The sequence below is a fragment of the Streptomyces cyaneofuscatus genome (assembly GCF_000718135.1).
GTDB lineage: Bacteria > Actinomycetota > Actinomycetes > Streptomycetales > Streptomycetaceae > Streptomyces > Streptomyces cyaneofuscatus.
Genome location: NZ_JOEM01000007.1, coordinates 394,259 through 450,131, shown reverse-complemented (window position 1 = coordinate 450,131; position 55,873 = coordinate 394,259). Strand labels below are relative to the sequence as shown.

The following is a 55,873-nucleotide window of genomic DNA, read 5'->3' as shown; positions in this document are numbered from 1 at the left end:
CTTCACCTGGTCGTCGCTCCGGCCCAGGAACTCCAGGGTCCCGTCAGCCCGCCAGCGGACCAGGTCGCCCGTGCGGTACCAGCGCCCGCCGGGCACCGTGGCGTACGGGTCGGCGCCGAACCGCTCGGCCGTCCGCCCGGGGCGGCCGAGATATCCCCGGGCCAGCCCCGCCCCTCGTACGCACAGCTCACCGGGGACCCCGACCGGGACCAGCAGGTCGGCCCGGTCCACCACGGAGACACCCACACCGGTCAGGGGAGCGCCGATGGCGACCGTGCCGGATCCGGGCAGCCCCTCGCCCGTGTAGCGGTGGGCGGTCGAGTCGATGGAGCACTCGGTGGGGCCGTAGGTGTTGGAGACCTCCACCCCGGGCACCGCCGCGCGCAGCCGCTCGCACAGCTCGGCGGGCAGTGGTTCCCCCGCCGAGCTGACCAGCCGCAGCGCGGTGCAGCGGGAGAGGGCCGGCTCCTGTACGAGCAGCCGCAGCACCGAGGGCACCAGCTGGAGCAGGGTGACCCGGTGGCGGGCCATGGCGGCGGCCATCACGGACGGGTCCCGGTGCGCGTCCGCCGGCGCCATCACCACGGTGCCGCCGGAGACCAGCGGGGAGAGGAACTCCCAGAGGGAGGCGTCGAACCCGATGGTGGTCTTCTGGAGCAGCCGGTCCGCGGCGGTCATCGCGTACGCCTCCACCGACCACAGCACCCGGTTGCGCAGCCCGCCGTGGGTCACCACCACGCCCTTGGGAGTACCGGTGGATCCGGAGGTGTACACCACGCAGGCCGCCTCGTCCGGACCGGCCTGGTGGGGGAAGGCCGCGGGCGAGGCGTCCGGACCGGCCCCGGCCCACTCGGCGTCCAGCGCACGCACCGGGGTGTCCCCGCCGAAGCCGTCGCGCAGCGCCTCCTCGGTGAGCACCAGCGCCGCCCCGGAGTCCGACAGGAGGAACTCCCTCCGGCCTTCCGGGAGATCGGGGGCCAGCGGCACATGGACACCGCCGACGGCCAGCACAGCCAGGATCGCTGTCACCAGCTCCGGGCCGCGGTGCAGACTCACCGCGACGGGGGTGCCGGGGCGGACCCCCTCCTCCCGCAGCCGGACCGCCAGCCCGGTGATCCGGCCGGCCAGCCCGGCGTAGTCCACCGAACCTCCGTCGTACGCCACGGCTGTCGCATCCGGGGTGGCGGCCGCCCGGTCGAGCACCATCCCGACCAGGCCGTGGCCGGAGCGGTCCTGTGAGGCGGGCCGGGACGCACCCTGTCCCCAGGCGGTGAGCACGGCCCGCTCCGCCGGTGCGGTCAGCTCCAGCCGGTCCACCGGGGTGCCGGGCGAGGCGACCACCTGCTCCAGCAGATGGAGGAAGTTCTCGGCCATGCGCTCCACCCGGTCCCGGTCGAAGAGCGCGGTCGGATAGATGAACTCGCCGCCGATCGTGCCGTCCGGACGCTCCGTCAGATGGAGGGAGAGGTCGAAGGCGGAGCTGCGCGCGCCCCCGGAGACCCGGGTGACCTCCAGGCCCGGGAGCGCGAACGGGCGGCGGTGGGCGTTGTGCAGGGCGAACCCGGCCTGGAAGACCGGGTTGCGCCCCGCGTCCCGCTCCGGGGCGAGGTCCGCGACCACCCGCTCGAAGGGCACCTCCTGGTGGCTGTAGGCGTCCAGCGTGGTGCTCTTCACCCGGTACAGGAGCTCCCGGAAGTCCGGGGCACCGCCCAGGTCCGTGCGCAGCACCACCGTGTTGAGGAACAGGCCGATCAGCCGTTCCAGCCGGGCGTCGTCACGGTTGGCCAGGGAGACGCCGACCGCGATGTCCTCGGCCCCGGAGTAGCGCCCGAGCAGCAGTTGGTACGCGGCGAGCCCGGCCATGAAGAGCGTGGTGCCCTGCTCCTTGGCGAGCGCCGAGAAGCCTGCCGCGAGGGGCGCCGGCACGGTGAAGGCGACGGTGTCACCCGTGGCGTCCCACCGGGCCGGCCGGGGCCGGTCGGTGGGCAGGCCCAGTGGAGTCATGTCCGTCAGCCGGTCCCGCCAGTAACCGAGTTGGCGGCCCATCAGTTCGGGCTGCGCCGTCCACCACTCGCGCTGCCACTCCGCGTAGTCCGCGTACTGGAGTTCCAGATCCTCCGCCGCCGGGGCGCCACCGGAGGCGAACGCCGCGTACGACTCGCGCAGTTCGTCGGCGAGCAGGCCCCAGGACCAGCCGTCGAAGGCGATGTGGTGGAAGGTGAGCAGCAGGGCCCAGTCCTCCGGTGCCAGCCGGACCACGGCCACGCGCCAGGGATGCTCCCGTCGGATGTCGAGGGGCAGGGCGGCCCAGCTCGCGCCGAACTCCCGCAGGCCCTGCTCGCGCCGCTCGTCCGGGACGTCGCCGAGGTCGACCAGCTCCGGTTTCACCGGCTCCGGTTCGTCGATGATCTGGACGCCGACGCCGTCCTCGTCGGCGTACCGGGTGCGGAGCACCTCGTGCCGGGCGGCTGTCTCGGTGAGCGCGGCGTTCAACGCCTCCGTGTCCAGCGGGCCGCGGATGCGGAAGGTTTCGTGCATCAGATATTCGGTGGCGTCGCCCGACCTGAGCTGGTCGAGCAGCCAGAGCTGTTCCTGTGCGAAGGACAGCGGATAACCGCCGTCGACGGGTGCCATCGGTCGTCTCCCTGGGCAGATGATGGTGGGGCGGTGGAGCGGTCGGCGTACGGGGGCCGGGCGGCGGGTCAGTCCTGTTCGACCGGACCGCTGGAGGGCTCGGCCATGGCGACGGCGATCTTGCGGGGGCCGGTGAACGGCTCCCGGGCGTGTGCGGCCAGCATGTTGTCGACGACCAGCACATCGCCCTGCTGCCAGTCGAAGCGCCGCTGCTCGGCGCGGTAGCAGTCCCGCAGGTGTGCCACCACCTCGTCCGGCACCGGGGCGCCGTCGCCGTAGTAGGTGTTGGTCGGCAGGTCCGCTTCCTCGTACATCTCCCGCAGCGCACCGCAGAGGTCCGGTCCCAGCGTGGTGACGTGGAAGAACGTCAGGTGGTTGAACCACACGCGCTCCCCGGTCACCGGATGCCGGTGCACCGCCTCGCGGCGTGCCCGGGTCCGCAGGCCCCCCGGGGTCCACTCGGCGACGACACCGTTGCGAGCGCAGTACGCCTCGACCTCGGCACGGTCCTCGGTGTTGAAGGCGTGCTGCCAGGGGACGCCGAAGCCGTCCGTGAAGTTGCGCACCACCATCCAGCCCCGGGCGGCGAACTCCTCCCGTACCTGCGGGTCGATCGCGGCCAGCACCCGCCGGGTGTCGGCGAGCGGGGTGGAGCCCAGCGTGTCGGGCGGGGTCACGCAGAGGAAGAACAGCGTCAGCGGCCAGGTCGCCTGGTAGGAGTTCTCGTTGTGGAGGAAGATCTCCTCGGAGGGCGGATAGTCGGTCGAGGTGTAGACCTGGCCCTTGATGGTGGAGCGGGGCGAGGAGCGCTCCGCGTAGGTCAGCGGCTCGCCGCCGATGGCGCGGACCGCCCGCTCGAAGCCGTCCACGCCGTCGTCGCCGAAACCACGCAGCAGCACGGCACCGTGCTCACGCAGTCGGGCGCGGATCTCCGGCCGGGCGGCGGCCAGCCGGTCCGCCGCGGAGCCCCCGGGGGCGGCCGTCATCAGATGAGGAAGCGTCTGCCCTGACGTTCGGGACTCGGCCGAGGCCGGCGTGAACAGGGCTGAAGGGTTTGCGGTCATACCGGTCAGGGTCGGCGCACGGCTCCCGACAGGGCAGAGAACATCCGGCGGAGTCGTCGGCACGGTGGGTGCGCCCCATTCTGCGCGTCCTTCCCTGGGCCGGTCCGCCGACGCGCGGCACGCTGGCGTCACCGTGCGGCCCGGTGGCCCAACCGTCGTGCCGGGTGTCCCGTGCGGCCTTCGAGAGGATTCCCCGTGTCTGAATGGAGAACAGGTCCATGAGCAGGGTCGCCGACCACGCGGGTGCCGCACCCGCGCCACCGCCCTTGCGGCGCAATCGGGATTTCCTGCTGCTGTGGAGCGGTTCGGCGGTGGCGATCATCGGATCCACGGCGTCCACGGTGGCCTACCCGCTTCTGGTGCTCGCGGTCACGGGGTCGCCCTCCGCCGCGGGGGTGGTCGGGTTCGTGGTGCTGCTGCCCGCCCTGATCTTCCAGCTGCCGGCCGGGGTCCTGGTCGACAGCTGGAACCGCAAGCGCGTGATGATGTGGTGCGACGGACTGCGTGCGGCCGGCGCGGCGAGTGTGGTGCTGGCCTTGCTCCTGGGCGAACTCCGGCTGGCGCATGTGATGGTGGTCGGGTTCGTGGAGGGCACGCTCACGGTCCTCAACGGCCTGGCCTCCACCGCCGCCGTGCCCAACGTGGTCCACCCCAGCCAGTTGTCGGCGGCTCTCGCCGGGAACGAGGCGCGGGGCCGGGCCGCCACCATGATCGGGACTCCACTGGGGGGCATTCTCTTCGGCGTCGGCCGGGCGGTCCCCTTCGTGCTGGAGACCTTCGCGTATCTCGTCTCGCTGACCACCCTGCTGGGCATCCGGAAGGACTTCCAGACGGCCCGCCCCGGCGAACGTGCCGGGGCCGCTCCGAGCGGCGGCGCGGCGCGGGAGAGCCGCGGCACCCGGGTGCGGCGACAGGCGGGCCGGATGGCCGAGGGGCTCACCTGGCTCTGGCGTCAACCGCTGCTGCGCACCACCGCGCTCCTGGTGGCCGGGAGCAACCTGCTGTTCCGCGCGCTCTTCCTGCTGATGATCGTGCTGCTCGCCGAGGAGGGCGCGGGTCCGGCCGCGATCGGTGTGCTCGTGGGCGTGGCCGGCGGGTGCGGGATGCTCGGGGCGCTGGTCGCCGGCCGGATCGGCCGCACCCTCAGGATGAACTCCCTGGTGATCGGGGCCAACTGGGTGTGGGCACTGCTCATGTGCGTACTGGCCTTCGGGGGCGGGCTGTGGCCGGCCGCGATCGCCTACACGGCGATGTGGTTCGTCGGGCCCATCTGGAACGTGGCGGTCGGCACCTATCAGCTGGCCGTCACCCCCGACGGACTGCGTGGCCGGGTGCTGAGTGCGTCCAGCATGCTGGCCAACGGCGCGCTGTCGCTGGGGGCGCTGGCAGGAGGCCTGCTGCTGGACGGCTTCGGGGTCCGGGCCGCGGCGGCGGTGCTCGCCGGGTGGATGGTGCTCATGGCTCTGGCCGCCACCTTCTCCCGCCCGGTGCGCCGGGCCACGATGACCGCGATCACCGCCCCCGCCGAACCGGCGCCCGCCGAGGTGCCCGCTCCGGCCGAACCCCGCAAGGCACCCGCCGGGGCGACCGGGGCGGGCTCCGACGGTCACCACTGAGCAACCCGTTGTCCATCCCCTTCCCGTACGACAGATACTGGAGACCACGCCATGTTCCGGACCATGTTCAAGTCCAAGATCCACCGCGCCACCGTCACCCAGGCCGATCTGCACTACGTCGGATCGCTGACGATCGACGAGGACCTCATGGACGCCGCCGATCTGCTCCCCGGTGAGCAGGTCCAGATCGTCGACATCACCAACGGCGCCCGCCTGGAGACCTACGTCATCTCCGGGGAACGCGGCAGCGGGATCATCGGCATCAACGGAGCCGCGGCGCGGCTGGTCCAGCCGGGAGACCTGGTCATCATCATCTCGTACGCCGCCGTCGCCGACGCCGAGGCCAAGGCGCTCGTGCCCAGCGTCGTCCACGTGGACCAGCAGAACCGGCAGGTGTCGCTCACGGGTTCGGATCTGGCCGAGCCCGCGCCCGGCAGCGGCACCGTCCGGGGTGATCTCGTCCACTGACGCGGCGGAACCGCGTGTGGGCCCGAGGTCACCGATCTCGGGCCCGCACGCTGTTCGCGGCTCCCGCGTGGCCGATGCGTCAGATCAGCCCGGCTCGCACCGCGCGTGCCACCGCATGGGCCCGGTTCCGGACCTGGAGCCGGGCCATCAGCTCGTAGATGACGTTCTTGACGGTGTGCTCCGAGCAGGACAGCGCTCGGGCGATCACCGCGTTGCCGTGGCCCTCGGCGACCAGGGTGAGCACCGCTGTCTGGCGCGGGGTCAGCGGGGCTGTCCGGGCGGTACGGGGAGTGTCGGGGAGAGCTGTCGCGGGCTCGGGCCCCGACTGCTGGGAGGCGCCGAGCAAGCGCACCAGCACGCCGTAGGGAAGCCGGCCGTCGCCGTGGTGGGCCGAGTGCACGGCGGCCACCAGTTGCTCCGGAGTGGCGTCGGTGGTCCGCAGGATCGTCCGGGCCCCCGCCCGCACCGCCCGCAGCACACCGTCCGGGGAGACCGACTGGGCGGCCACCAGGACCCCGTGCCGTCTCCCGCCCCTGAGCGCGGGGGCGGGGCACGACTCGACCGCCTCGTCCACGGTCCTCCCGGCGGCCAGCACGACCAGATCGGGGCCGGGCGATCCGCCCTCCACCAGGGGGATTCCCGCCCCGGTCAGCCGGCGGTGCCAGGAGTGCCGCAGGTCGTCGTCCGCGGCGCGCACGTGGACGCGTACCGCGGTCCGGTCCGTGGCGGCACGGTGGGGCGCGGAGGCGCCGGCCGGGGTCCGGCCCGTGAGCGGCGCGGCGCTCACAGGAGACCCGCCCGGAGCGCGTAGGCGACCGCGTGGGCGCGGTTCCTCAGCCGGAATCGCTGGGTCACGTTGTGCATCACCGTCGTCACCGTCCGGACCGAGTAGGAGAGCCGTCCCGCTATCTCGCTGGTCTCGTGGCCTTCGGCCACCAGCCGGAGCACCGCACGTTCCCTGTCACTGAGCCCCGCCGCCCCCCAGGCATCGGCGACACCCGCCCCGGCGTCCTCCGTACGCTGCTCCAGCAGCCCGTCCAGCAGATCGGGCGGCACCGTGCAGTCCCCGCTCGCCGCGGCCAGCACGGCGTGGGCCAGTCGCGGGCCGCTGGTCTCCCGGCGGCGCAGCAGACCCCGGGCACCCGTGGCAATGGCGTGCAGCGCCTCCGGCGGGCTCAGCTCGGTGGCGACCAGGACAACCTCCGGGCGGTGGTCAGCGGCCCGGGTACGGCGCAGCAGGTCCAGAACCGGGTCGGCCACCCGGTCGACCACGACGACCGTCACGTCCGGAAGCTCGCCCCCGACGGCGGGCAGGATCTCCGGGCTGCTCGCCAGGGCGCTCAAGGTGCCTGCCTCCAGCACCGGGTCCACAGCGACGACGCTCACGCGCACCGTATTCCTCATGGGTCTTCCTCCTCGCTCGGCAACGGCTCTCGCCGGTCTCACCGAGCATCGGGGTCGAGGGCGCGCCGGACATCGGTACACCACCCCCAGATTTCCGCGGTGCCCCCACCTCCGATCGCCCCCGCGATGTACATGAGCGCGGAACAGCCCCCGTGCGCGTCCGGAAACGCACGGGGGCCGTGTGTGAGGGTCGGCTCTGACCTGCGAGAAGTCGGTTCCTGGCCAAGAGGTATGGGGGTGCAGCCGAAATATGGGGGGCCGCTCCCCAGACGCGGCCCGCTCAGACGGTCTCGGCGGTCCTGGGTTCCGGGAGGAAGCCGGCGATCTCGTGGCCGACACCGGCCGCGCGAGCCTCGCGCACTACCAGTCCGGCCAGTGCCAGGTCCAGTACCCCGAGGCCGAACGGCGAGAACAGAGTGGTGCGTGCCGGGTCCCGCGGGCCCGGTTCCGCGTCCCTCAGGAGCTCGCCGAGCGTGGCGCCGATGAACGAGCGGCTGCCCACCCGCGTCTCCGCCAGATGGACCGACGTGGCCGCCCGGCAGACATGGTCGGGGTCGTCCACCACGTTCACCGCGTCCAGGACGCCCTCGACCGTGACGTCCCGGAGGGACACGTGCAGCACCAGCGTGCCCGGCAGGCACTCGTCGAGATCCAGATGGGGCACGGTGGCCGTGGTCGCCAGACTGACCAGCCGGTGCGCGGAGAGCGCCGCCCCGGCGCTCTCCGCCACGCGCACCACACGGCCGTCCCCGGCCAGTTCGGCGGCGCAGCGGTCCCGGAAGTCCGCGGCCCGCCGGGGATCCAGGTCGTGGACGGTGATGTCGGTGATCTCCGGCCGTACGACCAGGAGGAAGCGGAGCACCTCGAAGTTGATCACACCGCAGCCGATCAGCGACACACCCGTCTCCCGACCGTCCTCGGACGGCAGGGAGACCGCGGCGAGAGCGGCGCTCGCCGCGGTGCGGCGAGCGGAGATGGTGGACCCCTCCACGAGAGCCACCGGCCTGCCCGTGCGCATGGAGTTGACGATGATCGCGGCGGAAGCGCGCTCCAGACCCTCCGCGACATTCCCGGGAAAGGAGGCGATCCACTTCATCCCGGCCAGTGGCTCCGCCCCACCCAGGTACGCGGGCAGCCCGATGATCCGGTTGCCGGGGTCGTCGGGAAAGCGCAGGAACACCGAGTGCGGCAGCGACGTGTCTTCGGCGGCGTGGAGCAGATACGCCTCGCGTACGGCGTTCAGCACCTCCCGCTCCCGGTCGTCCAGAAGCCGCCGGACGTCTCCGTTGCCGATCGTCAGCATCCTGCCACCCCGGTCATCCCGCTGTTCTCGGCCACGTCGGCCACCTCGTCCTTCCACAGGTGGGACACCTCGCCGAACTGGCGCTCCACCCACCCGTCGTCGTAGATCGTGTTCAGATAACGTTCGCCACGGTCCGGCATCATCAGCACGCAGGTGGCACCGTCCGGAATGCGGTCGCCCATCTGTTGCAGGGCCGTGGCCACCGCGCCGGAGGAGCCGCCGAGCAACAGCCCTTCGCGCAGCGCCAGCCGGCGGCATCCCACCAGGCTGTCCAGATCGCTGACGTGCACCACCTCGTCGGCGAGCCCGCCCCGGTAGAGCGGGGGCCGGACCGCCGCGCCATGACCAGGGATCAGCCGGCGTCCGGTCGGCGGCCGGAAGATGGCGCTGCCCTCGGCGTCCACGGTGACCACCCGGGTGGGCAGTCCGCGGTCGTGGATCAGGTCGCCGCAGCCGCGCAGAGTGCCCGAGGAACTGATCGTGCAGAACAGGTAGTCGGGCGCGGCGCCCAGGTCCTCGACGATCTCCGCCATGGTGATCCGGTGCGCCCAGGCGTTGCGGGGGTTGGCGTACTGGTTGGGCCAGTAGGCCCCGGGCAGCGCGTCGACCAGCTCCCGCACGCGTGCGATCCGCACCGGCTGGAACTCGCCGGTGATCGGGTCGCCTTCCGTGACCGTGTGCACATCGGCGCCGAGCGCTCGCATGATCGCGATGTTCTGCGGATTGGTGCGCGGGTCCACCACGCAGATGAACCGCAGGTCCATGGCGCGGCAGGCCTGGGCCATGCCGACACCGAGGTTGCCCGAGCTGGACTCGATCACGGTGCCGCTGCCGGGGACCACCGCGCCGGTGACGACAGCGTGGCTCAGCATGGCGTAGGCGGAACGGTCCTTGATGCTGCCGCCGGTGCTGACCGACTCCAGCTTGGCCCAGACCCGGAAGCGGGCGCCGGGCACCAGCCGGGTCAGTTCCACCAGAGGCGTCCCGCCGACGGCCGAAAGCGCGCCCGTACGGTCCGGGCCGTACCCGGCGGATGCGGGGCCGGGCGGCTGAGTGGTGTCGGACGGTAGGGCTTCCTCGTCCGCAGGCCCGGCAGCCTGCGCCACGAGGGCCGACCGGTATCTCGGCTGGGAGACGGAGTTCATCGCCGGACTTCCCCTCGGTGTCGGTAGGCGGATCAGACCGGGAGGCTCTGGCATCCGGCCCTACCGGTGGCCGCCTCGGCGGCCTCGCTCTCCATCCGGTGGCGCAGACTGGCGGGGCGCATGTCCGTCCACACCCGCCCGATGTGGTCCAGGCACTCCTCTTTGCTGCCCTGGGTTCCCTCGGCCCGCCAGCCCGCGGGCAGCTCGCGCTCGGCCTGCCAGATGGAATACTGCTCCTCGTCGTTGAGTACGACGCGGTAGAGGCTCTCGGTGTGGTCGGACATCGCCGTCTCTCCTCGGTCGGTGGTCGCGCCGCGGTCGATACCGGCGCCAGAGTGAGAGTGCCTTCCGGCATCGGCCGACCGTAGAGACAAACGGGCAGCCGTGACGGCGGCGGCCGCCCGCCGGTCCTTCCCGGCCGGGCCGGGCGTCAGCTGTCGGGGCAAGGCCGGAGGGCTTCGGTACGCGGTCGGCGCCGAGCTTTCCTAAGCTGGCCGGATGAACGAAGACGCCCGGCCGCTGGCCGTGTTCGACCTCGACGGCACGCTCGCCGACACGGCCCACCGGCAGCACTTCTTGGAAGGGCCGAAGCGCGACTGGAACGGCTTCTTCGCCGCCGCCCCGGACGATCCGCCGCTGGCCGAAGGGGTGGCCCTCGTGCTCGCGAGCGCCGAGGAGTGCGAGGTCGTCTATCTGACCGGGCGGCCCGAGCGCTGCCGCCGGGCCACCGTGGACTGGCTGAGCCGTCAGGGACTGCCCGACGGAAAGCTGTTCATGCGGCGCAACGACGACCGGCGCCCGGCCCGCCGGACGAAGCTGGACATCCTCCGGCGGCTGGGCCGGTCGCGTGAGGTGCGCATGCTCGTCGACGACGACGAGCTGGTCTGCGATGCGGCCGAAGTGGCCGGATTCCCGGTGGTCCGGGCCCGCTGGTTCGACCCGTCACAGGCGCTGAAGGATGGACAGGAGCGGGACGGGCGTACCTGATCAGGCGTTTTCGTCGAGCCGGAAGCCCACCTTCAGGCCGACTTGGTAGTGCGCGATTCGGCCATCCTCGATATGACCGCGCACTTGGTTAATCTCGAACCAGTCGAGATTGTGCAACGTTTCTGCGGCTCTTGCGACGCCGTTCCGGATCGCCGCGTCGATGCCCTCCTCGGAGGTTCCTACGATTTCGGTGACCCGATAGGTGTGGTTGGACATATTTTGTCTCCTCTCTGCTGACCACGGTGCCTCAAACCCGGGTGTCGCGCGAGGGGGCGAGTGGGGCGAATGGGGACGAGCACACGCCTTGACCTACTGATTGGTCCATACCAAAATTCAGCCAAACGCCCGTGCGAGCGCCGCCCGCAATCCCCCCACACCGGGTCCTGATTTCGTCGTGCCGTTTCGCAGAAGGTGACTACGTGAAGAACCGCATACTCGTCGGAGCCGTCGCGCTCGTTTCGTCCGTCACGCTCAGCGGATGTGGCTACTTCTCCGGCTCGGGTGGTGGAGACCGCACGGTGACGGTCTGGCTGATGAAGGACAGCGTCTCGCAGGGATTCCTGGAGAAGTTCACCAGCACGTACGAGAAGGAGAATCCCTCCGTCAAGCTGGAGTTCAAGATCCAGGAGTGGGGCGGTATCGGCCCCAAGGTCCTGGACGCCCTGGAGAGCGACGACGCCCCCGATGTGATCGAGGTCGGAAACACCCAGGTCGCGCAGTACGCGGAGAGCGGCGGCCTCCGTGACCTCACCCTCGAATCGATGCGTGACCTGGGCAGCGAGGACTGGCTGCCCGGCCTCGCCCAGCCCGGCCAGATCAGCGGTGTGCAGTACGGCATCCCCTGGTACGCGGCCAACCGCGTGGTGATCTACAACAAGGACATCTTCAAGGCCGCCGGCGTGGACGACCTCCCCAAGACGCGCGCCGAGTGGATCTCGGACACCGAGAAGCTCAACACCCAGGGCAACCAGGGCATTTATCTGGCCGGTCAGAACTGGTACGTGCTGGCGGGATTCATCTGGGACGAGGGTGGCGAACTCGCCGAAGGTGGCGGCGGTGACTGGCGGGGCACGCTGGACACCCCCCAGGCGCTCGCCGGAATGAACTTCTACAAGGAACTCCAGGCGCTCGGCGAGGGGCCGGCGGACTCCGACGAGGAGAAGCCGCCGCAGAACGACGTATTCGCCAAGGGTGACGTCGCGCAGATCATCTCGCTCCCCGGCAGCGCCGCGCTCATCGAGCAGAAGAATCCCGAACTCAAGGGAAAGCTCGGCTACTTCCCCATTCCCGGCAAGACCGCCAAGGCCCCCGGCTCCGTCTTCACCGGCGGCTCGGACCTCATCGTCCCGAAGAAGGCCGACCAGCGCAGCGCAGGTATCGCCGTGGTCAAGGCGCTGGCGAGCGAGAAGTGGCAGACCGAACTCGCCCGCACCATGAGCTACGTGCCCAACAAGCCCAAGCTCGCCCACGTCGTCGAGGGCGAGGAGGGCACCGCCGCGATGGCCGAGGGCGCGAGCCAGGGCCGCGCCACGCCCAACTCCTCGCAGTGGGCCAAGGTCGAGGCGGAGAACCCGATCAAGCCGTACATGACGGCGGTGCTCACGGGCGCCGACCCCGACCTGGCGGCGAAGAAGGCCTCGGAGCGCATCACGGCCATGCTCGCCGGCAGCTGATCGGGCCGCCGGTACCCCTGGACGGCCGGACGGCGTCCTGGGGATTCAGCCGTCGCACATCCCCGCGCTCCACGGCGGACACGTCGAATCCAGCCGGTGACGGAAGAAGTAAGGGGCCGGGCCCTCGCACCCCGAGGGCCCGGCAGCCGTCCCTGCTGATCCGTCCCCGGAGACTGCCATGACCGTGCTGCCCACCGCCCCGCCCGCCCCGTTCCCCACCCGGCCCGCGCCCGCCGCTCGCCGTTCCCCCGAACCTGCCTACCGGGTCTCCCTCGCCACCGGCCAGGAGGACGTACGCGCCGCCCAGCGCCTGCGCCACCAGGTGTTCGCCGGTGAGCTGGGAGCCAGGCTGGAGGGGCCCGAACCGGGCATCGACAGCGACGCGTTCGACGCGTACTGCGACCACCTGCTGGTCCGCGAGACCGCCACGGACGAGGTCGTCGCCACCTACCGCCTGCTGCCGCCCGACCGCGCCCGGATAGCCGGACGGCTCTACGCGGAGAGCGAGTTCGACCTCACCCGTCTCGCGCCCATCCGCGACGACCTCGTCGAGGTCGGCCGCTCCTGCGTCCACCCCGCCCACCGCGACGGCGCCGTCATCGCCCTCGTCTGGGCCGGGCTCGCCCGCTACATGGAGCGCTCCGGCCACGCCTGGCTGGCGGGCTGCTGCTCCCTGCCGCTGGCCGACGGCGGCACGCTCGCCGCCCGCAGCTGGAACACCGTACGCACCGCGCACCTGGCCCCCGAGGAGTTCTGGGTCTCCCCGCACCGCCTCTGGGACGCCTCCGCACACCCGGAGGCCGGACCCGGCTCCCGGGCGGACCTGCCGCCCCTGCTCCGCGGCTATCTGCGGCTCGGCGCCTGGGTCTGCGGAGCCCCGGCGTACGACCCCGAGTTCAACGTGGCGGACCTGTACGTCCTGCTCTCGCTGCGCCGCACCGACCCGCGCTACCTGCGCCACTTCCTCTCGCTCGCCCGGCAGACGTGAGCACCGCGCGTCCCGCAGACGTGAGCACCGCGCGTCCCGCAGGCGTGAGCACCGCGCGTACGCCGGGCGTGAGCGCCCTCCGTCCCGCCGCCACGAGCGCCTGGCTGCCCGTCGCCCCCTGCACCCCGCACGCCTGCGCCCGGCACACCGGCCCGGTCCGGGCGCCGCTCCCCGCCGTCCTGCGGCTGCTGGCCGGCTGCGCGTGGACGCTGCTGGGGGTGGCCTGCGCCCTGCCGGTCCGGCTGCTTCCGAAGGCTCCGCGGGCGTGGCTGGTGCGGTGGTGGGCGCGGGGCGTGCCGCGTGCCTTCGGCGTACGGGTGACGGTCCGGGTGCATCCGTACGCCTACGGCACCGGCGGCGAGCTCGTCGTCGCCAACCATGTCTCCTGGCTGGACATCCCCCTGGTCGCCTCCGTGCTGCCCGGCCGGATGCTCGCCAAGAGCGAGGTCGGGCGCTGGCCGCTGCTCGGCCGGCTCGCCGGGCTCGGCTCCACGCTCTTCATCGACCGGGACCGGCTGCGCGCGCTGCCGGGGGCCGTGGACACCGTCGCCGAAGCCCTCCGTTCGGGCTCCCGCGTCGTGGCGTTCCCCGAGGGCAGCACCTGGTGCGGGCGGGGGAGCGGCGGGGTGTTCCGGCCGGCCGTGTTCCAGGCGGCGATCGACGCGGAGGTCTCCGTACGACCGGTCCGCCTCACCTACCGCGCCCCGGGCGCCGTGGCGTTCGTGGGGGACGATCCGCTCGCCGCCTCGCTGTGGCGGGTGGTGCGGGCGGCGGGGCTCACCGCCGAGGTCGACGTCCTCGCCCCGATCCCGGCGGGCGTTCACGCGGGAACCTCCGCGAGCGGTGAGCCCGGCCGCCGTGGACTGGCCCGCACGGCGAGAGCCGCCGTCGCCGGTACGGACCGGACGACGACGGCTCCTGGGACGGCTGTCGCTCAGACCGCGGTGGCGAGCGACAGGGCGAACCGCCCCTCCGCATCCGTCCACCACTGAGCGAGCTGGAGCCCGGCCGCGGCCAGCTCCTCGCGCACATCCTCCTGGCGGAACTTCGCCGACACCTCCGTACGCAGCTCCTCACCGGCCTCGAACGGCACCACCAGGTCCAGCTCCCGGATCTTCACGGTCAGCGCCCGGCGGGCGCGCAGCCGCATCTCGATCCACCGCTGCTCCGGGTTCCACACCGCCACGTGCTCGAAGTCGTCGAGCGGGAAGTCGGCGCCCAGCTCCCGGTTGACGACGTTCAGCACGTTCTTGTTGAAGGCCGCCGTCACGCCCGACGCGTCGTCGTACGCCGCGACCAGCGTCTCCTCGTCCTTGACCAGGTCCGTGCCGAGCAGCAGCGCGTCGCCGGGGGACAGGAGCGAGCGCACCGAGTGCAGGAAGCCGGCCCGCTCCTCCGGGAGCAGGTTGCCGATCGTGCCGCCGAGGAAGGCGACGAGCCGGGGCCCGGGTGTGCCGGGCAGCGCGAGTCCGCCGGTGAAGTCGGCGATCAGGGCGTGCACGGAGAGTCCGGGGTGCTCGGCGAGCAGCGATTCGGCGGCCCCGGTGAGCGCGCTCTCGCTCACGTCCACCGGTACGTAACTCTCCAGCCCGTCCAGGGCCTCCAGCAGATGACGGGTCTTCTCCGAGGAGCCCGATCCCAGCTCGATCACGGTCCGGGCGCCCGAGACCGCGGCGATCTCCTCGGCGCGCTCCTCCAGGATCTCCCGCTCGGCGCGGGTCGGGTAGTACTCGGGCAGCCGGGTGATGTCCTCGAACAGCTCGCTGCCGCGCGCGTCGTAGAACCACTTGGGCGGCAGCGTCTTGGGGTGCCGGGTCAGCCCGCTCAGGACATCGGCGCGCAGCGCCGCGTCCGTCGCGTCCTCCGGCAGGGTGCGGGTCAGCAGGAATGGGCTCACGCGGCGGGCTCCTTGAGCGGTGTGGGGGTGACGTCTGCGGAGGTCGCGACCAGCAGGGTGCGGTCGGGGACCTCGCGCCAGCGGGGGTCGTCGTCGTACGGCTCCGAGGCCACGGCGGTCGAGCGGCCCGGGTCGTGGCGGTACCAGAGGGTGTCGCCCCAGGCGGTGGCCACGATGGCGGTGCCGTCCGTCACCAGCAGGTTGAGCCGGGACCCGGGCGCCGCCTCCGCGACCTCCCGTACGGTCTCCGTGACCGCCCTCGGCAGGTCGTCCCCGGCGGCGACGCGGTGCAGGATCAGCGCCCAGACCAGCGCCGAGTCGTTGCGGGCGGCCAGGGAGAGCAGCTCCTCGGCGGGCAGCGCGGCGGCCGGCCCTGCCAGGGAGGCCGGCCAGCCCGGAACCGCGCCGTTGTGGCTGAAGAGCAGCCGCCCGGCGGCGTACGGAGCGGCCGCGGCCTCCCCGTCCGCACCCGCCTCGGTGGCGTCCCGTACGGCGGCGAGCAGTGCGGTCGACCGCACCACCCGGGCGAGGTCCGTGAACGTCTGGTCGTGCCAGATGGGCCCCTGGCGCCGGTAGCGGCCGGGCACCGGGTCGCCGTCCGCGTACCAGCCGACGCCGAAACCGTCCGCGTTGACCGTCCCGTACCGCTGGCGGCGCGGCGCCCAGGACTGGCGCACCAGGGAGTGCGGCGGCTCGGACAGTACGGCCCCGAGAGCCACCGGGTCGCCCACATAGGCGATATGACGGCACATCAGGCGTCCCTCGCGGTGCGGAACCCGGAGAAGATCTGCCGCCGCACCGGCAGGTCCCAGTTGCGGAACGTGCCCCGGCAGGCGACCTGGTCCACGGCGAACGAGCCGCCGCGCAGCACCTTGTGGCCCGGACCGAAGAACACGTCCGAGTACTCCCGGTAGGGGAACGCCACGAAGCCCGGGTAGGGCAGGAAGTCGCTGGAGGTCCACTCCCACACATCGCCGATCAGCTGACCCGCGCCGGACGGCGCCCGGCCCGCCGGATACGCACCGGCCCGCGCCGGACGCAGGTGGCGCTGGCCCAGGTTGGCCTGCTCAGGGGTCGGGTCCGTGTCGCCCCAGGGGTAGCGCAGCGAACGCCCGGTGGCGGGATCGTGCCGGGCGGCCTTCTCCCACTCGGCCTCGGTGGGCAGCCGCCGACCGGCCCAGCGCGCGTACGCGTCCGCCTCGTACCAGCTGACGTGCAGCACCGGCTCGTCGTCCGGCACCGGCTCGGTCACCCCGAACCGGCGGCGCAGCCACTGCCCGGCGTCCCGGTGCCAGAACAGCGGTGCGGCCAGGTCGTGTTCACGGACCAGGTCCCAGCCCTCGGGCGCCCACCAGCGGGGGTCGGTGTACCCGCCGTCCTCGATGAAACGCCGGTACGCACCGCAGGTGACGGGGGCGGCGTCCAGGTGGAACGCGGCCACCTCACGCCGGTGCGCGGGCCGTTCGTTGTCCAGGGCCCATGGCTCGGCGGAGGTCCCCATGGTGAACGGGCCGCCGGGGACGAGGACTTCGGCGGGCAGGGCGTCGGCGTCGGTGGGGGCGGGCGGCGCGGGCGCGGTCAGCGCGACCGGGCCCGTGCGCAGCTGATGGGTGATCAGCATCGTCTCGTCGTGCTGCTGTTCGTGCTGGGCGATCATCCCGAAGGCGAACCCGGCCCGCTCCAGCGGGCGGCCCCCTTCGTGCAGCGGGGCGCCCTCCAGGATGTCCAGGGCCCTGCCCCGTACATCGGAGGCGTACGTCCGTGCCTCGGCGGGCGCCAGCAGCGGCAGCGAGGGCCGGGCCGCGCGAGGGTGCTCGAAGGCGTCGTACAGCCCGTCTATCTCGGGGCGCAGCGCCTCACGTCCGCCGACGGCGCGGAGCAGCCACTGCTCCTCCTGGTTGCCGATATGGGCCAGGTCCCAGACGAGCGGGGACATCAACGGGGAGTGCTGGGCGGTGAGTTCACCGTCGTCGACGCTGTCGGTGAGGGTGGCGGTGCGCGCCCGGGCGGTCAGCAGCGCGTCGAGGGCCCGCTGCCGGAGCACCTCGGGGTCGTGGCCGCCGGAGCCCGACGGGAAGCCGTCCGCGGTGGAGACGGAGGGGTCACGGTCGTCGGTCATGCTGAGGTCACCCTTCCGGTGTGCGGGCCGTCCGTGGAGCCGATGGAGCCCGTCGGCCGGATCGGATCGGTGAGAACGCCTGATTCGAGCAGATCGTCGGCCGGACATCGGCCCCGGGCCACATACCGGTCGTTGAAGGCCGCCACGGTGTCCTGTACCGCCTTGTCGGCGCCCATCCGGTCGAGCGCGGTGAGCGCCGTGTCGAAGCAGACCGTGGCCGCCGCCCGCAGCTCCGGATCGGCCAGGCCCTCGCGGGCGGCCGTCGTCCAGAGCGGGTTGCGCGGCGCGGCCGCGGATCCCGCCGACTCGGCCAGGGGCTTCACGGTGCGGTACACGGTCTCGGCGGCCTCCGGGTCGTCGTACAGGGCGGTGGCGACGGCGAGCGGCACCAGCCACCCGTCCGCGCCGCTCTGCGCGTCGATCATGCGCAGTTCGAGGTGCCCGCGCGGCCGGACCGGCGGGAACAGGGTGGTGATGTGGTAGTCGAGATCGGCCCGTACCGGTGGCCGGGGCGCGCCGGTGCGGATCCACTCACGGAAGGTGAGGCCCTCGGGCACGTCCCAGGGGCCCTCCTCGCTGCGGACGCACATCACGGTCGTGTCCAGCACATGCGCGGCCCACGCCTCACGCGGCGGAAGCCCGCTGCCCGGCGCCAGCGTCCGTACCGGGTCGAGATCGGCCCACAGGGACTGCCGGGTGGACTTCCAGCCGGTCGGGCGGCCCTGCCGGAACGGCGAATTGGCGAACGCGGCCACCAGGACGGCACCGAGCAGATGGGTGAGCTGCCAGCGCCGCCCGTAGCCGAGCGGGCCCGGCTCCTCCTCGCCCGCGTCCAGGCAGACCTGCACGGAGGCGGAGGTGCACATCATCGCCCGCCCGGACGGGCCCGCCCGGTCGAGCGCCGCCTCCATCGCTTCGTACCGAGGCTCGCGCAGCCTGCGGTGCGGCGTCTGCCACGGGTCCACGCCGAGGCCGACCGGGGCGAGCCCGTCCCGGCCGAGCGAGGCGCGGACGGCGGCCAGGTCCGCCGCGGTCGTCGTGATGCACTCCATCAGGGAGCCGGCCGGCTGGGAGCTGAGCTCCAGCTGCCCACCCGGCTCGAACGTCAGTGCGGCGCTCAGGGGCAGCTCACGGAGGGCCGCGACGGCGCTGTCCAGCCGCTCCTGGGACACCGGGACGGCGGGATTCTCCTGGTCATGGATGAACCATTCGAGTTCCACCCCCACGATGCGAGGGGGACCCGTCTTGAAACATATGCCGCGCAGTAAATCCTGGGCCGCACCCTCGTCGAGGGTGGCGTGGTCCGGGTGTGCGCCGGGGCCGCCAGGTGTGTCCGAGGACATGAGGCGCCTCCTTCTCAGTTGCGTACCTACCACCCAAACCCGTACCCCGGGATCGCACAAGAGTGCCCCTGAGCCACCGGAAAAGCGGTCGCCACCGCACCGCTCCGGAACCAGCATGCGCCGTACGCCCCGCCCCGGCGAGCGGCGGCCGCCTCCAGAGGTACCGCTCCCGCGGCGGCCCGGCCGGCCCAGAAGCACAGCTCCCGGTCAGCTCCAGCCGTACCGCTCCCGCGGCCGCCCATCAGCTCCAGCCGTACCGCTCCCGCAGCCGCCCGACGACGGAATCGAACCGGTCCCGGTCCAGGGCACAGGCCTCACGCCGCATCCCGTCCTCGTGGACCCGCAGCACCCGGTCCAGATCGGCCCAGGACGGCCGGCCGGAGCTGTCCCAGGGACCGGCCCCCAGCGCCACCCACTCGTGGTCCATGTCGTGCTGCTTGCTGGAGAGCTGGACGGCGAGCAGTGTGCCCGCCGCCTCCCGGGCGACGACGAGGACCGGCCGGTCCTTGCCCCGCCCGTCCATCTCCTCGAACGGCACCCAGGTCCAGACGATCTCGCCCGGATCGGGGTCGCCGTCGCGGTCGGGGGCGTACGAGGTGCGGACCGGGCCCACCTCGCGCGGATCGGCCTGGACGGTGGCGGTCGGACCGGTGCTGCCGGGCGGTACGGGCGGGGCGTCGGTGCGCTGTGCGCTGTGGTGGAACGTCATCGCAACACCGTAGGACCTGCACGGCCGCATCCCGGGAGCGGGTCCGCCGAACGGGGGCCTCGGCGAGGCGCACCCGGGGCGCGGACCGGCCCGGCGGATCTGGAAGACTGCCGCACGCCATGAGCCAGTTACCCAAGCAGCCCGCCGAAGTCTCCGTACCGACCAGCGCCGATGTCGCGCGCCTCGCCGGAGTCTCGCGGGCCACCGTGTCGTACGTACTGAACAACAACGCCACCGTCCGGATCAGCGAACCCACCCGGCACCGCGTCAGAGAGGCCGCCACCCACCTCGGTTACGTCCCGCACGCGGCCGCCCGCAGCCTGCGCGCCGGACACAGCCGCCTGGTCCTGCTGCCCTCAGGGCATATACCGGCGGGCCCGCTCCACCAGCACTTCTTCCAGGAACTCCAGGCCGGACTGCGCCGCCTGGACTACACCGTCGTCCAGTACGGCAGCGCCGGCCTCGCCGACGACGAGGCGGTGAGGGCCTGGGCCGAACTGCGGCCCGTCGCCGTCGTCGTACCGCCCGGCATCACCCTCACCCCGCACGGCACGGAGATCCTCACCCGCTCCGGCGCCAAGGCGGTGATCACCCTGGGGCCCGAGCCGGTCGAGGGCGCGCACGGGATGGTCATGGACCAGCGCCAGGTCGGGGCCAGCGCGGTCGGACACCTGCTGGCGCGCGGCCGCCGCCGCATCGGGGTGGTGATGCCCCGGGAGGCGGGCCTCACCCCGTTCTCCGAACCCCGCCTCGCCGGGGCCCGGCGGACGGCGGAACCGGCCGGGGCACACATCAGCCCCCTCCCGCTCCACTACGAGGAGGAGTCCGCGGCGGAGCTGGCGCACCGCTGGCCGGAGCTGGGTCTTGACGCCGTGTTCGCGTACAACGACGAGTACGCCATGCTGCTGATGCGGGCCCTCCAGGACGCGGGCGTCGCGATACCCGGCGACACGGCGGTCGTCGGAGCGGACGACCTGCTGCTCGGCAGACTCCTGCGGCCCCGCCTGTCCACCGTCCGTATGGAGCTCGCCATGCCGGACCCGCTGGCCGAGACGATCGACCGCCTCGTCCACCACCCGGGCACCGCCCCCGTCCACCACGACCTGCTGCGCACCAGCGCGGTGCACAGGGAGTCCAGCTGACCGCCCCGGCGCGACGACATGCGCGGGGCGCGGGGGATGTCTAGCGTCGGGGCCATGAGTCATCCGCAGAATTACGAGCTCCTCCTGATCCCCGACCACAGCAGGACGCGGACCGGAGGCCCCGGACGGCCGATCCGCTCGGCGATCGTGGCCGCCACCGGCGAGACGGGGGCCTCGGGCTACCCCCGGTACACGGGCCAGGGCATGGAGGCGGACATCGACCCGGAGACCCGCACGGTGGAGGCGGTGCTGATCGACGGCGAGGAACTGGACCCGGGCATGTCGGTGCAGGTCGCCGACGGAGACGGCCCGGGGCGCTGACCGGAACAGCCCGGCCCGGGCATGGCTGAAGGACCCCGACCATGTGATCAGGGCCCTTCAGGCCGCGCCGTGCGCCGGTACGGCGGCTACTGGGGCTCCGGCTGTCCCTGGCCGGCCTCCGCCGCCCGCTTCTGCTCCTCGACGGACTTGCGGACCTCGTCCATGTCCAGGTTCCGGGCCTGGCCGATGACGTCCTCCAGGGCCGCCTCGGGCAGGGCGCCGGGCTGCGAGAAGACCGCCACGTTGTCCCGGACGATCATCAGCGTCGGGATGGACCGGATCGCGAAGGCCGCCGCCAGCTCCTGCTGCGCCTCCGTGTCGACCTTCGCGAAGACGAGGTCGGGGTGGCGCTCGGACGCCGAGTCGTAGACCGGTGCGAACTGTCGGCAGGGGCCGCACCAGGAAGCCCAGAAGTCGATCAGCACGAAGCCGTTGTCGCTGACGACCTGATCGAAGTTTTCCTTGGTGAGCTCTACGGTGCTCATACTCCAGATACCTCTTCCTGTGCCCGATCGGACGTGTCCGGCACAACGGTGACTGCACGTGCGCTATTCCGCCTGCCCGTGTGGCCCGGGCGCACACTCCCGAGGACACTGTTTCCATGACTGATGCAGTGGATGTTCTTGCATACGACGTAGTGGTCATCGGCGCAGGTCCGGTGGGGGAGAACGTGGCCGACCGGACTCGGGCGGCAGGCCTGAGCACGGCCGTGGTGGAGTCGGAGCTGATCGGCGGTGAGTGCTCGTACTGGGCCTGCATGCCGAGCAAGGCCCTGCTGCGCCCCGTGGTCGCCCGGGCGGACGTCCGCCGCGTCCCGGGCCTGAGTACCGCCGTTCAGGGCCCCCTCGACGTCCAGGCCGTCCTCGCCCACCGCGACGACAAGACGAGCAACTGGAAGGACGACGGACAGGTCGACTGGCTGGAGGGCGTCGGAGCGGACGTCTACCGCGGTACGGGACGCCTCACCGGCCCCCGCGAGGTCACCGTCACCGCCCCCGACGGCACGGAACACCGGCTCACCGCCCGCCACGCCGTCGCCGTGTGCACCGGCACCCGGGCGGTCGTCCCCGACCTCCCCGGCATCGCCGAGGCCCGCCTCTGGACCAGCCGCGAGGCCACCAGCGCCAAGGAGGTGCCCGGCCGGCTCGTGGTGGTCGGCGGGGGAGTGGTCGGCGTGGAGATGGCGACCGTCTGGCAGGCGCTGGGCGCCGAGGTGACGCTGCTGATCCGCGGCGAGGGCCTGCTCCCGAAGATGGAGCCCTTCGCGGGCGAGCTGGTGGCCGAGGCGCTGGAGGAGGCCGGAGCCACCATCCGTACGGGCGTCTCCGTCACCGCCGTCGAGCGCCCCGCACCGGACGGCCCGGTCACGGTCGTCCTGGACGACGGCGGCCGGATCGAGGCCGACGAGATCCTCTTCGCCACCGGCCGGGCTCCGCGCACGGACGACCTGGGCCTGGAGACGATCGGCCTGAAGCCCGGATCCTGGCTCACGGTGGACGACAGCTGCCGCGTCGAGGGCACCGACTGGCTGTACGGGGTCGGGGACGTCAACCACCGCGCCCTCCTCACCCACCAGGGCAAGTACCAGGCCCGCATCGCGGGCGCCGCGATCGCCGCCCGCGCCCAGCAGGACTCGCCCCTGGACACGTCCCCCTGGGGCCCTCACGCGGCCACAGCCGACCACGCGGCCGTCCCCCAGGTGGTCTTCACCGACCCCGAGGCGGCGTCCGTCGGCCTCACTCTCGCCGAGGCCGAACACGCGGGCCACCGCGTCCGCGCGGTCGACTACGACCTCGCCTCGGTCGCCGGCTCCGGCCTGTACGCCGACGGCTACCGGGGCCGCGCCCGGATGATCGTGGACCTGGACCGCGAGATCCTGCTCGGCGTGACCTTCGTCGGCCCCGGCATCGGCGAACTCCTGCACTCGGCCACGGTGGCGGTCGCGGGGGAGGTCCCCATCGACCGGCTGTGGCACGCGGTTCCGGCGTACCCGACGATCAGCGAGGTGTGGCTGCGGCTGCTGGAGACGTACCGGGGGTGAGTGCAGACGGGCGGCTGTCCGCTGCACGACCTCCCCGGACGGAACGCCTTCAGATCACCCACATGCCCCCAGCCCATCGGCAGACCGATGGGCAGAGAATCGCCGCAGGCCAGCGGATATTCCACGATTCCGGAAGCGTGGTCAATCGGCTGGTGCGTCCGGGGCCGGGAGGCTGAGGATCTCCGTCACCGGGCGCCCCCATGTGGCCCATCGCTGCAGCGCTGCTCGATCGATCAAATGGAGTCCCTGCTCTCCGGCGAACTCCCGGCCTCGCTCGGAGAAGCCGCCGTTGGTCACTGCGATGACGACATCGGCTTTGTGGACCTGCCGCGCCGTGCCGTTGAGGCTGTGCAGAGCATTGGGGGCCATGGACCGGCCGGACGTACCTGAGTGTTTGCACTGGACCACCACCCGCCGCCCGGAAGGCGTGACCGCTATCACATCGGCTCCCATGTCTCCCGGCCCTCCGGTGCGGCGCTCGATGTCGTGGCCATCGCTTCACGCACCTCGCGGATGACGGTGACCCGGCCGCCGTCACCGGGGTCGGGATCCGGGATGACCGTTTCCGGGTCGACGAGGTAGACCTGCCGGCCGTCCAGCGTCAGCCGGCGTGCGATTTCCAGCACCATGCGCCGTGCCACGTCGTCGATCGCGTGGACCCGGGTGAGGTCGATGGCCACCCGGGTCTCCTGCGGATCGGTGTCCAGGACCTCCCGCACCACGCGCTCGGCTCCTGCGAAGCCGATGCCGCCCTGGAGTTCCAGAACGCGGAGCGCGTCCGGTCCGCTGCCGAGGACGTGGCTGGACCGCACGACCGCCCGCCCTGCGGAGGGGACCTCCATCACGTGCAGGCCCATGTCGGAGGAGAAGCGCTCGAACAGGGATACCCCGCGGACGCTGTTTCCGTGGCTGTCCAGGCGAGGTGAGAAGGTGGCGATGCCGAGACGTCCGGGAAGCGCGCCGATCAGGCCTCCGGCCACCCCGCTCTTCGCCGGGATGCCGACCTGGGTCGTCCAGTCACCCGCGGCGTCGTACATGCCACAGCTGAACATGACGCTCAGGACCTGGCGCACCACCCCTTCCGGCACCACCTGTTCACCCGAGAGCGGGTTCACGCCGCGGTTGGCCAGGGTCGCCGCCATCATGGCCAGATCCCGGGTCGTGACGAGGACCGAGCACTGTCGGGTGTAGCCGTCGACGACCGCCCCCGCGTCCTCGGTCAGGATGTCGTGGCTGCGCAGCATGTGCGCGATGGCGAGGTTGCGGTGCGCGTGCTCCATCTCCGACGCGCACACCTTCTCGTCCATCTCCAGCCGGCGGCCGGCGAAGGCCGAGAGGCCGTCGAGCACGCGTCGCACCCGCTCGGCGGGTTCGGAGCCCGCCTCCGCGACCAGGGAGTGAACGGTGATCGCACCGGCGTTGATCATGGGATTGAGCGGGCGTCCCGTGCCGCTCTCCAGGGAGATCTCGTTGAACGCTTCCCCCGAAGGCTCGACGCCCACCTTGGCGAGCACCGGGCCGAAACCGCGGTCGGCCAGTGCCAGGGCATACGCGAACGGCTTCGAGATCGACTGGATGGTGAACGGGACGTCGATGTCACCCGCACCGTGCACCTGCCCGTCGACGGTGGCGAAGGCCGCGCCGAGGTGCTCGGGATCCGCCGCCGCCAGCTCAGGGATGTAGGAGGCCGGTTCCCCGGAGAGGTCCGGCTCCACCTGCCCCAGCACCTCGGCCAGATAGTCGGGAATGATGGGCCGCATTCTTCACCTCTCCGATCGCACCACCGAGGTCCGGCGCGGGGCGCGTGCTAACTGTGTGCCGCGTCCTGCCGCCGGGGCGCCTCCGTGGCGCTGTCGGTTGCGTGGCCAGGCTACCCACCGGGCCGGTGCGGACCGGCTTGGTGGACCGCGGGTCACCGAGGGCGCGTCATGGAGACGACCTGGACCGCGTGAGTCGACGCACGACTGGGGTGCGCGCACCCGGGTGCCTCGCAGAGGCATGTGAGTGGCCATCAGGGGAAGAGAATCATCGATGACACGAGGGGGTCAGACGTGAAGGTGGGACTGCTGAGCCGTGAGTACCCGCCGGACGTCTACGGCGGTGCCGGTGTTCATGTCGAGTTCCTGGCAAGGGAGTTGCGCGCGCTCACCGATCTTCAGGTCCACTCCTGGGGCGAAGGCGCCTCGGACGGGCTGGTGCGGCACCGGCCCGGCCGGGAGCTGGACGGTGCCAACGACGCGCTGCGCGCCTTCTCCGTGGACCTGTCCATCGCCGCCGCGCTCGAAGGCCGCGACCTCGTCCACTCGCACACCTGGTACGCCAACCTCGCGGGCCACCTCGCCGGACTGCTGTACGGCATCCCGCACGTGGTGACCGCCCACTCGCTGGAGCCCCTGCGGCCCTGGAAGGCCGAACAGCTCGGCGGCGGCTACGCGTTGTCCAGTTGGGCCGAGCGCACCGCCATGGAGTCCGCCGACGCGGTCATCGCCGTCTCGCACGGAATGCGGGCCGACATCCTCGGCTGCTATCCGCAGCTGGATCCCGACCGGGTCAGGGTCGTCCACAACGGCATCGACACCCGCCTGTACCGGCCCGTTCCCGGAGTCGACGTGCTGCGCCGCCTGGGTATCGACCCGGACCGCCCCTTCGTCCTGTTCGTCGGCCGCATCACGCGCCAGAAGGGTGTCCCGCACCTGCTGCGCGCCGCCCACCGGCTCGACCCCTCCGCGCAGCTGGTGCTCTGCGCGGGCGCGCCGGACACCCCGGAGATCGAGGCCGAGTTCCGCGAACTCGTCGGCGAACTCAAGGGCTCGCGCGACGGGGTCCACTGGATCCCGGACATGCTCCCGCGCCCCGACGTCATCCAACTCCTCAGCCGAGCAGCGGTGTTCGTCTGCCCTTCGGTGTACGAGCCCCTGGGCATCGTCAATCTCGAAGCGATGGCCTGCGGCGCGGCAGTGGTCGCCTCCGCGGTCGGCGGCATCCCCGAGGTCGTCTCGGACGGCGGCACCGGACTGCTCGTACCGTACGAGTCCGGCGAACCGGCCCGGTTCGAGACGGATCTCGCCGAAGCGATCGGCCAGGTGCTCGCCGACCGTCCGGCGGCCCGGCGGATGGGCGAGGCGGGCCGGGAACGTGCGGTGCGGGAGTTCGGCTGGGACATGGTCGCCCGGCGGACCGTCGAGGTGTACGAGGAGACCGTCACAAAGGTGTAGCCGGAAACGGTCCGGTGTTTCAGGAGGGGGAGTGGCCATGCGCGCTGGACCTTCGGTGCTCGGGATCGTCCTTGCGGGAGGAGAGGGCAAACGGCTGATGCCGCTGACCGCCGACCGGGCGAAACCCGCGGTGACCTTCGGCGGGACCTACCGGCTGGTCGACTTCGTCCTGTCGAACCTCGTCAACGCCGACATCACGAGGATCTGCGTCCTCACCCAGTACAAGTCGCACTCGCTGGACCGCCATGTGACCACGACCTGGCGGATGTCCAGTCTGCTCGGCAACTACGTCACGCCGGTCCCGGCGCAGCAGCGTCTCGGCCCGCGCTGGTATCTCGGCAGCGCGGACGCCATCCTCCAGTCGCTCAACCTCGTCCATGACGAACAGCCGGACTACATCGCGGTGTTCGGGGCCGACCATGTCTACCGCATGGACGCACGCCAGATGCTGGAGCGGCACATCGAGAGCGGCGCCGGCGTCACCGTCGCCGGTATCAAGGTGCCCCGTGCGGAAGCCTCCGCCTTCGGTGTCATCACCCCGGCCTCCGACGGCTCACGCGTGGAACGCTTCCTGGAGAAGCCCTCCGACCCGCCCGGTCTGCCCGACGACCCGACCAAGGTCTTCGCTTCGATGGGCAACTACCTCTTCTCCACGAAGGTTCTCGTGGACGCCCTCCACCAGGACGCCGAGGACGACGGCTCCGTCCACGACATGGGCGGATCCATCCTGCCCATGCTCACGGGGCGCGGGGTCGCGCACGTCTACGACTTCGACGACAACCACGTGCCGGGCGAGACCCGGCGCGAGCGCGGGTACTGGCGGGACGTGGGCTCCCTGGACAGTTACTACGAGGCCCACATGGACCTCATCTCCGAGCAGCCACTGTTCAGCCTCTACAACGATCGCTGGCCCATGTACACCCATGCGGGCCACCAGGCTCCGGCCCGGTTCGTCTCCGGAGGCATCGCCGGCGAGTCGATCGTCAGCCCGGGCTGCGTGATCCGTGGCCAGGTCACCGGGTCCGTGCTCTCGCCCGGTGTGATCGTCGAGCAGGGCGCGGTGGTCCAGGGTTCCGTGCTGCACCACGGTGTGCGCGTCGGCAGGGGAGCGGTCGTGCGCAACGCGATCCTCGACAAGAACGTCGATGTCCCGCCCAGGGCGACGATCGGCGTCAATCCGGAACGGGACCGTGAGCTCTACACCGTCTCGCAGAACGGCGTCATCGCCCTCGGCAAGGGGCAGGCGGTGTCGTAGCACGGCCGCGGTGTGTCCGGCCCGACGGCTGCCGGACACGTACCGCGGCTGCGTACGGACCGCCTAGCGTGCCGCCGGGGGGTGGAGCAGCCGGGCCAGGAGGTCGTCGAGGCTGACCAGTCCGGAGAGCCGGCCCTGCTCGTCCCGTACGACGGCGATCGTCGCGCGGCGCTCGCGCAGCCGTTCCACGGCGTGGGCGGCCGTCGCGTCCGGTGCCAGTTCCGGTACGGGGCGGGCCAGGTCGCGCGCCGACGCCTGCCGGCCGGCGGCGCGGGCCACCAGGGCGTCGCGGGCGTGGACGGATCCCAGGACGCGTTCCCCGTCCCGGACGAGCAGCCGGGTGCGGTCGGCGGCGGTGGCGACGGCCAGGATCCGGTCGAGGTCCGCGTCCGCCGGTACGGTCACGATCCGCTCGGCGGGGACCGTCAGTTCGGCCACAGGGGTCTGCGGCTCGGTCAGCGAGCGGGTCACCAGTCCGGAGTCGCCCTTGCTGATCAGCCCGAGCCGCTCGGACTCCTCGATGAGGTGGGTGAGCTGGTCGCGGTTGTGCACGGAGGTGAGCTCGTCGCGCGGGGCCACCCGGCAGAGCCGTACTAGCGCGTTGCTGACCGCGTTCAGCACCCGGATCAGCGGGCGTACCACCTTGACCACCGCGCGGAACGCCGGGCTCAGGAGCATCGCGGAGCGCTCCGGGTGGGCGATCGCCCAGGACTTGGGCGCCATCTCACCGACCACCATGTGCAGGAAGACGACGAGGGCCATCGCCAGGGCGAAGGCGATGCCGTAGCTCAGCCCGGCGGGCAGCCCGAGCCGTTCCAGGAGCGGGTCCAGCTCGTGCGAGATGGCGGGCTTGGAGACGGCGCCGAGGCCCAGGGTGCAGAGGGTGATGCCGAGCTGGGCGCCCGCGAGCATGAGGGACAGCTCGCGCATCCCGGCGAGAGCCGCCTTGGCGCCGCGCTGCCCGGCGAGGACCGCCTGTTCCATGCGGTGGCGCTTGGAGGCGACCAGGGCGAACTCTGCGGCGACGAAGAAACCGCTGCCGATCAGCAGCAGGACGGTGACGAAGAGCGCCATGGGGAAGCTCATGCCTGCGGCTCCTGTTCGCCGTGTTGTGTCCGGGGCACCTGCTCCGCGCGTTCCGTGCGTTCCGTGCGGTCTGTGCGTTCCGTGGGGTCTGTGCGTTCCGTGCGGTCTGTGCGTTCGATACGGACGTACTCGGCCACGTGCCGGTCGAGGGTGCGGACCTCGATCCGGACACCGGAGACGGTGAGGCGGTCCCCGACGGTGGGGAAGCGGCCGAGCCGGTCGATGATCAGACCGGCGAGGGTGTCGTAGTCGCCCTCATCCGGCAGCACGATGCCGGTGGCCTCCTCGATCTCGTCCAGGCGGCGGCCCGCGTCGACCACCCACCCGTCGCCGTCGCCGTCGCCGTCGGCGACCGCGAGTTCGTCGACCGGGTCGGACTCGTCGGAGATCTCCCCGACCAGCTCCTCGGCGATGTCCTCGTACGTGACGATGCCCGCGACACCGCCGTGCTCGTCCAGCACGACGGCGAACTCGTCGTCCCGCTCCCGCATCCGGTCCACCGCCGCCGGGAGTTTCAGGATCTCGGGCAGCAGGAGCGGGCGGCGGGCCAGCTCCCCGGCGGTGGTGCGGCCGACATCGGCGGCGGGCAGCGCCATCAGCTCCCGTACGCCCAGCACTCCGGCGGGGTCGTCGGGGTGGTCGCCGAGCACGGGGTAGTTCGAGTGGCCGTGCCGGGCGATCAGTTCGACGGCCTCCAGGGCCATGGCGTCGCGGCGTACGAAGGTGACGTCGGCCCGCACCACCATGACCTCGCCCAGCGTGCGCTCGGAGAACTCCAGGGCGTGGTCGACGAGTTCGGCCGTGGCGGCGGGCAGCTCGCCCTGCTCGTGGGACTCGCCGATCAGATGGCCCAGCTCCTCCAGGGTGGCGCCGTGGTGGAGCTCCTCGACCGGTTCGATGCCGATCCGGCGCAGCAGCCGGTTGGCCGCGCTGTCGAAGACGTGGATGACCGGGCCGACGATCCGCAGGTAGATGAGGGTGGAGGTGGCCAGGGACTTCGCCAGCCGCTCGGGGACGGCGAGGGCGAGGTTCTTGGGCGCGAGTTCGCCCACCACCATCTGGATGACGGTCGCCACGACGAAGGAGAGCGTCACGGAGATCGCCGAGACCACTCCGCCGGGGAGCCCCGTGCCGTCGAGGGCCGGCCTCAGGAGCGCGGAGACGGACGGCTCGGCGAGGAAGCCGACGACCAGACCGGTGACGGTGATGCCGAGCTGGGCGCCCGAGAGCATGAAGGAGAGCCGCTCCAGGACCTTCACGGCCTTGGCGGCCCGCTTGTCACCGGCCGCGGCCTCCCGGGAGAGCGTCAGGCGGTCGGCGGACACATAGGCGAACTCCTGGGCCACGAAGTAGCCCGTTCCGGCGGTCAGGACGAACACGGCGAGCAGGCCGAGCAGGGCGGCGGTCATCGTCCACCCGCCCGGTGCGAGGCCGGTTCATCACTCGATGGAGTCCGGGGACCGGACTCCGAAGGCCCCGAAGGGCCCGTACTGGCGGACAACGCGTAACTCCTCATCCGGCCGGGGGCTCCGGCCAACGATGGTGATCGGGATGCGCCGCGGATCGGCGGAGGTGTGGTCGCCGGCGCCCCGGGTGAGGATCCGGTCCGCGCCGCGTCCGTCCTGATCTGCTGTGACTCCGTCCGGGCGAGATGTGAGCACCCGCGCATGATTCTCCACGCCGGGCGGGTGCGGCACGGCCGTACGCACCGCCGGAGCGTGCGCCTGACAGAACTTTACATTTCTGTAGACCGGCCGCCGGGCCGAGGCCCCCTCGTGGGACGGGGCGGCGGCTTTCGGACTTTCGTGTCCGATCTCCTGTGTGTGCGCTCCGGGGCCATCTCCCCTCTTCTATGCTCTACAAGCCTGTAGATGACGCCGCGGCGGCAGAGAAGTCTGTGCCGATCCGGCGAACACGCGCTTCGTGGGGAAGCGCGACCTGAAGAGGGGAACGAGCGTGGCTTCGATCGATCTGGGCAACGTGCTGGACAAGGCCTGGGCGGACAAGAGCGTGCCCGAGGTGCTGTCGGCGCCGGTGTCGGCGCTGAAGGGGGTTTCGGACCGTCAGGGTGATCTGCTGAACGAGGCGTTCGGCATCAAGACCGTTGCCGACCTCGCGAAACTGAAGTACGTCGGCTGGGCGCAGGCCCTGGCCGCGCTGGACGCGGCGAAGTAGCGCAGCGTCCGCGGAGCGGGGCCACGGGCAGGGGTCCCTGCCCGTGGCCCCGCTCTCCCTTGAGGCGTTCGGGCCCGCCCGGCTCCAGCTTCAGGTCGTGCCGGCGGCCGGGACCGTGGCCCGGTCAGCCGGCCTCCGCGGGTGCTGCCTCCTCCACGCTGCGGGAGTCCGTGAGGCTCAGTGCGCCGATCGTCGCGATCAGGCCGACGGCGACGGCGAGTACGGCGTAGGCGATCCGCTCGCCGTGGAAGAAGGAGGCCACGAGGTCGCTGCTCCACAGCCCGGCCGGGAGCTGGGTGGTGACCAGCGCGGCGATCAGCGTGCCGACCACGGCGGTGCCGACGCTGGTGCCGACCTCCTGCGCGGTGTCGTTGAGCGCGGTGCCCATCGAGGTGCGGTTGGCCGGCATCGCGTCGACGAGCGCGACCGCACAGATCGTCATGACGGTCCGCAGCCCGATCGTCATGAGCACCATGCAGAGCGCGATGACGAGATATCCGTGCTCGACACCCCAGGACAGTCCCGCCATCGCGACGGCCAGGCAGGCCGCGCCCACCAGGCAGGCGATGCGGTGGCCGTAGCGGCGGGCCAGTCCCTCGGACACGGGCGTCGCGAGCAGCATGGTCACGATCAGCGGCAGGTTGGCGAGGCCGGCCCGTACGGGGCTCCAGCCGTACGCGTACTGGAAGTGGAGGATGAGCCCGAACATCACGCCGGCCATCGCGATGGACGTACCGATCTGTGCCACGGCGGCTCCGCGGACCGTGCCGTTGGCGAACAGGCCCAGGTCCAGCATGGGGGCCGGGCTGCGGCGCTCGTGCCGGATGAAGGCGGCCGCTGCGACGGCCGCGCCCGCGACCGAACCGATGGTGAGGGCGGAGAGCCAGCCGTTCTCGACGCCGCTGGTCAGCGCGTAGCAGGCGAGCCCGATGGTGGCGACGCTCAGTGCGGCGCCCGGTATGTCGAGCCGGTCGCGCGTCAGGTCCTCGGACCGGTCGGCCGGGACGCCGAGGCGGACCCCGATCCAGGCGATCACCGCGATCGGGGCGTTGACGACGAGCAGCCACTCCCAGCGCACATGGGCCAGGGCCGTGCCGCCGATCAGCGGTCCGAGGATGAAGCCGGACATGCCGACGACGATCATCACCGTCATGGCGCGCATCCGCAGCGCCTTGTCGTCGAAGAGGCGGAAGACCAGCGAGTTCGTGATCGGGGCCATCGCCGCGGCGGCGATGCCGAGCAGGGCGCGCAGGGTGATGAGCTCGCCCGCGGTGGTGACCCAGACGGCGCACAGGCTCAGCGCGCCGAACACGGACAGCCCGACGAGCAGGACACGGCGGCGGCCGAGCCGGTCGGCCATGGAGCCCGCGGTGAGCAGCAGACCGCCGAAGGTCAGTGAGTACGCGCCGGTGACCCACTGCAGCGCGGTGGTGCCACCGCCGATGTCGCGTCCGATGGTGGGCAGCGCGATCGACAGCAGGGTGTTGTCGACCATCTCCACGAAGAAGGCCAGACAGAGGGCGGCCAGCGGAATCCAGGCGGCGCGCAGGGAGGGATAGGTGCGGGAAGAGGGGGGTTTCAGTATCGCGGTCGTCATGGCGGCGCTCCTTTCGATCGAACGCCGCTCGGTTATCGAACGGTGTTCCATGAGGTACGATAGAACAGCGTTCGATAGAGATGCAAACGAAGGGGCAGAGGCCATGCCGCGCCACCAGAACCGTGGAGCCGCCGGCGGTCGCCGCCGGGCTTCGCACTCGATGGAGTCCGTGCTCACCGAGGCGGTGGCGCTGCTCGACGAGGCGGGGCCTTCGGCCCTGACGTTCCGGGCGCTCGCGCAGCGCCTCGGGGGTGGTGTGGCCAGCATCTACTGGTACGTCGCGAGCAAGGACGAGCTGCTCGACCGCGCCACCGACCATGTTATCGGCGGCGTCCTCGCCGAGATCGAGGCCATCGAGCCGGGTGACGACCCGATCTACCACCTGCGCGCGATGTCGCTGACCCTGTTCGACGCGATCCTGGTGCGGCCCTGGCTCGGGAACTACTTCATGCGCAACACCGACGTCCAGGGCAACGCCCTGCGCCTGTACGAGAAGTTGGGGCAGCCGACCCTTCGGCTGAAGCTCACCGCCCGCCAGCGGTTCCACGCCGTATCGGCGATCACGACGGTCGTCGTCGGCTCGGCGGTCGACCTCGGGCAGGAACCGCCTCAGGAGGTCCTCGACGGAGCCCTCGGCCGTGACGAGTTCCTCGGCCGCTTCGCCGCGACCTGGCGGGAGCTCGACGCCGACGACTTCCCCTTCGTGCACGAGATCGTCGACGAGTTCGACGGGCACGACGACATCGAGCAGTTCCGCGCCGCGCTGGACCTGACCCTGGCGGGGCTGCGCCTCCAGGCCGGCGCCTGAACGCGCCGGGGGTACGGGACTACCTGGCGTCGCGCTGTCGGCGCGCGCGCTCGAACTCGGCGACGTCCGACATCCAGGGGCCGTGCCGATCGAGCGCGGCGCAGCCGCCGAGGACGAAGGCGCTCACCAGCTTCCGGTACCCGTCCATCCCGCCGACGAGGCTGTACTCGACCCGGTACTCCGGCTCCGACCCGCCCTTCCCCTCGCGCACCGTGGTGACCCGGGCGATGGAGTCCGCGTAGAAGTGGAGCTGGACCCCTTCGCCCATCTCCTCGTCCTCGATGGTGAACACCTCGTTGTCCGATGCGGAGCGGTCGCCGACGAACTCCCAGAACTCCGCGGTGGCGGAGCGGGGGCCGCCCTGGCGCCACTTCTTCTCGACGCCCTTGTCGTCGGTGAAGGACAGGGCTGTCTTCCTCGCGCGACCGCCGGCGTCGGTGCGGTCGTCGGCCGCCTCCTCGTCGTCCTCCATGGGTGCGGCCTTGGAGCGGTCCGCGGCCTCCGAGCACATCAGGAAGCTCACGGAACGCACCGCGTCATCGGCGAGGCCGGCGTGTGCACGGCGCACGGCGGTTTCCACCGCCGCCGCCATCCGCTCCCAGTCGCGCTTGTCCGTGGTGCGCTTTCCCCGTCGTGGATCACGGCCGATCCGCATTCCGGCGCACGCCTGCTCGGCGGTGGCGACCACCCGTACGACCTCGGGCAGCAGCGCGGCGTCGACGGCGTCCGGCGTCCGCTTCGGGAGGGTCGAGCCGTGCAGGTACTGGCCCGTGTACCGCAGAATCGCGGCGTCGAGCGGACCGAGTACGGTCCCGCGTTCGGCGCGACGGCGGTTCGCCCGGTACTCCTGCGCCCGCTTCCCGTCGGACGTCTCCGTCGCCGTGCGCAGGGCCGCGCAGACCTGGCCGCGCTCCAGCAGATCGATGCCGGCCCCGTGGGCGATGAGCCGGCCCCGGTCCCAGGGGATGCGCCGGAAGAGGGCGTCGACGTCCGCGGGCGCGGAGAGGAGGATCGGGTCCAGGAGTGCGACGGCGGCGTTCTCGTCGAGGCTGCCCCGAGTTCCGGCGGCGTCGCACAGCGGAAGGACCGCACTCCACAGCAGCAGGTGCCTGGCCAGATCCTCCTGGATCACCGCGAGGTGGGCTTCGTCGATCGGGAACGTGAACGTGCGCGGGTCGTGGTTGGCGTCGGCCCCGGCACCCAGCATCAGCTTCAGTTCACCGTCCTCGCGGATCACGTTCGGTATCCAGCCGCTCCGGCGCGTGAAGACGATGTCGCTCATGGGCCCAGTCTTCCCCATCGGACGTGAGCCCGAGGAACGGGCCCTCGGCGTCGAGGCGGGCGACGGGGAGACCGGGAGGTGCGCCGCCCGCCTCCGGCCCGGGACCACGCCGGGAGCAGGTCAGCTGTCGCCGGGCGCGCTGGTGAAGGCGGCGCCGGACTCTGTCATCCGGTCGACCGCATAGGCCGGGTCGAGCAGTGCCTCGGGGGTGTGGATGCCCGGTGCGACGGGTGCGCCGCGCAGCCCGAGCAACCGCTCGACGCCGAGGGCGATGCCGGTCGCGGTCAAGGGGCGCTGCCCCGCCGGGTGGACCAGGTGGCGGCTCGTACGGAGCGGCGCACCCCCTCCGTCTGCTCCCGCCAGATCGATCCGGACCTCGAAGGAAGGGGGCCCGCCACGGCGTCGGCCGGCGGATGCGCCGACGGCGAAGTCGAAGCGGACGTCGGGCGCGCCTGTCGCGAGGGCGAGGCTCGGTACGTCGAGGATGGCGATGCTCTGCCCGGGCAGAGCGGTGCCGTCGCTGCTGCGCACATCAACCTGCGCGTCGGGGCCGGTGATCCAGGTGAAGACGCCGTCCCGCCGCACCAGGCCCGCCGAGGTGGCCGTGGACCACCGTTCCAGATCGGCTATGCCTGCCGGTCCGCCGGTGTCCAGTTCGTCCAGTACGGCACTGATCCGGATGGTGTCGATCCGGTCGAACTGCCGGGCCCGGTGCAGCGCCGCGAGGACGACGGTGCCGGCGCAGTAGTGGCCGGCCACCAGGATCGGCGCGGGGTCCGCCCGCTGGGCACCCACGACGACCTCCGGCGCGATGTCCACCAGGCCGCTGGAGATGCTGAGGTACGGCAGCCCGCGGTGCTGCGCGAAGCGCAGGCCGTGCAGACGGTCGTCCCAGAGCGCGGCGACCACCGCCGAGTAGCCGCGGCCGGCGGGGAGGCCGAGATCGCCGCGCCGCAGATCGATGGTCACCGCCGTTGCGGCGCCGAGTCCGTCGGCCACCCGCTGTGCGCGACCGATGTCGCGGCCCGCGATCGTCAGCGGCAGCGCCGGGTGCCATCGGCGCAGGAGAGCGGCGGCCCCCGAGCCCGCTTGTCCCGAACCGCCCAAGATCAGTACCGATTCCGGCTGTCCCATGGTGCGTTCCCCTCACATCCATGAAGCTACATTTTGTAGCCTACGCTTTGTAGCTTAGGTTGGAGGGGGAACGCACGGGAGGACCATGGCCACCACACCCACCCGCCTGTCCAAGCAGACCAGGCGGGAGCAGTTGCTCGACACCGCCGTGGCGATCGTGCGCACCCGGGGCGCCGACGCCCTGACGCTGGTCACCCTTGCCGAGGAAGCCGGGGTGAGCAGACCGATCGCCTACGACCACTTCGCCACCCGCCCCGGCCTGCTGCTCGCGCTCCACCGGCGACTCGACGAACGCCACCGGGCTGCGATCACCGAGGCGTTGCGGGACGCCGCACCCGGCGCCGACGAGGTCGCCCGCGTCATCAGCACCGCCTACTTCGCCTGCGCCACCGACATGCCGGAGCTCGGCGCTGTCTCCGCCGCGCTGAAGGGGAACCCGGAAATGGAGGCGATCCAGCACGAGTTGACCGACAGCTACGCGCAGCTGATGGCCGCCGCGCTTCTCCCGTACACCGGCCTCGCGCCCCAAGCCCTCCGGCTGCGGTGCGTCGGCCTGCTGGGTGCGGCGGAGGCGATCGCCGCCGAGCTGAACGGGGAGCGGACGACCGGCGGCGAAGCGGTCACCGCGCTGACCGGCCTGATCGTGGGCGGCATCGACGCCAGGGCCGACCGTTACTGAGGTCGACCTCGTGCTGTCGTCTGCCGATCAGCGGCGGACGACGTGTCGGGGCGGACCCGCTACGCCGGCGTCGTCTCCAGCTCGGCCCAGATCGTCTTGCCCGACTGGCCGTACCTGCTGCCCCAGCGGCTGCTCAACTGCGCCACCAGGAAGAGGCCTCGGCCCCCCTCGTCACCGAGAGCGGCGCGGCGCAGCCTCGGCTGGGTGTTGCTGGGGTCGCTGACCTCGCAGTACAGGACGGTGTCGTGGATGAGGCGCAGACCGACCGGGCCGCCCGCGTAGCGGACCGCGTTGGTCACGAGCTCGCTGACGATCAGCTCGACGGTGAAGTCGAGGAGTTCAAGACCCCATTCGGCGAGCTTCGCGGAGGCCGCCGCGCGGGCGTCGGCGACCGAGGCGGGGTCGGCCGGGAACTCCCACCCGGCGACGGCGTCGGGGCGCAGCGGCCGGATCCGGGCGAGCAGCAGGGCGGTGTCGTCGGCCGCGGGCTGTCGCGCCCGCTCGGAGGTCAGGGCCTCACCGGCCTCCTTCAGCGGGCTTCCCGACCGGTGGAGTCCGGCGATGCGCAGCGCGAGCCGGTCCACCTCGGCGTCCACGTCGCCGACGTCCCCGCTGAGCAGCCCGTCCGTGTAGAGGGCGAGCCAGCTGCCGGGGACGAGCTGCACCGAGGTCGTCTCGAACGGCAGGCCGCCGACGCCCAGGGGCGGTCCGGGCCGGACGGGGACGGGGTGCGCGGTGCCGTCCGGTGTGACCACGATGGGCGGGGGGTGGCCGGCGCTGGCGAAGGTGCAGCGCTGCGTCACCGGGTCGTACAGCGCGACCAGGCAGGTGGCCCCCACCGTGTCGTGTTCCGCCGGGCCGGCCTCGGCGGCGAGCCGGGTCACCAGTTCGTCGAGCCGGGTGAGCAGCTCGTCCGGGGGCAGCTCCAGGTCGCCCAGCGTCTGTACGGCGGTGCGCAGCCGCCCCATGGTGGCCGCGGCGTGCAGTCCGTGCCCCCGCACGTCGCCCACGGCCACGCCGACCCGGAGGGAGGGCAGGGGCAGTACGTCGAACCAGTCACCGCCGATCTCCGCGCCTCCCGCAGCGGGCAGGTACCGGCCCACGGCGTCGAGCGCCGGGGTGCTGGTGGTGGCGGCGGGCAGCAGGCGCTGCTGAAGGGTGACGGCGGCGTGGTTCTCCCGGTGGTACCGGCGCGCGTTGTCGATGCTGAGCGCGGCGTGCGCGGCGATCTCCGTCATCAGATCCGCGTCGAGTTCGTCGAACGGCTCGTGGTGGTCCGTACGCCACACCCCGATGATCCCCAGGACCAGCCCGCGGGCGTACAGCGGGGCGACCGCGAGGGAGCGGCCGTTCTCCGGGAGCAGCTTCCTCCCCGTCGGGCTGTCGCCGATCGCCCGCTCCAGGTGGGCCCGGTCGGTGATGACCGTCCGCCCTTCCTGGAGGTTGCGGATGTCGGGCCGGTCCGGCAGTTCGGGGAAGGCCTCCCCGGGCCGCAGAAGACCGGCCGGCCAGCCGTCGGCACCCCGTACGGCCACCCGGAGCAGATGGGGGTCGCCGGCGCCGAGCGCCTTGGACGGCTCGTCCCCCGCGAGGACGGACTCGGCGAGATCGATCGCCGCCAGATCCCCGAACTCGGGCACCAGCACGTCGGCCACGTCCTGCGCGGTGCGGCGCACGTCCAGCGAGAGTCCGATGCCGACGGCGGCCCGGTGCCGCACCCGCAGTCGCCGGGCGGCGTGCCGCTGCGCGGTCGCGTCCGTCAGCAGCACCGCGACCCGCGAGGGCCGCCCGCCGCCGTCCGAGGTGCGTACCGCGGTCACGGAGAAGGGCTGGTCGGGCGCCGGGCCGGACGGGTCGGGCGCGGGACGGGCGTGGCCCTTCGGCGGCAGCCGCAGCAGGTCGGCCACGGTGAAGTCGCTGTGCAGCACGGACAGGCCGGTGTCCCGCGCCGCGTTCCCGGTCCGTTTCGGCGCGAGCAGGGCGCTCACCAGGGCCGCCTGCCCTTCCGATTCCTCGGCGCGGTCGTCGGGGACGGCGATCAGCAGCCGGTGGGTGGTTTCCCGCAGAGGCAGCAGCCGGCACCGGACGGCGACACCATGGCCCCGCACGTCCCGCAGCAGCGCCCTCTCCCCACCGTCGGGAAGGGCGCCGTCCGGGCTCCCGGTGTCGGTGAACAGCTGGACCGCGGACCGGCCGCGCACCTCACCGGCGGACCGCCCCAGCAGTCGCACGGCGGCGTCGGACCACCGCCTGACCGTCCCCCGGTCATCGATCAGAGCGGCTACGACGTCCATCAGCGTGCCGTTGAACTCGTGTGTGCCGTTGTCGTCTCCTGCGGATCCTGCGGAGCTGTCCACGCTGCCCCTCGCCAACCGTTCGAGACCTTGGACACCCTCATTATGCGGTTTTATGGCGTTTTGCGAGATCGGGGGCAATGTTCGGCTCCCGGTGCGGCCGATCGACGACAATGAACGGAGTTCTCGCTCGGCTGTCACGCTCTGCGGCCATGGCTGGGACACGCCCTACCCCGTCCGCCCCGCACCCGGTCGGCGCGGCGGTGGACAGGGTGCACGCGCTCCCACGACGTCAAGAAGGGGCGCCATGACGGCTCACCGGCGTGACTCCCCCTCGGAGTGGATCTTTTCGGTCGGCACCCGATCCCGCCGCCGAGCCGCAGATCCCCGAGGAATCCCTGCTCGGGGCCGGGAGTTCGCCCGCCGCCGGCTCGGTCCGGACAAGGTGCTGCGCGGTTTCCAGGTCGGCGGGATGATCATGCGACGTGCTCCTGACGTCCGGCTCCGATCAGCCGAGGACGGGAGCGCCGACGCGTACGGGAGCATCGGTGGCGGCGCGTACCTGCTCGGTGGTGACGCCGGGCGCGGTCTCCACCAGGACCAGCCCGGTGTCGGTGATGTCGAGGACGCCGAGGTCGGTGAGGATCCGGTGGACGCACCCCGTGCCGGTCAGCGGCAGCGTGCACTCCGTGACGATTTTGGGGGTGCCGTCCTTGGCCGTGTGGTCGGTCAGGACGATGACCCGGCGGGCGCCGTGCACGAGGTCCATGGCGCCGCCCATCCCCTTGACCATGCTGCCGGGGATCATCCAGTTCGCCAGGTCCCCGCTCGCGGAGACCTGCATCGCGCCGAGGATCGCGGTGTCGATGTGGCCGCCGCGGATCATGCCGAACGACAGCGCCGAGTCGAAGTACGCGGCTCCCGGGAGAACCGTCACCGTCTCCTTGCCGGCGTTGATCAGATCCGGATCCACCCGGTCCTCGGACGGGTAGGGCCCGGTGCCCAGGATCCCGTTCTCCGACTGCAGGACCATGTGCACGCCCTCGGCCACGAACCCGGGCACGAGCGTGGGCAGTCCGATGCCGAGGTTGACGTACTCGCCGTCGTTGAGTTCGGCCGCCGCGCGGGCGGCCATCTGGTTGCGGGTCCAGGCCATCAGGCGCGCACCGTCCTCTTCTCGATCTGCTTGTCGGCGGCCTGCCGGGCGGTGAGCTCGACGACGCGCTGCACGAACGGCGACAACGAGTCCTTGCTTCACCCGCCTGGTATTCAGCATGATGATTACCTTGATGTTGCGTCGGCGTATCCCGTGACGCCAAGAGTTTCCGCCATAACCGTCATGATGAATATGACGAACCACTGGGAGAAGACGTGACGACCACACCGGACAGCGCACCGGAAGATGACCGGCAGGACGTCGCCCGGACCGCTTCCGACCTGCACTCCTACCTGCGGACCTCCGCCGCGGCCGCCCCCTCGCGGGCCGCCCGCAAGCCCGGTGGTGCCTCCCGGGCTCCATCGGCAGGCCGGGCCGAGGGAGCGGCCGAGCACGTGGCGAAGCTGGTCGGTGCGGTGGAGCCGGGGTCGCGTCTGGGGACCAAGGAGGAGCTGCGGAGCCAGTGCGGGGTGTCGGTGGGCACCTTCAACGAGGCGCTGCGCCTCCTGCAGGCCCGTGGACTGGTCACCGTCAAGCCGGGACCCGGCGGCGGCCTGTTCAGCGCCGAGCAGTCACCGATGGTCCGGCTCGGCAACTCCGTCCTCGCCCTGGACGCGCAGCAGAGCGACGTCGCCAACGCCGTACGGATCCGCGACGTCCTCGACCCGCTCCTGATCGAGGACGCCCTGTGGCACGCCTCGCCCGCCGACATCTCCGGCCTCAAGGAACACATCGCGGCCATGGAGAGGGCCGTGGACGCCGCCGACCCCGTGGCGTTCGTCCACGCGAACTGGCGGCTGCACGCCGCCATCGCGGCGATCAGCCCCAACGCGCTGCTCAGCTCCCTCTACACCAACCTGCTGGACCTGATCGAGGCCCACACGCTGACCGTGCTCCCGGCCGGCGAGGAACCCCTGGACCACTACATCGCCCACCGGCACGAGCTCCACAGCGATCTGGTCGACGCCCTCGAACGACGCGACCGGGAGGCGGCGCTCCGCCTGATCCACGAGCACAACACCAGTCTCCAGCCGGAGGAGCACGCCGCTCAGCGCTGATCAGGCGACTTCCCCCGTCGCCGCACCGTGAGCCCTGCCCTGCCCTGCCCTGCCCCAGGGCGGGGCTATCTCTTTTCCCGTCGGACGGACCTCAGCGCTGCCTGGCGCACGGCAGGCCGTCGACCCCCACGTCGGTGGGGGCGGTGCGCGAAGCCGTATGGCGGGGCTTACGGGGCGGGCGTAGCGTAAATGGAGAGCGAGATACGGCATGTGAGGCTTCGCATGCATCGATCCGACTTGCCGGGAGGTCACGGCATGGGACGGGGTATCCGCAACACCATGGGGCTCATCCTGGCGGTCGTCGGCGCTGCCGCGGCCCTCTGGGCGCCCTTCCGAAGTTGGTACAACGGCCGACTCGGACGCGACTTCCGGGTCTGGGAACTCTTCACCGGAGCCGGCGTGACGGACTCGGGCGCGGGTCTGTTCGCATCCATGTTCCTGCCCCTCCTGGTCGGCGCTGTCCTCGCCGTCCTCGGAGTGGTGTTCCGGTCGCGACTGCTGGTCCTCGCCGCCGGAATCATCACCCTCGGCTTTGCCATCCTCTGGATGGTTCGGCAGGGGCAGGCCGAGGGCAGCCTGACGGTCACGGGGGACAGTGACGGGCTCGGCAGCGGAGTGGGGCTCGCCCTGGCCGGCGGGCTCCTCATGCTGATCGGAGCGGCCGTGATGGGTGGCCGCGAGCGCAGGGCCGAACGCAAGGCGCGCCACGAGCAGGAGCACCACGAGCGGGACGCGCTGGAGCACGAGGGCGAGGGCAGCTCGCGCGTCGGGGCCGGAAGCCCGTACGGCATGGCCGCCCGGGAACAGGAGACACGGGACGCGGACATCCCCGCTCACGGCCGGCAGGCCCCGCCGGGAGGCGACCCGCCTCAGCGCTTCGTCCGGCGGCCCGAACAGCAGGGGCCGGCGCCGCGAGGTCGCCCGATCCCGGCCAGGGAGCCGGACAGCGGCGACCGCATACGCGAGGACTCCGACCGTACGCAGTACGAGCAGAACGACGAGGGCGGACGCGCCCACTAGTCCGACCGGGATCCTGGTCCGACCCAGGCGGCTCCGACCAAGGGCACCCGGCGTTCGACAATCCTGCACCCCGACCGCCGTGCCCTGGTCGGGGTTGCAGTCGTGTGAGACGGTGAAGGAAGTATCCGGCCCGTCGACGGCATGCACGCTGCAGTCCATGGCCGGTGGAACAGACGTCAGCGCGTACGAACTCTCGAATGCGCACGCAGACGCGACAGCACCCCTGCCCCCGGTGCGAGCCGCCCGATCGTTTCTTTGGGGGCCACACCGGTGCAACCGTTCATCGAACCCGAGGAAGACCACGAGCGGGTCGACGTGGCGCCCGGCACGGTGACGGCAACCGGGGGCTGCTCGCGGGATAAGGCCCGGCAGGTGCCGGTGAACTCCTTCCAGCGAACCACCACCAAGCAGCTCACCAACCCGTGGAGCGCGGCCGGACGGCCACGCTCCACGATCCACCGTTCCATCGACACCGGTCACATTCTTGGCTGTTCCCCCGAACCGCGGTGACCGCCCATCAGCGGCATGCCCGGGTGATGGCCAGGAGAGGTTCAAGCCCATGACCGCAGAAGTCGTCGTCCGCCCCGAGCGGACAGCCGGAAGTGATTTCGCCCGGCTGTCGAAGAAGATCGCCGAGCAGGGGCTGATGGCCCGGCGCCCCGGCGACTATGCGGCCCGCATCGCCGCCGTGACCGTACTCACCGCGGGCGGCTGGACCGCCTTCGTCCTCGTCGGCTCCAGCTGGTGGACCCTGGCCGTCGCCGCCTTCCTGGCCGTGGTCTTCGGCCAAGTGGCGCTGCTGGCCCATGACATCGCCCACCGTCAGGTGTTCCGGCTGCGCAAGGCCAGCGAGCGGGCGGGGCGGATCACCGCGAACGCCTGTATCGGCATGGGATACGGCTGGTGGCAGGAGAAGCACACCCGTCACCACGCCAACCCCAACCACGAGGAACTCGACCCCGACATCGCGCCCGACGTGATGGTCTGGTCCCAGGACCAGGCCCGCTCGGCCAAGGGGCTGCCCCGGCTGATCGGCCGCTCGCAGGCGTACGTGTTCTTCCCCCTGCTCACGCTGGAGGCCTTCAACCTGCATGTGTCGAGTGTCCGGGCGCTGGCCGACCGCTCGCTCAAGCAACGGCTGCTGGAGGGTGCGCTCCTCGTCGGTCACTTCGCGGTCTACCTGAGCGCGCTGTTCCTGGTGCTGCCGCCCGGCATGGCGATGGCCTTCCTCGCCGTCCACCAGTGTCTCTTCGGCGTGTACCTCGGCTCGGTCTTCGCCCCCAACCACAAGGGCATGCCGATCCGGAGCGGCAAGGACCGCGCGGACTTCCTGCGCCGCCAGGTCCTCACCTCACGCAACGTCCGCGGCAACTGGTTCACCGACATCGCCCTGGGCAGACTGAACTACCAGATCGAACACCACCTCTTCCCGAGCATGCCCAGCCCCAACCTGCGCAGGGCCCAGGTCATCGTCCGGCACTACTGCGAAGGGCTGGGCGTGGCCTATCTGGAGACGGGCCTGATCACCTCCTACCGGCAGGCGCTCCGCAGCCTCCACGAGGCAGGCGCCCCGCTGCGCCGCACCGCACCCGCCACCTCCTGAGCGCTGCTCCGCCGCCCCGGCCGGGGCGGCGGCCCGTGTGAAGCCGGATCACCGAACAGCTGTGGTCCTCCGGTTCGGTGGGCGCCTCCTCAGCAGTCGGAGAAGACCCAACTGCAACGCGCCCTGTCCAGCCGCATCGTCACCGAGTAGGCCCTCGACACCGACGAGCCCCCCACGGCCAGCGTTCCGGCGGAACAACCCGACGGGAACGACGGGGCTCGGCCGGGACGACGGGGTCCGGTCAAGGCGTGCGCCGTGACCGTACGGCGGCGACGGCACCCAGTCCCGCGCCGACGGCCAGCACGAGGAGCCCTCTCAGCCAGACATCACGGTCGATCTGGGTGGCGCCATGCCGTAGGCCAGGCGCGAGGACATGATGCCCGTCAGCAGCGCGCCGTTCGCGACGGCCACCAGGGCGATGGCGCCGAACAGCTCGGTGGGGACTCCTCCCGCCGCCCGGACGACTTCGAGGAGCGGTCCGCTCGACTCCGTCAGGGTCGCCGTCGGCACCGCCACCGTCGCGGCAACTCCGACCAGGGCATACACCGCCCCCGCGGTGAGCAGCGCGCCGAAGAGCGCCCGGGGGTACGAGCGACGGGGGTCACGGGTCTCCTCGGCCACGTTGACGGACGTCTCGAACCCGACGAACGAGTAGTAGGCGAGCACCGCGCCACCGAGCAAGGCCGCCACCGGGCCCTTGGCCGGGGTGCCCAGCTCCGTGAGCCTTCCCGTGTCCCCGTCGCCGCGCAGCACGATCCAGGCGCCCAGAGCGATCACCACGAGCAGTCCGCCGACCTCGATGACCGTGGCGACGACGTTGGCCCGGGTCGACTCGCTGATCCCTCGCGCATTGAGCAGCGCCAGCGCGGTGAGGAAGACGACCGTCACCAGCACCACGGGGAGCGAGACGAACTCGGACAGGTAGTCGCCGCCGAACCCCCGGGCGAGGGCGGCCACCGACACGACGCCGGCCGCCAGCATGCAGAATCCGGCGAGGAATCCGAAGAACGGTCCGCAGGCCAGGGTCGCGTAGTGCGAGGCGCCACCCGCGCGCGGATATTTGGTGACCAGCTCCGCGTAGGAGGCGGCCGTCAGCAGAGCGAGGCAGAGGGCCGCGAGCAGGGGTGCCCACACCGCGCCGCCGGACTCGGCGGCGATCTGGCCCACCAGGACGTACACGCCCGCTCCGAGGACGTCTCCCAGAATGAAGAAGTAGAGCAACGGGGTGGTCAATGCCCTTTTGAGCGGTGCGGGGGGATCCGCTGGCCGGTTCTTCACGGGGGGAGGGTTCACGGGGTTCCGTACACCCGGCGCGGCGCCCGGTGTGCGGCCCGGTCATGCCTACGCAAGGTGACGCGTGGGTCCGAAGGGGACGGGTACGGGAGGCGCGGCCCTCCCGTCACCAGGGGGGTGCGACCGGCAACGTGGCGAGGGAGAGGGCGGGTTGAGACGGACGGGGACGCGGTGGTCGGCCGCCCGGCAGTGGGTGGGCCAGGAGTGGGCGGAGGTGCGGCGGTCCGTCCGCAGCGCGCGCGAGGAGGCCGGACCCGAGCGGGACACGCTCGTCCAGTCCCTCAAGGCAGCGGGGGCGGCGATACTCGCGTGGGCGTTGTGCGGATGGTGGTTCCAGGCCCCGATGGCGCTGCTGGCTCCGTGGACGGCGATCGCGATGGTCGGCAGCACGGTCTACCAGTCGCTGCGTACGGGAGCCCAGCAGTTCGCCATCATCGCCCTCGGCACCGTCTGGGCGTCCGGGGCGATGGCTCTCACCCGGGACCAGAGCATGGCCGCCATGCTGCTCACGCTCCCGTTCATGATGCTGCTCGGCAACTACCGCCGCTTCGGAACCCAGGGGATCTACGGTGCCACCACGGCCCTCTTCGTGATCACCGCCGGAGTCTCCAGCACCTCCACGGTGGGGCACCGGCTCCTGGAGACCCTCATCGGTGCGGTGATCGGCCTGCTGGTCAACGCCCTCGTCCTTCCACCCGTCCACCTGCGCAGCGTCCGTGACCGCCTCGGCCGGGTCGCGCAGGAGGCGGCGGACCTGCTGGACGCCATGGCGGGCGGACTGCGCGAGGGGGACGGGCTGGACGGTGCCCAGGGCTGGCACCTCAGGGCCACCCGCCTGACGGTCTCGCTCCAGGATGTGAGCGACGCCCGCCGCTGGGCGATGGAGGGTTCGCGCTGGAACCCGGGAGGCCGTCTGCGCCGCACGGGACCGAAGCCCCCGCCGTTCGCCGAGGACATGCGGTGGGGCCGTGTCTGCACCCGCGTCCTGGCGGTCACCCGCACGCTCGCCGGGATCCGCGAGGACTCGGAATTCAGCAGGCCGTCACCGGACTTCTTCCGGCAGCTGTCCGACGTGCTGGGCCAGGCCGCGCTCATCTGCGTACGGGAGACGGAACTGCTCACCTCCTCCGAGCCGGACACCTCGCGCGAGGACCGCGACGCGGTGACCGGGGAGGCCCGCGCCGGCCTCGACGCTCTCACCGAGACCTTCCACCGGCAGGAAGGAACGGCGGCGGCCGTCGGAGGGGAACTGCTGCTGGAAGTACGGCAGCTGGTGACCGAACTCGATTCCGCCTGAGCGGGTACGGCCGCCGGGGCGGGCACGGCCGGGCCGAGAGTCGGCCTACCGGTCGCGTGGAGCGGCCTGGTAGGAGTTCCAGTCGGCACGGCCTCCGGCGCCGAGGACCTCGACGGGGGAGGAGAGCTTGTCGCTGGGCCGGTCCCGTAGCTCGCGCCGGGTGATCCGGGCGACGAGCGCCGGAAACAGCGGGCGCAGTGGCTGGCACCAGCGGAGCCACGGCGGGGCGTAGATGTGCGGGGCACGGTGGGCGATGCCCTGGGTCAGCCACCGGGCGACCTGGTCGGGGGAGTGCACACGGCGGGCGGGACGGGGCTGGTTGCGTCGCAGGGCTTCCAGGACGGGGTGGTCGTCGATGCCGGTGAGCATGTCGGTACCGGTCCAGTGCAGGTACGCGATGCCGACCTGGACCCCGTCCGGTTCGAGCTCCCCGCGCAGCGCGAGGGCGAACGACTCCGCCCCCGCCTTGGAGGCGCAGTAGGCGCTCATCATGGGCGCCGCGCCGAACGCGGCGGTGGAAGCGATCTGGAGGAAGTAGCCGTGGGCCGCCGTGAGCTGGGGCAGGAACGCGCGGACGGTGTTGGCGGAGCCGGTGAGGTTGACGTCGATGACCCGCTGCCAGAGCTCGGCGGCCGTACGGTCGAAGGGACCGCTCACCGCGATGCCGGCGTTGGCCACGACCACGCTCGCCGGGCCGAGTTCGGTCTCCACGCGAAGGGCGGCGTCCGTGAGTGCCGCACGGTCGGTGACGTCGGCCTCGACGCAGATGCTCCGGCCGGGCAGGGAGTCGGCGACCACCTGGAGGGTCTCCCTCTCCCGTCCGATCAGCGCCACATGCATCCCGGCCTCGGAGAGGCTGTGCGCGAGGGCTTCACCGATGCCGCGCGCCGCGCCGGTGACGACCGCGACCCGCCCGCGCAGGGGAGCGCCTCGGGCGTGGTGGGTGAGGCGCCCGCCGGGGGTGTCTCGCATCGTCTCTCCTCGATCCGGGGCCGCGTGTCGCCGAAGGCTCGGCAGCCGCCTTCCCCGTCACGTCCTGGCCATGGCTTTTCCGCGAGACCTTGTCGTTTCTGCCCAGCCCGGCCCGCAAGGGGACAGGCGGCCTACTCCAGCCTGCGGCCCATCCGCGTACCCCGCAAGTTCCTCACCTGGTGGACGCCCCGTAGCGGGCGGCGAGCGCGGTGGCCCGTTCGTGCAGTGCGGTACGCAACCACTGCGGGGACAGGGCCTCCGCGTCCGCGGCGAGCTTCCAGAGCACCCACTCGGCGTGCCGCGCGTCCTGGAAGGTCACCTCCAGCCGCAGCCACCCGTCCACTGCGCCTTCCTCGCCCTCTTCGCCTTCTTCGGCCTCTTCCGCATCCTCCGCGAGGACCGCCAGCGCCGTGCCCACCAGCTCCTCCCGGCGCGCCGGGTCCACCCGTACCAGCACGGTGACCTGGTCGCCACCGGTCCGGAACCGTGTGCCGCGTTCCTGCCACGCCCGGTCCAGGTCGACCCGTTCCGACCGCTCGGCGGGTTCGGCGAGCTCCTCGGCGGCCAGGATCCGGGAGAGCCGGTACGTGCGGTCCTCACCCGACCTGGTGGCCAGCAGGTAGCCCTGCTCGCGTACGGTGACCAGACCGATCGGGTCGACCGTCCGCCAATGCGGGGTCCGGCCCACCGCCGCGTAGCGGATGCGCAGCTTGCGCCCGGCGAACACCGCGCGCCGGACCTCGCCCGCGATCGGGTCGGGTACGTCGTCACCCTCCAGCCTTCGCGCGAGGAGATCGGTCTCGGGGTCGATGAGCAGCCGCTCGGCGACCCCGGCCGCGGTGTCCCGATGGCTCTCCGGCAGCGCGTCGACCACCTTGAGCATCGCCGAGGCGAGCGCCGAGCCGAGGCCGAACGCCTGCGCCCCGCGCCGCGATCCGGCGACCAGCAGGGCGAGGGCCTCGTCGTGGTTCAGCCCGGTGAGCTCGGTCCGGAAGCCGGGCAGCAGTGCGAAGCCGCCGTACCGGCCGCGTTCGGCGTGCACCGGGACACCGGCCGCGGACAGCGCCTCGATGTCGCGCAGCACCGTACGCGTGGACACCTCCAGCTCACGGGCGAGCGCGGTCGCGGAGAGCCGACCGCGCTGGCGCAGCAGCAGGACCAGGGAGACCAGTCGATCGGCGCGCATGGGAAAACCCTAGGGCAATACATGACATGAGGTGTCGTGATGCGCTGCGAGGCTCAAGGTGTCGCCCGAAGGCGGCAGTTCATCCATATGAAGGAGCAGTGGATGGGGTCCCGACTCAACCCGTACATCAGTTTCGACGGGAACGCGCGGCAGGCGATGAAGTTCTACCAGGAGGTCTTCGGCGGCGAGCTGGAGGTGTCGACGGCCACGGACTCCGGCCCGGCGAACTCGGACTCGGCGGACGCCTTCGACGCCGACAAGGTCCTGCACGCCCGGCTGGACACCCCGGACGGCTACACGGTGATGGCCTGGGACGTGCCGAAAGGCGTGCCGTACCGCCCCGGCAGCGGTGTCGCGGTCTACCTCGGCGGCGATGACGACGAACTCCGCGTCCGCTTCGAGCGGCTGTCCGAGGGCGGCACGGTGACCATGCCTCTGGAGAAGCAGCCATGGGGTGATGAGGCGGGCGCCCTCGTGGACCGGTTCGGGATCACCTGGATGGTCAACATCGGCCAGGGGTGAACCTGTTACGGCGGCGGCAGGACGCAAGGTCGAGAACCGAGGCGGTCAGACGATACGGGTCAGCCCCTCGATCGCCGTCTGCGCCCATTGCTGCGCCCCCGCCGCCGTACCGGCCGCCACTCCGGTCGCGACCGGTGCCAGCACCCCCTTGAGCATGGCCAGCGCGCGGCGGACCCGGCCCTCCTCGGGGGTGCCCGGCCCGCTGATCGTCGCGCGGACCTCGCCGGCCGCCGCCTCCACGTCCTCACGGTCGCGGTCGGCGAGGCCCGCCCGGGGCAGCTGTTGGAGCAGGTCGTCGACCAGTGCGGCGAGCGCCTCGAACCCCGGGGCGACCGTGCTGTTGTTCTGCTGGTTCTGCGTGACGGACTGGTTGTTCCAGGCGAACTGGGCACCGGAGAAAGCCTCGTTGAACACCGGTCCCTCGTGATTGTGCACATTCCGCGGGTCGTTCATGCGGGGGTACCGCCCTCTCCGGTCTGCTGCTGGATGGCCGTCGTGTTGTTCCAGGCCAGCTGGACGCCGTGGACCTCGTCGTTGAACACCGGCGCGTTGAAATTGTTGATGATGGTCGGGGGCGGTTCGGCCGGCTCCGCGCTCTCCACCACCGGCAGCGACGTACGGAGGGAGACCAGCTCCACCAGTCCGTTGTGCCGCACCGCGTCACCCCCCTCTCCCGCCACGGTGCAGCCCACCAGCCGTCCGCCGCACCGCTCCCGCAGGCTCACCCCCACGACCGCGCAGTCGGTGAACTCGCTGTCCGTGACGTCCAGATAGGCGGAACCACGGCCGCTGAGCCCGGCGGTGCCGGCGCCGGACACGGTGAGGTTCCTCGCGACGAGCCTGCTCTTGCCGAAGGCGCTCACCCCCCACCTGCTCACCGCCTCGATCGTGCAGTCCCGCACGAGCAGTTGAGCCTCCTCGCCCACGCCGAAGCCCAGCGTTCCCCGCTCGGCGGACACGTCGGTGAGCCTGACCCGCGACTGGCCCAGCACCTCGACGGCGGACATGTCGAAGTCCCGGAACACCGCGTCGGTGATGTCGGCCGTGGTGCCCGCGTTCCCCAAGGTCTGCACCTGCGAGGGGCAGCGTTCGACCCGCACGTGCTCGAAGACGGCGGTGCTCCCGTTCTTGACCCGCAGGGCGACGCTCGTCAGATCCTCGATCGCGACGCGGGTGAAACGGCCTCTGGCCGCTTCGGTGATGGCGATCCCCACGTTGCCGCCCGAGACGCGGCAGCCGTCGACCTCCGGAGAGCCGCCCTCCGTGGAGAGCACCGCGGCGTTCCCCGCGTCGAGGACCGTGCACTCCTCGAACCGGCCGCGGCCCGCCGACCCGACGTTGATGCCGGTGTCCCGGCACCGGGCGAAGGTGCATCCGCGCACCACCGGGTCGGCGCCGGTCATGACCGCGATCCCGTGCTGGGCGTCGGTGACGCGCGTGCTGTCCACGGAACCTCTGGACTGCTCCATGAAGCAGATTCCCTCGGCGTGCACGGCCTCGATGGCGCAGCCGGCCACCCTGAGCTCCGCCTGCGTGTCCGCGACGACGGCCGCGAGACCGGTGCCGGTCAGCTCGCATCCGGTGACCTCGGCCCGCGCACCAGTGACGCGTACGCCGTGGATGCGGCTGCCCTCGACACGGCTGTCCCGGACCGTGACGTCGGCGCCTTCGATCACGGCGATCGCGTTGTCGGTGGCATCGGTGAACCGGCACCGCTCCACGAGCCCGCGGGCCCCGCTGAAGAGGGTCCGGCCGTGCAGCACCACGCTGTCCCGCAGCGTGAGCGAAGTGTTGGGCCTGGCGTGCACACCGACCCCGTTGTACGCGCGGATCTCGACCCGGTCGAGGGTGAGCGTCCCCGCATGGCAGGCGACGGTGTCGGCGTCGCGGCCGGTCAGGACGAGGCCGTCGACACCGACCGTTCCGTACGCGTCGAGGGCGGTCCCGCGCGCCTGGCCCACCACCACCGAGCCGGGCGCCTCCGCCGCGACGAGCCGGACCTCTCCCCGTACGGTGAGGGCTTCCTCGTACCGTCCGGGCGCGATCTCGATCAGCGCCGCCCGGCCCCGCCGGGCCGCCGCCAGGAGCGCGGAGGTGATGTCGGCGTGGACGCCGCGACCGCCGCGCGGTGAGACGACGTACTTCGCGACCATCTCCGCTCCCCCCACGGCGCATGTCTGGCGCGCTCGATGCTACCTGAGCGGCCGTCACCGGGCGGGTCGTCCGCAGGCAGGTGCCGAGCCGCCGGGACCACGGTGCCCCCGCCCGGGTCGTCGACCCGGGCGGGGGCACCAGGAGCGGTAGGTCAGCGTGCCGGCCGGAGCTCCAGCGTGCAGCACTTCACGCTGCCGCCCGCCTTGAGGAGCTCGGACAGGTCCACACCGACCGGGCGGAAGCCGCGGTCACGGAGCTGCCCCGCGAGACCCGTGGCGTTCTGCGGCAGGACTACGTTCAGCCCGTCCGACGTGGCGTTCAGCCCGAACACCGCCGCGTCCTGCGCCGAGGCGAGCACGGCGTCCGGGAAGAGGCGTCGCAGCACGGCGAGGCTGCCGGGGGAGAAGGCCTCCGGGTAGTAAGCGATCGTCTTCTCGTCCAGCACGGTGAGCGCCGTGTCCAGGTGGTAGTAGTCGGGGTCCACCAGGGTCAGCCCGATCACCGGGCGGCCGAAGAACTCCTGGGCCTCGTCGTGGGAGCGGGGATCGCTGCGGAACCCCGTACCGGCGAGCAGGAGGTCGCCCACGAGCAGGTAGTCGCCCTCCCCTTCGTTGACGACGCTCGCCGTGCGCAGGTCGGGGAAGCCGTTGTCGCGCAGCCAGTCGTGGTACGCCGGACCCTCGGCGATCCGCTCGGCGTCACGGAAGCGGGCCACGAGGGCGCGCCCGTCGACGACCGTGGCGCCGTTGGCGGCGAAGACCATGTCGGGGAGTCCGCGGACGGGTTCGATGGTGTCGACGGTGTGCCCGAGGCTCAGGTAGACCTCGCGCAGTCGCTCCCACTGGGCGATGGCCAGCGGAGTGTCGACAGGCTTCTTCGGGTCCATCCACGGGTTGATGGAGTAGACCACGTCGAAGTAGGTGGGCCGGCACATGAGGTAGTGCCGGGCACGTGCGGTACGCATGGGTGAGGGTCCCGATCGTCAGGGGCGGCCGGTGAGATAGCCGCCCATCGAGGTGAAGTACTCGGTCGCGGGAAGTTCGCGGCCGTCCCCGGTCCGTACGCGGGTGATGGCCAGACCGTGGTTGCGGCCGGTTCGGGCATCGGCTCCGGCGACGATCACGACGCCGTCGCCCTCGCGGTAGAAGATCCGGCCCGGGGTGCCGCCGTAGCGGCCCTCGGACACGACAGCGGAGACGACTTCGAGCCGCTGCCCCTTGTGGAAGGTGAAGGCGCTCGGGTAGGGAGCGGACTGGGCGCGGATCAGACGCTCCAGGTCCTCGGCCGGCCAGGTCCAGTCGATACGGATGTCCTCCTCGGCCCGCTTGTGGAAGAAGCTGGCCTTCGACCGGTCCTGCCGGGTGAACTCGGTCTGCCCCGAGGCGATCAGGCCCAGCGCCTCGGTGGTGACCGGGGCGATGAGGTCGACCGTACGGTGGAAGAGGTCGGTGGTGGTGTCCGTCGGACCGACAGCCACCGACCGCTGGATGACGATGTCGCCCGCGTCCAGCTCCTCGTCCATCAGGTGGGCGGTGACGCCGACTTCCGGCTCGCCGTTGATGAGCGCCCAGATCAGCGGCGAGAAACCCGCGTAGGCGGGCAGCAGGGAGTCGTGGATGTTCAGCGTGCCGTGGACCGGCAGGTTGTAGATCTCCGGCGGCATCCACGTCCGCCAATTGTTGGCGACGATGATGTCCGGGGCCACCTCCTTGAGGCGCTCCACCAGTTCATCGTCCGGCCGGTTGCGGATGATCACGGGGATCCCGTGCTTCTCCGCCAGATCGGCCACCGAGTCGCTCCAGATCTTCTCGTAGGCGTGCTCGCTCTTCGGGTGCGTCACCACCGTCACCACGTCGTGCTCGGAGTCCAGCAGCGCTTGCAGGGTGCGGTGCCCCCAGGTCTGGTAACCGAACATGACGACCCGCATGGAGGTGCCTCCTTGGAAGAGCGATGACCGGCGACTCAGTAAAGCAAGGCTTACCTAAGAGCACAACGTCCCATGATTCAACGTGGGGTTGAGAGGATCAGGTCGGCCGGAATCGCACCCTGACGTCGACAGGCGAGGCCGTGCGGGTTAGCTTGGCCCGGCCCGCTCTCCGGCCGTGCGCCGTGGGTCCGACCGCGACGGGGGAGGGACCTCCCATGCTCTGTACGAGGCTGACGAACGCCCGCATCCTCACGCTCGACCCGCACCACCCCGTCGCCCGCGACCTCGGTGTCTGGCGGGGCCGGATCGTCGGCGTGGACGAGGCGGTGACCGCTCTCCCGGCCCGCGAGGTGGTCGACCTCCAGGGCGCCACCGTGCTGCCCGGCTTCATCGACAGCCATGTCCACCTGGCCTGGGCCGGGTTCAAGGCCCGTACGCCGAGCATCGCCCCGTGCATGCGGATCGAGGACATCCTCGCCGTCGTGGACGAGGCCGCCCGCCGGCCCGCACCCCCGGGCGCCTGGCTGGATATCGCCGGTTACGACCAGCGGGCCCTGGGCCGCCATCTGACCGCCGCCGAACTGGACCGGGTCAGCCACGGCCGCAAGATCCTCCTGATGCACGACTCCGGACACGCCTGCGTCGTCAACACCGCCGTCCTGGAGCTGCTGCCGGCCGAGGTGGAGCACGAGGAGGGCTTCCTCGCCGAGAGCGCCATGACCGCCGCCCGACGGCTGCGGCTCCCGTACTCCCAGGAGGAGCTCGCCGACGCGATCGAACACGCCGCCCGCGCCTGCCTCACCGAGGGGATCACCGCCTGCGCCGAGGCCGGCATCGGCGGCGGGCTGCTGGGCCACAGCCCCGTCGAACTCGGCGCCTACCAACTGCTGCGCGACCGGGGCCGACTGCCCCTGCGCGTCCAGCTCATGGCCTCCGGAGACACCCTCCGTACCCGCGCGGCCCACCCCGACGACGGCTTCACCGAGGCCCTGGACCTCGGCCTGCGCACCGGATTCGGCGACGACTGGCTCTCCCTCGGCGCCCTGAAGATCTACACCGACGGCGGCATGATGGCGCGCACGGCCGCGCTCACCTCCCCGTACGAAGGGACGGACGACACCGGCCGGCTCCAGGACGACCCCGACCGGCTCACCCGCCTCATCATCGACGGCCACCTCGCCGGCTGGCAGCTCGCCGTCCACGCCATCGGGGACCGCGCCGCCGACCTCGCCCTGGACGCCCTGGAACGCGCCCAGAAGCTCAAGCCCCGGCCCGACGCCCGCCACCGCATCGAACACGCCGGACTCATCCGCCCCGACCAGCTGCCCCGCTTCGCCGCGCTCGGCGTGAGCGCGGTGGTCCAGCCCAACTTTCTGCGGTACTTCGGCGACGACTACGCGACGGTGATGGGGGAGCGGCGGGCCGGCTGGATGTACCGGGGCCGGGGGTTCCTGGACCACGGCGTCACCCTCGTCGGCTCCTCGGACCGGCCCGTCACCGACGGTTCCCCGCTGCGGGCGATCCAGTTCATGGTCGAACGGGCCTCCGCGTCCGGCCGGACCATCGGCGGGGACGAGGTGATCGGCGTCGCGGAGGCCGTACGCGCCTACACGGTCGCCGGCGCCCACGCCTGCCGCTGGGACGGCACGGCGGGCACCCTCTCCCCGGGCAAGCGCGCCGACTTGGTGGTCCTCGGCGACGACCCGCACCGGGTGGACCCCGCGCGGATCGGGGACATCGAGGTCGTGACGACGTACGTGGACGGCCGGGACACCCGGGAGGCCCTGTCCGCCTGAGGCGCGGGGCGGGGGCGGGGGCTCCAGTCCTTCGCCCTCCCGGCCGTGAGATCAGGGAATCAACGCCTTTTTCGTGTTATTCGGGGTGAATGGGGACATCGGCCCCGTAGGTTGGGGAGAACCGCCACTCGACTGGCGTCCTACGTCCCCCGACACCGCAGCCGGACGAGCGCCGGGCCGCCGTGTTCCACCGGTCGCCCGGCGCCCCGCGCGCCGCTGTTCACGAACGAGGAAAGGCAGGGCAGGTGAACGTGCTTGGGATCATCGCCTCCGCTGTGGCCGCGCTGTTCATCACGGTCGTACTCGCCAAGGGCGTCCGCCGTACGGCGCTCCGCTCCGGCATCGGCCGTGAGCCGGGCGCGCGCCCCTCGCGTGCCGGGGTGGTGCGCAGACTGGGCGGCGCGACGGTCGTCATCGGCGTCGGTACGGCTGCCGCCGCCGGCTCGGCACTCGGCGCGGCGGGCGACGGGGTACGGGCCGTCACCGGACTGCTGGCCGGGGCCGGGATCGTCGCCGCCCTGGGGCTGGTCCACGAGGTGCGGCCGCTCGGCGCCCCCCTGCGGATGGCGGTCCAGACGGCCGCGGCCACGCTCTCCGTGTGCCTGGCCGGTCTGTCGCCGGTGGCGGGCGTCCTGGCCGTGATCTGGATCGTCCTCGTCACCCAGGCCTTCGCCCTGCTCGACACCTCCGACGGGGCCCTGGCGACCGTCGGTGCCGTCACCGCCGCCGGGCTGCTCGCCTGCGCGGCCGTCGACGGCCGGTCCGGGCCCGCCCTGCTGCCCGCCGCCCTGCTCGCCGGGCTCATCGGCTTCCTGCTGCACAACTGGCACCCCGCACGCATCCGCCCGGGCGCCTCCGCCTCCCTCTTCACCGGCTTCGTCCTCGCCTCCTCCGGCGCGCTGATCCACGCGGCGGCACCGCCGGAGCGCGCCGCCTGGGCCGCGCTGCCCGTCCTCGCGACCGTCGCCCTGGCCGACACCGCCCTCGTCCTGGCCTCCCGCCGCCGCGCCTCGCGCCCCCTGCTCCAGGACGGCGGCGACCACATCACGCACCGCCTGCGCCGGATCCGCGTCACCGTGCCCGGCACGGCCGTCGTCCTCGGCCTGTGGGCGGGCGTGGCGGTGACGACCGGCACGCTGGTGTACGCGGGCGTGCTGCACCCCGCCCTCGCCCTCGTACCGCCGGCGGGCAGCGCCCTGGCCGTCCTCGGCCTGCTGCGGATCCCGGCGTACGTGGCTCCGCCCAGGACCGGCACCCGCCGCCCGGCCCCCGGCACCCCGGCGCCGGCCGCCCCGCCCGCGCCACCCGCCCCGGCAGCCGGCGAGCCGGCCAGGACCCCGGCCGGCCGCCCCACCGTGCCCCCGCCGCCCACCGGCCGCCCCGCCGTCGGCGTCACAGCCGACCGGAGCTGACCCGAGGGCCGCAACAGCCACTCCTCACCCCCGCCACCGCCCGACCGTCGCCCGGGCCGCCGTCCGCGCGTACGGGGAGACCATCAGGAACGGCGCCC

At 72.1% G+C, this 55,873-nt stretch carries 52 protein-coding genes and 1 pseudogene (2 of these 53 cut by a window edge); 22 read left to right on the top strand and 31 right to left on the bottom strand.

All coding sequences use genetic code 11. The features are described from left to right. Together IF17_RS0114610 and IF17_RS0114605 are read right to left on the bottom strand one after the other, a co-directional pair. On the bottom strand, positions 1-2,634 hold the 5' end (the start) of the coding sequence (locus IF17_RS0114610; protein WP_030565860.1) for a non-ribosomal peptide synthetase. The gene continues 3,843 nt to the left of window position 1, outside the view; the window shows 2,634 of its 6,477 coding nt (coding positions 1-2,634); its start codon is at positions 2,632-2,634; the stop codon falls past the left edge of the window. 68 nt (positions 2,635-2,702) lie between these two features. Then, the gene (locus tag IF17_RS0114605) at positions 2,703-3,620 is read right to left on the bottom strand and encodes a TauD/TfdA family dioxygenase (RefSeq protein ID WP_030565858.1); all 918 of its coding nucleotides are present in this window, start codon (positions 3,618-3,620) and stop codon (positions 2,703-2,705) included. Between the two features lie 296 nt (positions 3,621-3,916). Here IF17_RS0114605 and IF17_RS0114600 point away from each other — a divergent pair, with 296 nt between their 5' ends. Together IF17_RS0114600 and panD are read left to right on the top strand one after the other, a co-directional pair. Further along, positions 3,917-5,314 carry an MFS transporter gene (locus IF17_RS0114600; RefSeq protein WP_237667243.1) on the top strand — a complete coding sequence of 466 codons (1,398 nt, stop codon included), beginning with the start codon at positions 3,917-3,919 and terminating at the stop codon, positions 5,312-5,314. A gap of 51 nt (positions 5,315-5,365) precedes the next feature. Continuing rightward, positions 5,366-5,782 (top strand): aspartate 1-decarboxylase, encoded by a 417-nt coding sequence (gene panD / locus IF17_RS0114595; protein WP_030565853.1) that lies wholly within the window; start codon positions 5,366-5,368, stop codon positions 5,780-5,782. 79 nt (positions 5,783-5,861) lie between these two features. Here panD and IF17_RS0114590 read toward each other — a convergent pair whose 3' ends face one another. The 5 genes from IF17_RS0114590 to IF17_RS0114570 form a co-directional block, all read right to left on the bottom strand. Then, positions 5,862-6,569, bottom strand: coding sequence for a response regulator transcription factor (locus IF17_RS0114590; protein WP_078615892.1), 708 nt, complete (start codon positions 6,567-6,569; stop codon positions 5,862-5,864). Continuing rightward, positions 6,566-7,186, bottom strand: a complete 621-nt coding sequence (locus tag IF17_RS0114585) for a helix-turn-helix transcriptional regulator (RefSeq protein ID WP_030565850.1) — start codon at positions 7,184-7,186, stop codon at positions 6,566-6,568. The genes IF17_RS0114590 and IF17_RS0114585 overlap by 4 nt, the downstream gene beginning before the upstream one ends. Before the next feature lie 280 nt (positions 7,187-7,466). Next, entirely contained in the window at positions 7,467-8,489 is a 1,023-nt protein-coding gene (gene sbnB / locus IF17_RS0114580; RefSeq protein WP_030565848.1) for a 2,3-diaminopropionate biosynthesis protein SbnB, read from the bottom strand. Further along, positions 8,483-9,634, bottom strand: a complete 1,152-nt coding sequence (gene sbnA / locus IF17_RS0114575) for a 2,3-diaminopropionate biosynthesis protein SbnA (protein ID WP_030565846.1) — start codon at positions 9,632-9,634, stop codon at positions 8,483-8,485. The genes sbnB and sbnA overlap by 7 nt, the downstream gene beginning before the upstream one ends. A 32-nt stretch (positions 9,635-9,666) precedes the next feature. After that, positions 9,667-9,918, bottom strand: a complete 252-nt coding sequence (locus tag IF17_RS0114570) for an MbtH family protein (RefSeq protein WP_030565844.1) — start codon at positions 9,916-9,918, stop codon at positions 9,667-9,669. Positions 9,919-10,132: 214 nt separating this feature from the next. On the opposite strand from IF17_RS0114570, the gene IF17_RS0114565 reads away from it, so the two are divergent. After that, complete coding sequence (locus IF17_RS0114565) at positions 10,133-10,621, top strand: phosphatase domain-containing protein (protein WP_030565842.1); 489 nt, start codon at positions 10,133-10,135, stop codon at positions 10,619-10,621. Here the strand turns inward: IF17_RS0114565 and IF17_RS0114560 are convergent, their stop codons facing one another. Beyond that, entirely contained in the window at positions 10,622-10,837 is a 216-nt protein-coding gene (locus IF17_RS0114560) for a dodecin (RefSeq protein WP_018513053.1), read from the bottom strand. Positions 10,838-11,040: 203 nt separating this feature from the next. Here IF17_RS0114560 and IF17_RS0114555 point away from each other — a divergent pair, with 203 nt between their 5' ends. From IF17_RS0114555 to IF17_RS0114545, 3 genes are all read left to right on the top strand, one after another. After that, the gene (locus tag IF17_RS0114555; protein ID WP_030565838.1) at positions 11,041-12,294 is read left to right on the top strand and encodes an extracellular solute-binding protein; all 1,254 of its coding nucleotides are present in this window, start codon (positions 11,041-11,043) and stop codon (positions 12,292-12,294) included. A 178-nt stretch (positions 12,295-12,472) separates the two neighbouring features. Next, a complete protein-coding gene (locus IF17_RS0114550; RefSeq protein ID WP_030565837.1) occupies positions 12,473-13,282 on the top strand; it encodes a GNAT family N-acetyltransferase in 810 nt (269 codons plus the stop codon). A gap of 68 nt (positions 13,283-13,350) precedes the next feature. Then, the gene (locus tag IF17_RS0114545) at positions 13,351-14,274 is read left to right on the top strand and encodes a lysophospholipid acyltransferase family protein (protein WP_030565836.1); all 924 of its coding nucleotides are present in this window, start codon (positions 13,351-13,353) and stop codon (positions 14,272-14,274) included. Here the strand turns inward: IF17_RS0114545 and egtD are convergent. The 5 genes from egtD to IF17_RS0114520 form a co-directional block, all read right to left on the bottom strand. Beyond that, positions 14,217-15,179: an L-histidine N(alpha)-methyltransferase gene (egtD, locus tag IF17_RS0114540; RefSeq protein ID WP_030565835.1), complete on the bottom strand. Its 963-nt coding sequence runs from the start codon at positions 15,177-15,179 to the stop codon at positions 14,217-14,219. The two genes, IF17_RS0114545 and egtD, sit on opposite strands and share 58 nt — an antisense overlap. Continuing rightward, on the bottom strand, positions 15,176-15,931 hold the full coding sequence (egtC, locus tag IF17_RS0114535) for an ergothioneine biosynthesis protein EgtC (protein WP_030565834.1): 756 nt from the start codon (positions 15,929-15,931) through the stop codon (positions 15,176-15,178). Before egtC ends, egtD begins: the two co-directional genes overlap by 4 nt. Next, entirely contained in the window at positions 15,931-17,298 is a 1,368-nt protein-coding gene (gene egtB, locus IF17_RS0114530; protein WP_030565831.1) for an ergothioneine biosynthesis protein EgtB, read from the bottom strand. Before egtB ends, egtC begins: the two co-directional genes overlap by 1 nt. Continuing rightward, the gene (egtA, locus tag IF17_RS0114525; RefSeq protein WP_030565829.1) at positions 17,295-18,641 is read right to left on the bottom strand and encodes an ergothioneine biosynthesis glutamate--cysteine ligase EgtA; all 1,347 of its coding nucleotides are present in this window, start codon (positions 18,639-18,641) and stop codon (positions 17,295-17,297) included. Before egtA ends, egtB begins: the two co-directional genes overlap by 4 nt. 241 nt (positions 18,642-18,882) lie before the next feature. Continuing rightward, positions 18,883-19,350: a type II toxin-antitoxin system PemK/MazF family toxin gene (locus tag IF17_RS0114520; protein ID WP_030565826.1), complete on the bottom strand. Its 468-nt coding sequence runs from the start codon at positions 19,348-19,350 to the stop codon at positions 18,883-18,885. 119 nt (positions 19,351-19,469) lie between these two features. On the opposite strand from IF17_RS0114520, the gene IF17_RS0114515 reads away from it, so the two are divergent. Then, complete coding sequence (locus IF17_RS0114515) at positions 19,470-20,492, top strand: LacI family DNA-binding transcriptional regulator (RefSeq protein WP_030565824.1); 1,023 nt, start codon at positions 19,470-19,472, stop codon at positions 20,490-20,492. Between the two features lie 54 nt (positions 20,493-20,546). Next, entirely contained in the window at positions 20,547-20,813 is a 267-nt protein-coding gene (locus IF17_RS0114510; protein WP_030565822.1) for a hypothetical protein, read from the top strand. A gap of 86 nt (positions 20,814-20,899) precedes the next feature. Here IF17_RS0114510 and trxA read toward each other — a convergent pair whose 3' ends face one another. Then, positions 20,900-21,298 carry a thioredoxin gene (gene trxA, locus IF17_RS0114505; protein WP_030565820.1) on the bottom strand — a complete coding sequence of 133 codons (399 nt, stop codon included), beginning with the start codon at positions 21,296-21,298 and terminating at the stop codon, positions 20,900-20,902. Positions 21,299-21,414: 116 nt separating this feature from the next. Between trxA and IF17_RS0114500 the strand changes: the two genes are divergently transcribed. Continuing rightward, positions 21,415-22,854 carry a dihydrolipoyl dehydrogenase family protein gene (locus tag IF17_RS0114500; RefSeq protein WP_030565818.1) on the top strand — a complete coding sequence of 480 codons (1,440 nt, stop codon included), beginning with the start codon at positions 21,415-21,417 and terminating at the stop codon, positions 22,852-22,854. Positions 22,855-22,995: 141 nt separating this feature from the next. Here the strand turns inward: IF17_RS0114500 and IF17_RS1000000140385 are convergent, their stop codons facing one another. Further along, positions 22,996-23,307 carry a restriction endonuclease gene (locus IF17_RS1000000140385; RefSeq protein WP_076968730.1) on the bottom strand — a complete coding sequence of 104 codons (312 nt, stop codon included), beginning with the start codon at positions 23,305-23,307 and terminating at the stop codon, positions 22,996-22,998. Then, entirely contained in the window at positions 23,292-24,614 is a 1,323-nt protein-coding gene (locus IF17_RS0114495) for a glutaminase (RefSeq protein ID WP_051883992.1), read from the bottom strand. The genes IF17_RS1000000140385 and IF17_RS0114495 overlap by 16 nt, the downstream gene beginning before the upstream one ends. A 291-nt stretch (positions 24,615-24,905) precedes the next feature. Between IF17_RS0114495 and glgA the strand changes: the two genes are divergently transcribed. Both glgA and glgC read left to right on the top strand, forming a co-directional pair. Further along, positions 24,906-26,069 carry a glycogen synthase gene (gene glgA, locus IF17_RS0114490; RefSeq protein ID WP_030565814.1) on the top strand — a complete coding sequence of 388 codons (1,164 nt, stop codon included), beginning with the start codon at positions 24,906-24,908 and terminating at the stop codon, positions 26,067-26,069. Positions 26,070-26,106: 37 nt separating this feature from the next. After that, a complete protein-coding gene (glgC, locus tag IF17_RS0114485) occupies positions 26,107-27,324 on the top strand; it encodes a glucose-1-phosphate adenylyltransferase (RefSeq protein ID WP_030565812.1) in 1,218 nt (405 codons plus the stop codon). A gap of 63 nt (positions 27,325-27,387) precedes the next feature. Here the strand turns inward: glgC and IF17_RS0114480 are convergent, their stop codons facing one another. Both IF17_RS0114480 and IF17_RS0114475 read right to left on the bottom strand, forming a co-directional pair. Beyond that, positions 27,388-28,410: a hemolysin family protein gene (locus IF17_RS0114480; protein ID WP_030565810.1), complete on the bottom strand. Its 1,023-nt coding sequence runs from the start codon at positions 28,408-28,410 to the stop codon at positions 27,388-27,390. Further along, the gene (locus IF17_RS0114475) at positions 28,407-29,819 is read right to left on the bottom strand and encodes a hemolysin family protein (RefSeq protein ID WP_030565808.1); all 1,413 of its coding nucleotides are present in this window, start codon (positions 29,817-29,819) and stop codon (positions 28,407-28,409) included. Before IF17_RS0114475 ends, IF17_RS0114480 begins: the two co-directional genes overlap by 4 nt. A 547-nt stretch (positions 29,820-30,366) precedes the next feature. Between IF17_RS0114475 and IF17_RS0114465 the strand changes: the two genes are divergently transcribed. Further along, entirely contained in the window at positions 30,367-30,585 is a 219-nt protein-coding gene (locus IF17_RS0114465; protein ID WP_018513034.1) for a hypothetical protein, read from the top strand. 124 nt (positions 30,586-30,709) lie between these two features. On the opposite strand, the gene IF17_RS0114460 is transcribed toward IF17_RS0114465, so the two are convergent. After that, positions 30,710-32,182, bottom strand: coding sequence for an MFS transporter (locus IF17_RS0114460; RefSeq protein ID WP_030565805.1), 1,473 nt, complete (start codon positions 32,180-32,182; stop codon positions 30,710-30,712). Between the two features lie 160 nt (positions 32,183-32,342). On the opposite strand from IF17_RS0114460, the gene IF17_RS0114455 reads away from it, so the two are divergent. Continuing rightward, positions 32,343-32,990, top strand: a complete 648-nt coding sequence (locus IF17_RS0114455; RefSeq protein WP_030565804.1) for a TetR/AcrR family transcriptional regulator — start codon at positions 32,343-32,345, stop codon at positions 32,988-32,990. A gap of 19 nt (positions 32,991-33,009) precedes the next feature. On the opposite strand, the gene IF17_RS0114450 is transcribed toward IF17_RS0114455, so the two are convergent. Both IF17_RS0114450 and IF17_RS0114445 read right to left on the bottom strand, forming a co-directional pair. Then, positions 33,010-34,272, bottom strand: coding sequence for a DUF6357 family protein (locus tag IF17_RS0114450; protein WP_030565803.1), 1,263 nt, complete (start codon positions 34,270-34,272; stop codon positions 33,010-33,012). A 120-nt stretch (positions 34,273-34,392) separates the two neighbouring features. After that, positions 34,393-35,406, bottom strand: a complete 1,014-nt coding sequence (locus IF17_RS0114445; protein ID WP_030565802.1) for a hypothetical protein — start codon at positions 35,404-35,406, stop codon at positions 34,393-34,395. 85 nt (positions 35,407-35,491) lie between these two features. On the opposite strand from IF17_RS0114445, the gene IF17_RS0114440 reads away from it, so the two are divergent. Then, on the top strand, positions 35,492-36,085 hold the full coding sequence (locus IF17_RS0114440) for a TetR/AcrR family transcriptional regulator (protein WP_030565801.1): 594 nt from the start codon (positions 35,492-35,494) through the stop codon (positions 36,083-36,085). Positions 36,086-36,144: 59 nt separating this feature from the next. Here the strand turns inward: IF17_RS0114440 and IF17_RS0114435 are convergent, their stop codons facing one another. Both IF17_RS0114435 and IF17_RS0114430 read right to left on the bottom strand, forming a co-directional pair. After that, the gene (locus IF17_RS0114435) at positions 36,145-38,442 is read right to left on the bottom strand and encodes a SpoIIE family protein phosphatase (protein ID WP_342342162.1); all 2,298 of its coding nucleotides are present in this window, start codon (positions 38,440-38,442) and stop codon (positions 36,145-36,147) included. A gap of 445 nt (positions 38,443-38,887) precedes the next feature. After that, positions 38,888-39,535: a CoA transferase subunit B gene (locus IF17_RS0114430; RefSeq protein WP_030565798.1), complete on the bottom strand. Its 648-nt coding sequence runs from the start codon at positions 39,533-39,535 to the stop codon at positions 38,888-38,890. Positions 39,536-39,750: 215 nt separating this feature from the next. Between IF17_RS0114430 and IF17_RS0114420 the strand changes: the two genes are divergently transcribed. The 4 genes from IF17_RS0114420 (at position 39,751) to IF17_RS0114405 (ending at position 43,216) form a co-directional block, all read left to right on the top strand. Then, positions 39,751-40,593, top strand: a complete 843-nt coding sequence (locus tag IF17_RS0114420) for a FadR/GntR family transcriptional regulator (protein ID WP_244890484.1) — start codon at positions 39,751-39,753, stop codon at positions 40,591-40,593. A 255-nt stretch (positions 40,594-40,848) separates the two neighbouring features. After that, entirely contained in the window at positions 40,849-41,613 is a 765-nt protein-coding gene (locus tag IF17_RS1000000137135; RefSeq protein ID WP_051883991.1) for a hypothetical protein, read from the top strand. 270 nt (positions 41,614-41,883) lie between these two features. Further along, positions 41,884-42,123: a hypothetical protein gene (locus IF17_RS0114410; RefSeq protein ID WP_030565792.1), complete on the top strand. Its 240-nt coding sequence runs from the start codon at positions 41,884-41,886 to the stop codon at positions 42,121-42,123. 49 nt (positions 42,124-42,172) lie between these two features. Next, the gene (locus tag IF17_RS0114405) at positions 42,173-43,216 is read left to right on the top strand and encodes a fatty acid desaturase family protein (RefSeq protein ID WP_030565790.1); all 1,044 of its coding nucleotides are present in this window, start codon (positions 42,173-42,175) and stop codon (positions 43,214-43,216) included. A gap of 345 nt (positions 43,217-43,561) precedes the next feature. On the opposite strand, the pseudogene IF17_RS01000000136440 reads toward IF17_RS0114405, so the two are convergent. Further along, positions 43,562-44,494: pseudogene (locus IF17_RS01000000136440) on the bottom strand (APC family permease); the annotation flags it as partial. Positions 44,495-44,660: 166 nt separating this feature from the next. On the opposite strand from IF17_RS01000000136440, the gene IF17_RS0114395 reads away from it, so the two are divergent. Beyond that, the gene (locus tag IF17_RS0114395) at positions 44,661-45,806 is read left to right on the top strand and encodes an FUSC family protein (RefSeq protein ID WP_051883990.1); all 1,146 of its coding nucleotides are present in this window, start codon (positions 44,661-44,663) and stop codon (positions 45,804-45,806) included. Positions 45,807-45,851: 45 nt separating this feature from the next. Here the strand turns inward: IF17_RS0114395 and IF17_RS0114390 are convergent, their stop codons facing one another. Together IF17_RS0114390 and IF17_RS0114385 are read right to left on the bottom strand one after the other, a co-directional pair. After that, positions 45,852-46,778: an SDR family oxidoreductase gene (locus tag IF17_RS0114390; protein WP_030565786.1), complete on the bottom strand. Its 927-nt coding sequence runs from the start codon at positions 46,776-46,778 to the stop codon at positions 45,852-45,854. A 172-nt stretch (positions 46,779-46,950) separates the two neighbouring features. Next, positions 46,951-47,964: a helix-turn-helix transcriptional regulator gene (locus tag IF17_RS0114385; RefSeq protein WP_030565784.1), complete on the bottom strand. Its 1,014-nt coding sequence runs from the start codon at positions 47,962-47,964 to the stop codon at positions 46,951-46,953. A 102-nt stretch (positions 47,965-48,066) separates the two neighbouring features. On the opposite strand from IF17_RS0114385, the gene IF17_RS0114380 reads away from it, so the two are divergent. Next, positions 48,067-48,486 carry a VOC family protein gene (locus IF17_RS0114380; RefSeq protein ID WP_030565782.1) on the top strand — a complete coding sequence of 140 codons (420 nt, stop codon included), beginning with the start codon at positions 48,067-48,069 and terminating at the stop codon, positions 48,484-48,486. A 45-nt stretch (positions 48,487-48,531) separates the two neighbouring features. On the opposite strand, the gene IF17_RS0114375 is transcribed toward IF17_RS0114380, so the two are convergent. The 4 genes from IF17_RS0114375 to IF17_RS0114360 all read right to left on the bottom strand — a co-directional run bounded on the left by IF17_RS0114375 (position 48,532) and on the right by IF17_RS0114360 (position 52,567). Further along, positions 48,532-48,939: a hypothetical protein gene (locus tag IF17_RS0114375; RefSeq protein ID WP_030565780.1), complete on the bottom strand. Its 408-nt coding sequence runs from the start codon at positions 48,937-48,939 to the stop codon at positions 48,532-48,534. After that, on the bottom strand, positions 48,936-50,639 hold the full coding sequence (locus tag IF17_RS0114370) for a right-handed parallel beta-helix repeat-containing protein (protein ID WP_030565778.1): 1,704 nt from the start codon (positions 50,637-50,639) through the stop codon (positions 48,936-48,938). The genes IF17_RS0114375 and IF17_RS0114370 overlap by 4 nt, the downstream gene beginning before the upstream one ends. Positions 50,640-50,791: 152 nt before the next feature. Further along, positions 50,792-51,604: a dimethylargininase gene (gene ddaH, locus IF17_RS0114365; RefSeq protein ID WP_030565776.1), complete on the bottom strand. Its 813-nt coding sequence runs from the start codon at positions 51,602-51,604 to the stop codon at positions 50,792-50,794. An 18-nt stretch (positions 51,605-51,622) separates the two neighbouring features. Further along, positions 51,623-52,567: a methionyl-tRNA formyltransferase gene (locus IF17_RS0114360; protein ID WP_030565774.1), complete on the bottom strand. Its 945-nt coding sequence runs from the start codon at positions 52,565-52,567 to the stop codon at positions 51,623-51,625. 215 nt (positions 52,568-52,782) lie between these two features. Here IF17_RS0114360 and IF17_RS0114355 point away from each other — a divergent pair, with 215 nt between their 5' ends. Together IF17_RS0114355 and IF17_RS0114350 are read left to right on the top strand one after the other, a co-directional pair. Beyond that, positions 52,783-54,363: an amidohydrolase gene (locus tag IF17_RS0114355; protein WP_030565772.1), complete on the top strand. Its 1,581-nt coding sequence runs from the start codon at positions 52,783-52,785 to the stop codon at positions 54,361-54,363. Positions 54,364-54,608: 245 nt separating this feature from the next. Beyond that, on the top strand, positions 54,609-55,775 hold the full coding sequence (locus IF17_RS0114350) for an MraY family glycosyltransferase (RefSeq protein WP_030565770.1): 1,167 nt from the start codon (positions 54,609-54,611) through the stop codon (positions 55,773-55,775). Positions 55,776-55,799: 24 nt separating this feature from the next. On the opposite strand, the gene IF17_RS0114345 is transcribed toward IF17_RS0114350, so the two are convergent. Continuing rightward, positions 55,800-55,873 carry the final stretch of a glycosyltransferase family 2 protein gene (locus IF17_RS0114345; protein WP_030565768.1) on the bottom strand. The gene runs 814 nt beyond the window's last position, so 74 of the gene's 888 nt are visible here — the last part of the coding sequence; its start codon lies off the right edge, out of view; its stop codon occupies positions 55,800-55,802.

Bases quoted from the DNA above. Each gene is read 5' to 3' on its own strand.
- IF17_RS0114605 (WP_030565858.1), bottom strand. From the start codon at position 3,620: ATGACGGCCGCCCCCGGGGGCTCCGCGGCGGACCGGCTGGCCGCCGCC.
- IF17_RS0114600 (WP_237667243.1), top strand. From the start codon at position 3,917: ATGAGCAGGGTCGCCGACCACGCGGGTGCCGCACCCGCGCCACCGCCC.
- panD (WP_030565853.1), top strand. From the start codon at position 5,366: ATGTTCCGGACCATGTTCAAGTCCAAGATCCACCGCGCCACCGTCACC.
- IF17_RS0114585 (WP_030565850.1), bottom strand. From the start codon at position 7,186: ATGAGGAATACGGTGCGCGTGAGCGTCGTCGCTGTGGACCCGGTGCTG.
- sbnB (WP_030565848.1), bottom strand. From the start codon at position 8,489: ATGCTGACGATCGGCAACGGAGACGTCCGGCGGCTTCTGGACGACCGG.
- sbnA (WP_030565846.1), bottom strand. From the start codon at position 9,634: ATGAACTCCGTCTCCCAGCCGAGATACCGGTCGGCCCTCGTGGCGCAG.
- IF17_RS0114570 (WP_030565844.1), bottom strand. From the start codon at position 9,918: ATGTCCGACCACACCGAGAGCCTCTACCGCGTCGTACTCAACGACGAG.
- IF17_RS0114565 (WP_030565842.1), top strand. From the start codon at position 10,133: ATGAACGAAGACGCCCGGCCGCTGGCCGTGTTCGACCTCGACGGCACG.
- IF17_RS0114560 (WP_018513053.1), bottom strand. From the start codon at position 10,837: ATGTCCAACCACACCTATCGGGTCACCGAAATCGTAGGAACCTCCGAG.
- IF17_RS0114550 (WP_030565837.1), top strand. From the start codon at position 12,473: ATGACCGTGCTGCCCACCGCCCCGCCCGCCCCGTTCCCCACCCGGCCC.
- egtC (WP_030565834.1), bottom strand. From the start codon at position 15,931: ATGTGCCGTCATATCGCCTATGTGGGCGACCCGGTGGCTCTCGGGGCC.
- egtB (WP_030565831.1), bottom strand. From the start codon at position 17,298: ATGACCGACGACCGTGACCCCTCCGTCTCCACCGCGGACGGCTTCCCG.
- egtA (WP_030565829.1), bottom strand. From the start codon at position 18,641: ATGTCCTCGGACACACCTGGCGGCCCCGGCGCACACCCGGACCACGCC.
- IF17_RS0114520 (WP_030565826.1), bottom strand. From the start codon at position 19,350: ATGACGTTCCACCACAGCGCACAGCGCACCGACGCCCCGCCCGTACCG.
- IF17_RS0114515 (WP_030565824.1), top strand. From the start codon at position 19,470: ATGAGCCAGTTACCCAAGCAGCCCGCCGAAGTCTCCGTACCGACCAGC.
- IF17_RS0114510 (WP_030565822.1), top strand. From the start codon at position 20,547: ATGAGTCATCCGCAGAATTACGAGCTCCTCCTGATCCCCGACCACAGC.
- trxA (WP_030565820.1), bottom strand. From the start codon at position 21,298: ATGAGCACCGTAGAGCTCACCAAGGAAAACTTCGATCAGGTCGTCAGC.
- IF17_RS0114500 (WP_030565818.1), top strand. From the start codon at position 21,415: ATGACTGATGCAGTGGATGTTCTTGCATACGACGTAGTGGTCATCGGC.
- IF17_RS1000000140385 (WP_076968730.1), bottom strand. From the start codon at position 23,307: ATGGGAGCCGATGTGATAGCGGTCACGCCTTCCGGGCGGCGGGTGGTG.
- IF17_RS0114495 (WP_051883992.1), bottom strand. From the start codon at position 24,614: ATGCGGCCCATCATTCCCGACTATCTGGCCGAGGTGCTGGGGCAGGTG.
- glgC (WP_030565812.1), top strand. From the start codon at position 26,107: ATGCGCGCTGGACCTTCGGTGCTCGGGATCGTCCTTGCGGGAGGAGAG.
- IF17_RS0114480 (WP_030565810.1), bottom strand. From the start codon at position 28,410: ATGAGCTTCCCCATGGCGCTCTTCGTCACCGTCCTGCTGCTGATCGGC.
- IF17_RS0114475 (WP_030565808.1), bottom strand. From the start codon at position 29,819: ATGACCGCCGCCCTGCTCGGCCTGCTCGCCGTGTTCGTCCTGACCGCC.
- IF17_RS0114460 (WP_030565805.1), bottom strand. From the start codon at position 32,182: ATGACGACCGCGATACTGAAACCCCCCTCTTCCCGCACCTATCCCTCC.
- IF17_RS0114455 (WP_030565804.1), top strand. From the start codon at position 32,343: ATGGAGTCCGTGCTCACCGAGGCGGTGGCGCTGCTCGACGAGGCGGGG.
- IF17_RS0114450 (WP_030565803.1), bottom strand. From the start codon at position 34,272: ATGAGCGACATCGTCTTCACGCGCCGGAGCGGCTGGATACCGAACGTG.
- IF17_RS0114445 (WP_030565802.1), bottom strand. From the start codon at position 35,406: ATGGGACAGCCGGAATCGGTACTGATCTTGGGCGGTTCGGGACAAGCG.
- IF17_RS0114440 (WP_030565801.1), top strand. From the start codon at position 35,492: ATGGCCACCACACCCACCCGCCTGTCCAAGCAGACCAGGCGGGAGCAG.
- IF17_RS0114430 (WP_030565798.1), bottom strand. From the start codon at position 39,535: ATGGCCTGGACCCGCAACCAGATGGCCGCCCGCGCGGCGGCCGAACTC.
- IF17_RS1000000137135 (WP_051883991.1), top strand. From the start codon at position 40,849: ATGGGACGGGGTATCCGCAACACCATGGGGCTCATCCTGGCGGTCGTC.
- IF17_RS0114405 (WP_030565790.1), top strand. From the start codon at position 42,173: ATGACCGCAGAAGTCGTCGTCCGCCCCGAGCGGACAGCCGGAAGTGAT.
- IF17_RS0114390 (WP_030565786.1), bottom strand. From the start codon at position 46,778: ATGCGAGACACCCCCGGCGGGCGCCTCACCCACCACGCCCGAGGCGCT.
- IF17_RS0114385 (WP_030565784.1), bottom strand. From the start codon at position 47,964: ATGCGCGCCGATCGACTGGTCTCCCTGGTCCTGCTGCTGCGCCAGCGC.
- IF17_RS0114380 (WP_030565782.1), top strand. From the start codon at position 48,067: ATGGGGTCCCGACTCAACCCGTACATCAGTTTCGACGGGAACGCGCGG.
- IF17_RS0114375 (WP_030565780.1), bottom strand. From the start codon at position 48,939: ATGAACGACCCGCGGAATGTGCACAATCACGAGGGACCGGTGTTCAAC.
- IF17_RS0114370 (WP_030565778.1), bottom strand. From the start codon at position 50,639: ATGGTCGCGAAGTACGTCGTCTCACCGCGCGGCGGTCGCGGCGTCCAC.
- ddaH (WP_030565776.1), bottom strand. From the start codon at position 51,604: ATGCGTACCGCACGTGCCCGGCACTACCTCATGTGCCGGCCCACCTAC.
- IF17_RS0114360 (WP_030565774.1), bottom strand. From the start codon at position 52,567: ATGCGGGTCGTCATGTTCGGTTACCAGACCTGGGGGCACCGCACCCTG.
- IF17_RS0114355 (WP_030565772.1), top strand. From the start codon at position 52,783: ATGCTCTGTACGAGGCTGACGAACGCCCGCATCCTCACGCTCGACCCG.